The sequence below is a fragment of the Paenibacillus sp. 1-18 genome, from assembly GCF_000520755.1.
In the GTDB taxonomy this organism is placed as follows: Bacteria; Bacillota; Bacilli; order Paenibacillales; family Paenibacillaceae; genus Paenibacillus; species Paenibacillus brasilensis.
The window spans coordinates 1-51692 of sequence record NZ_ASSB01000226.1; the positions used below are offsets into that span (position 1 = coordinate 1).

The window sequence follows — 51692 nt, forward strand, 5'->3', positions numbered from 1 at the left end:
ATAAAAATCAGCTGCGCTTCGGCCTCTTCGACCGTGGAGACATGCTCATGAGAGCGGATATCACGGTATGCGACGCCAAGTACACGCAGCGCCTCTGAGGCCATACCTTCGTTGGCTGCCATTACCTTTTGACGCAGCGTGCCTGTCAAGGGAACGACATTTCCTTCCCATAAAATGTAAGAGCACTGGCCGAGCAGCACATCCGGCGCACCTTTGGTAAAGACAATATGCCCTCCCTGATGGCGCACGAGCACCGACATCCGCTTCCGTTCCGAGTCAAAAGGGAATTCGCGCTCCCGTGTGTACAGCTCATATAAGGCTTGTCGGGTGACTCCGCCCTTGGCAGCTAGCGTGACAAGGGCTCCCTCCGTCGGATCGCCCTTCAGCTCCCAAACGGCGGTCGGCACCGGTTCTTTAGTCTTTTTTCTCGCGCGCAGCTCATCAATGTCGACTTGGACAATCTCCGCATTGTTACAAAGTACACTGCCTTGCAGCAGCCTACGCAATGATTGTCCGTTTTTAAGGTCGGCAGGAAGATCTCTATCCATGATATGACCGTGTGGATCATAGCCCTCCCCCGTAACTCCCCAGAAACGACCATCCAGCCATAGTTTGGTAACCGTCATTTTATTTTGGGTCAGCGTACCGGTTTTATCGGAGCAAATGACAGACGCACAGCCTAGCGTCTCGACAGAAGGCAGCTTGCGCACAATTGCCTTGCGTTTGATCATACGCTGTACTCCCAAGGCGAGTGCAATGGTTACAATCGCGGGTAACCCTTCCGGTATAGCTGCCACAGCCAGGCTCACACCGGCCAGGAACATGCTCATGGCTGGCTGACCATGCAATATGCCTGCTACGACAACGAGCACCGTTAGCGCCAGCGCTACAATGATCAATATTTTCCCTAATTGCTCCAACCTGTGCTGCAACGGTGTCTCCTGCGACTCCGTATTTTCAATCAGGTCTGCGATTTTGCCCATTTCTGTACTCATGCCTGTACGAATAACGATGCCCTGTGCAGTGCCTCTGGTCATCATGGTGCCCATAAATCCGATGTTTTTTTGATCCCCGAGTGGTACCTCAGCGGCATGAATAGGACGGCAATGCTTACTCACCGGAACCGATTCACCTGTCAAGGCGGATTCCTCCACATCACAGCCGTTCGTACTCAGCCACCTTACATCGGCAGGAATACGATCACCACTCTCGAGCAGGACGATATCACCCGGCACCAGCTCTCTGGCTTGAATCTGCACCCGTTTGCCGCCCCGTAGTACTTTGGCAGTTGGAGCCGACAGCTGTCTCAAAGCCCGCAACGAACGCTCTGCTCTAAATTCCTGCACAAAGCCGAGAATCCCATTCAACACCACAATAGCAATAATGGTAACCGCATCTAAATATTCACCGAGCAGGCCGGAGATCAGGGTTGCCCCCATCAGTACGAGCATCATAAAATCCTTGAACTGATTGAGGAGCAGCAGGAAAGCCGAAACACGCTTCCCCTCGCTCAACTCATTCCACCCCGCCCTTTCTCTGCGCTGTGCAATCTGTTCCTCCGAAAGACCCTGCTTCGGGTCGACATCCAGACTTGTTGAAAGCTGTTCATTGCTTAGTTGATGCCAATGTGCTTGTTCCATTCTCCCCAATTCCCTCCCGGTCAGATAGTCCGTTACCGTCGGTTGTGCCTAGGATGGCTGCCCGTTATTACATTTTGTGCCGCGAATGCTGATAAGCAGGACAGACTTTCTAGATTCAATCTATTCGGACAGGACCTGAAATATCACAAAGCCGCTTAAGTTTTGTCCCAAATTTATGTATCATAGTAGGAAGGCGAAAATATATTGGCTTCAAAGGAGAACATACATTATGGCATTGGACGGTATCGTAACCCGCGCTATTGTACACGAGCTGCAAGGCATTCGGGGCGGACGAATTAACAAAATACATCAGCCAAACGATCACGATATGGTGCTGAATATGCGGGCGCAAGGCGGTAGCATAAAGCTGCTGCTGTCGGCTAATCCGACATTCCCGCGCGTACATTTTACAGAACAAAGCTTTCTCAATCCGACAGAAGCACCTATGTTTTGTATGCTTCTTCGCAAGCATTGTGAAGGCGGCATCATCGAGAATATTACTCAGGTGGGTATGGAGCGCATCATTCACATGGATGTGCGTCAGCGTGACGAACTTGGAGATATTTCATTCAAGCGGATTATCATTGAGCTGATGGGCAGGCACAGCAATATTATTTTACTCGACCCGGAAACAGGTGTTATATTGGACGGAATCCATCATGTCACACCATCAATTAGCAGCTATCGGGTCATTATGCCCGGCTTTCAATACACGGAGCCTCCTGAACAAAACAAGCTGAATCCGCTGGAAACGGAAGAAGCCTCCTTCGCCTCCTCGTATCAAACAGCTACCGAGGCTGGAGAAGCGCCAAAACGCTGGATCGTGAATACTTTTACCGGACTCAGTCCCCTCATTGCAGAGGAAATACTGAACCGAGTATCCAACAAAGCATCTGATGACGATCATCGTCAGCTATGGAGTACATTCAGTCACATGATGGATGACGTGCGAAATCATCGTTTTCAGCCAGTATCCGGTTTGAATGCACAGGAAAAAGCCATATTTTCAGTCGTTCCTCTTACATTGATTCAGGGAGAGCGCAAGGAATACGCTACGATCAGTAAATGTATGGAGGATTTTTTCGGTGAAAAAGCAGAAAGGGATACGGTTAAGCAAAAGGTCAGCGACCTGTTGCGTTTTCTGCAAAATGAGCGAAGCAAAAATGTCAAAAAACTCGACTATCTTCATCAGGATTTGGCTGAAGCGGAAGATGCCGATCAATTTCGCATCTACGGAGAACTGCTGTTCGCTTCACTGCATGAAGTAAAAAAGGGCGACAAAGAAGTAACGCTTACCAATTTTTATGATGAGGAGCAGAGTCAGGTAGCGATCCCGCTAGACCCGTTGCTGGGTCCATCGGATAATGCGCAACGGTATTTTAAAAAGTATAATAAGTATAAGAACAGTCTGGCTGTCATAGACGAGCAATTGGAAAAGACACATGAAGAAATCAAGTATATGGACAATCTGCTTCAGCAGCTAGCCTATGCCTCCATGAACGACATTGAAGAAATACGTGAAGAACTGGTACAGCAGGGATATCTCAGAGACCGGGTCAAAAAAGGGAAGAAAAAAAAGAAAAATGACCGTCCCACCTTGCACGTTTATACGTCATCCGAGGGTATTGAGCTACTGGTCGGCAAAAACAACCTGCAAAATGAATATGTCACAAACCGACTGGCCGGGCCAAATGACACCTGGCTGCATACCAAGGATATTCCAGGGTCACACGTTGTAATTCGTGCAGAGCAATTCGGGGATGCTACGTTGGAGGAGGCAGCTCAGCTCGCTGCCTACTTTAGCCAGGCAAAACAGTCCAGCAGCGTGCCTGTAGATGCCACCTTGATTCGGTATGTGCGTAAGCCGAGCGGAGCCAAGCCGGGCTTTGTCATCTATGATCATCAGCGCACGCTCTTTATCACCCCAGATGAAGAGCTGGTCAAATCACTGCCCAATCGTATCAAAAACAGCTAAAGGTCACTAGCATATTAAATCACAAAAAGCCCCTAGTCTTGAGTCGGGTACACTTCAAGTGTTCCATAGATAAGACAGGGGCTTTTCCTTTACTTTTGTTCAGCAGCAGCCTTTCTCAATTGCTCGACGGTCTGATCATTCACACTACGACTGCCCAGATCACCATGGAAAATAACACCTTGGCGTGCACCGTGAAAATCCGATCCGCCAGTGGCGATAAGCCCGTAGTGCGCCACCATTGCGGCATATCGACTCTCAGCCGCAGCATCATGGTCCGAATGCCGTACCTCCAAGCCCGCAGGCTTTGCTTCCTCTATGATGGAGCGAACGAGCCCATCATCTCCGTACAACCCGGGGTGGGCAACCACAGGCGCGCCTCCCGCCTCGCGAATCCAGCTGATGGCCTCCGCAGGCGCTACACGGGGTACAGACACGTAACCGGGCGCCCCCTCTGCCAAATATCGGTCAAACGCATCCCGCATATCCTTCGCATATCCTTTTTGAACCAGCGTATCCGCCATATGCGGACGTCCAATGCTTTCATCCGGTCCCAGCGGTCTGCCCATCGTGGCCACTACCTCTTCCAGCGTGATGTCCACCCCCAGACTGCGCAATCGACTCAAAATCAAATCATTGCGAGTATCCCGCGCCTGACGCAGCTTTTCCAACCGCTCCAAAAACACTTTATTGCGGTAATCCATATAATAGCCGAGTATATGAATATCCTTGCCGCCAGCCCGTGTACTGATTTCTATACCTGGTATTACGGTAATTCCTGTACGTCGCCCCTCTTCTAGAGCTTCCTCCAGCCCAGCCACCGTATCATGGTCTGTAATCGCCACACCCGCCAGCCCTTTTTCCTTAGCCCAGCGAACATTATCCGCAGGTGGCTGCATCCCGTCCGATGCTTGAGTATGGGTATGCAAATCATATCGTTTCAAGTGGGTATGCTCCTTCACTACAAGCTCTCCTCCTCTTTCTTTATTGTCGGATCGTCTGGCGACTCGCCGAACACCTCTGCTTCCTGATCGTGGCGGCGCAGGTAGGACAGGAAGGTCACCGCCGGAATCGGCAGCAGCGCCGATTTCAGATGAATGGCATAAAATTTTCGCTTGAAGGTAATATCTGCAATATTTACGATTTTCAGCAATCCGAGTTCAACCTCATGCTTCACCGAAGAAGGCGATAGCATGGTAATCCCGAGTCCAGCTTCTACCGCCGATTTGACCGCCCCAGTGCTGCCCATCTCCATAACGATAGCAAGCCGGGAGGCATCCGCACCACGACTTTTCAGTCCGTCCTCTATGACCTGACGTGTACCAGATCCTTTTTCTCGGGCTATAAAAGGATGCTTAAATACATCCTCCAGTACCACTTTTTTAGCCTTGGCCAGTACATGTCCCGAAGGAACAATTAGTTTCAGCTCGTCCTGCATCACAGGCTCCACCACAATATCCGGATGCTGGACCGGTGCCTCGATTAGCCCTAAATTCAACTGATGCTTTAGTATGTCATCCATAATTTGAGTCGTATTCATCACATTCATCGCCATACGTATATGAGGGTACTCTTGACCAAACGGCCCCAACATTCTTGGCACAATATACTCACCAATCGTAAGGCTTGCACCAATATGCAATCTTCCCTCCAGCATGTGAGTAAAAGCAGACATCGCCTCGTCTGCTTCCCGGATCAGTTGCATGCTTTTTTTGGCAAAAGGCAGTAATGTCGCTCCTGCCTCCGAAAGCTCGATTTTTTTAGTCGATCGGTGTAGCAGCTTTGTTCCAAAATAGTCCTCCAAAGACTGAATTTGCATAGTTACGGCGGGTTGCGTCATATGCAGCGCTTGCGCCGCCGCCGAGAAGCTTCCCCGCTCCGCTACCGTATAAAAGATGTGCAGCTGATGAAAATTCATACTGACCGCCCTCTCCCCTCTCTAGTCTCCCTATTCTAACATAAGAAAAACGTCTGTTCACGAATTCCCAAGAAAACTCACCGAATTGGGTGGTTTTATTCTTTTACAATCCATAAAAATAAAAAAGTATGCAGCTGATACCTGCATACTTCTATTACACCTGACAGTATTCCAGTGAATTTGAAGATTTTTCATCCGGAACCATCTGATCCATTACCGACTATGTTTACCAACTATTTTTGCTTGCGAGTGCTTTTCATCAATGTCATACGTCTCGAATGACGTAGCCATGAATAGTAGGACTTCAAGTCCCTTAACTCAATTGTCTCCGACATCCGGCCCAAAAAGGTAATGACAATCATCTTGTGGAGCGGATTCCCCGCAATATCCATCTCGCCTGGCAACTCACCAAATTCGGCCACGACGACCAGATCACCATCAATTAAATAAACATCCTCTTCGTTATGATAGTAGGACTCCATCCTGTTTTGCTTCAGACATTCCCAAAGCCAGGCGGCGATATGATTCGTCTCGGACTGTTTCTGCTCTACCCGATCTAAGTAACGTGTTTTTGCATGATTTGTAATCACGATATCAGCGACTTTTTTATCGCCCATCTCTACGTAGAACGGTTCGTATGTACTCCATCGCTGCATTGCCTTGTCACGCACGGGATCACTCTCCCCACCAGATAGGTCTTTATATCTACCAATATATTCATATGTTACCTCAACAGACCCGGGACTACAAGTTACAGAATTGAAGTTTATGGCTGGTTTTAAAGATTTTTAGGTCTAACAGTATTAAGACCATTATGCAAAAGTCCTGGATTTATAAAAAAAGCCAGCCCTTAGGCTGACTTTTTTTAAATTCATTTACAATTTATATACATTTGAAGCTTATACTTCATATTCTTTCATCTTTTCCTTATCGTCGTTATACTCTGTCCTAATTTCATTTCGGAAAGAGCGTTCGACCTTGCGCACATAGGAAAGTCTGCGAATATTTTTTACGGTATCCTCTGCCCGATCCGCATTCATATAAATGACTACATAATGCATACGCCTTGAAATATAGTGGACATTCCCGTATTTCTCCAAATTGCGGGCAGCCTTGATATCGCTTACCCAAATGATGTACCCTGTCCGCTCGGCAAACATTCGCTTCATCTCCCCTCCGTCGCTATCATCCTATGGCCTATCCGCAAGAGCACTTGCCTCCGCTACCGCATCCACCCTTTTTCACATTCGGATCATTGCTTGGCACCTTAATCGTGTCGGACACGGAATATGCAATCGTTTCGGACATAGCATGAAGCATATCATCCAGCGCCTTTTCTGCCCGCTTGAACTCCATTACTTCCTGGAATTGTTCCAGCTCCAGCTCAACGACCTTCACTGCGTCTTTAGCTTCATGATAATTCGGGTGAAAATGTCCAAAGCGCTCTGTTTCCGCGAATAACTCCTTTTTGGCGTCCAGCTTTCGTACACACGCCTGAATAGATGGATTCATATCCACACGCTGCTTCCAATATAAATAATCCGATACCTCAAAGGACCGGTTGACCATATCGCCCAATTCATAGGCGTTAATAAGCACTTCTGCCATATTGACCGTATTCAATTCGGCTACGCTCATGAATGTTCATCTCACTTTATCTAAAGTTCTACCTGGTAAAGTAGACTCATTAATCATACCACATCCTCCTTTTGAGAAGAAGGAGTTTCATGCACTTGCCGGCTCTATAGTGTAAAAGGAACCAGCAGTCGCATGCCTGACCACTCACCTGGCTGCAAAGTCTCGCGAATTGGTGCTTTAGCATCTTCTCCAGACGCATACCAGCCCATGACACTCCACGGTTCACCGGGAATCACCGATTCCGGTATCCATTTAACCTCTTCCCCACCGATTCGCAGTCCCACCGCTGTCTGCCAACGAATCGCTTGTTCAATTAACTGCCGGGCAGTGGACACATGATAGCTTCTCCATTCTTTTGTCCATGAGGAGGGCACTGCGGAGCTTTCTGGAAAATAGTCGAGTGGATCAGGTGGTGTATGCTCCCGCTCATAAAAGTGGAGTGTTCTTCCGGTATAAACCAGACCGGCCCTCCCCTCCTGGGAAAATATAGACCCGGCTGTGTCATTATTAACCGTTATCTCATTTGGGCGAATTTCACTGTCAGGACTGCCTGAGCTTGTGTGATCTGTTTCGTCTACCAGCGGATAACGGTGGATGGGCTCGTCAACACCTTCCGGCTCCCGGCGTGGACTCAATCCAATGGCAGCAAGCGTCTTGCGGATTTTGGCAGTCGAGTGTCCCGGAATAATAAAGTCCCGTTCGCCGATCCGTTCAAGCAATCCTTCCAACCCGGGATGGCGTGCAACAGTATCTGCATCCTCATGTGTACCACATCGTAGAAGTGTTACCGTCGCAAATGCCGTTCGTCCGACATCACCTGCCCACTGCTCCAGAGCCACACGCACATGATCAGGTACACCTGTCCGGCTGTACTTATCCAGAAGGGCAAAAATTGCTTGGGCCTCCATGCCCAGTTCAATTGCCTCTGTAACACTTTCTCTCGTGATACGGTATACTGCCATCCGATCCCCTGTCACACGTTCACAGCAGCATTCCAGCCGCCAGCGAACATCATAAGCTACCTCCGGTGGCACCAATATTTCAAAATCTGGCTGTATGTAAAAGGTTCCCCGCTCTTGATTGCCAGCCTCTTTCTCATCCTTATATTGCCGAAGCATATCCAGAGGCGATATATTCCAGCGAAAGCACAATTCGCCCAATGCGTTTAGTCCCCAATCACCCATTCCAAAAGCGGTCAGGGCCTTCAGCCAGCCTTTGATCTCATCCTCAAATGCTTCAGAACTTTTGGGTCCAGCAGAAAATTCCATAGGGGCACTGGTTTGGGAGCCCGCTCCATTCAACCTCTCCTGTGAGATCAGACCCACCTGAAGCATCCATTGCAGCAACGACTTGACAGGCATCCAGCCCTCAGCTCCTGCATACCGGGAAGCAGCGCACAGCATGTATCGAAAATGCTGCATAGACGCTTCCGCCTTGCCGTATCTTTCCATGAGGGTATTAAAAATATGCTTGCGCATTTGCCAAGCAGACAATTGAATCCAAGCCGCCAGTTCTGCTTCCTGAATGCGAAAAGACACCGCCTCCTTTACCAGCAGACCCAGGCTCAGCAGCAAATCCATCATTATCGCCGTTTGCACCGGATACAGATCGGAATGCGCGTACTGCAAGCCAAGCCCCACCAGATCCTCCGGATGAAAGGGAGTCAGTTCGTTCAATTTTTGCAATGATCGCTTATGTATGGTTCCCTTAGCCGTCAAAGGAACTCCCTGCACGGCAATACGTGACAGTGCGTGCAGCAACTCTGCCTCCAGCCCTGTTATCGCTTCATGTACAGCCACTGGATAATCCGTATGGACCACATTCATTGTACTTTGCCCTAACAGCATATCGTACAAATCAGGTAGCCGTTGAGTCGGGATATATAAAATGCGTTCCCCCCACGATTTAGTAACTGCCTCCATCCAGCCTCGGGCACGCAATCCGTGCAGTGCCAGCTTCGTTTCGGCACCGCTTAACACTCCCGTGGTAAGCTGCAAAGGCTCCTCTTCCTTCATGGGCTGTCCTGCGTGCCGGATCAAGCATCGTTTAAGCACTAACAACTCATCCGATGTAAGCTCCCTCCAGTCGCCCTTCGTGTTGATTACGTCCATCCCAGATTACGCCTCCCTTTTCTTTCCACCCTCGCGAGTCTCATCACCCAGGCTTCCCATAACTTCTACAGCATTAAATCTGTGGACTGCATATTCATAGCCCTGTTCAATCAGGAAAAGCTGACGGCGGGCTGCAAAATCGGTCTCCTTACTGTTCTCTGTCACAAGCGCATAAAAATAAGCTTTATTCTCACCGGGCTTTGGTCTTAAAATTCGACCAAGTCGTTGCGCCTCCTCCTGACGGGAGCCAAAACTACCTGATACCTCTATAGCTACGGCCGCATCCGGCAAATCCACCGCAAAGTTTGCCACCTTGGATACAAGTAAGGTCCGAATGGTCCCCTTGCGAAACGCATCAAACCAACGTATCCGTTCGGTCTGGCTCATAGACCCTGTAATTAACGGCACGCCCAGTTCCTGAGCCAACATACGCAATTGGTCCAAATATTGACCGATGATCAGCGTAGGCAAGCCGCTGTGCCGCTGCATCAGGCTACGCACTGCTTCCAGCTTGGCCGGATTTTCGGCCGCAATCCGGTACTGCTGTCTGCCTTCGGCACGCATACTGCGTTCCAACAGTTCACCTGTCATCGGAAGCCTCAGCTCCACACAATCGACCTGAGCGATCCAGCCCTGCCGCTCCAGCTCCTTCCAAGGCATATCGTACCGCTTCGGTCCAATTAAAGAGAACACATCCCGCTCACAGCCGTCCTCCCGAACCAGTGTGGCCGTCAAGCCCAAACGACGGGTGGCCTGAATATCTGCCGTCGCCCGAAAGACTGGCGCAGGCAGCAAATGCACCTCATCATATACAATAAGTCCCCACTTCCGTTCACTCAGCAACTTCATATGCTCAAACTCCCCGCCTTTGCTGCGACGATGCGTCAAAATCTGGTAGGTTGCCACCGTAATCGGGCGTACCTCTTTTTTCTGACCACTGTATTCCCCGATCAAATCAACCGGAATATCCGTCTTTTGCTTCAACTCCTCAATCCATTGGCGAACAGAGGTGGTATTCGAGGTTAAAATAAGCACTTCACACTGAAGCCGATCCATCACTGCCATGCCAATCACTGTTTTACCCGCTCCGCATGGGAGCACCAGCACACCGCTGCCACCCAAGCCGTCAGCTCCTTCAAACGCATCAGCAGCCTCAATTTGATAATCACGAAGCTGCAGCTTTGCTTGTCCCTGCCCCAAGGAAAAATGGAGCTGATTTCCCTCCAGATATCCGGCCGTATCGACAACTGGATACCCCAATCGAGTTAATTCCTGCTTGAGCAAGCCGCGATTTTCAGGCGGTACAGAAGCGCTCACCTCACCAGTGCGAAGCAACCCAAGCTGCTTTAGCTCCTGCTTGATCAGTAGCTCCTCCAGTAAAGCCGGGGTGTCTGCTGTCAGGAACAAGCGATCATCCATTGTGTAGCTGTCGACTGTACCCGTCTTCATCTCCCCACTTGTAGCTTGTACATCTTCCGTACTTGCCCGTGACAGCGTTAACGTTCCATATCGAGAAACGAGCTGTTCCATATCCTTTAACAAATCACGCGGAATTTCCCAACGAGACATAGACTGCAGACTATTTTGAATGTGCTCTGCACTCCACCCGAGGGCAGCCGCATTCCACAATGACAATGGAGTGATACGATATGTATGAAAAGCGGACGGGCTTTTAACCAGCTCTGCGTAAATTTGCAGTTGTGAACGAGCATACTCCGAACGCGGCAAGCCCATTTCCAGCAGAATGGTAAAATCGCGTTGTACAATACAAGGATATTCTGGATTCATAGTTTCCTCCCATCAATCTAACCAGACATTATTTCAAATTTATATCATAAACAGCTTGTCCGATTATCGGCAAACCAGCCGTAATAGCAAGAAGTCCAATCCATATTCGGATTGAACTCCTAAGCAATGCCTAAGCATATTTTTCTTTTAGTGAACCTGTTCGGAAATTTGGCTAAGCGCCTCACCCGCATTGTCTGCAAATATATTGCGTACAGCCAAGTCGCCAATCGAAACAATCCCGATCAAACGATCTCCTTCAGTCACAGGCAAACGGCGGATTTGCTGCTCTGCCATCAGCTCGGCTGCTTGATCCACCGACATGTCTGCTCTGGCTGTGCGAATACCTGTCGTCATAACCGCATCGACTGAGCTGGAACCCGAATGCTTATCCGCATAACCACGAACAACAAGGTCACGGTCCGTGATTACACCAATCAGCTTGTCACTACCTTCCTTCTCTACAACTGGTATAAAACCGGTATCATTGTCCTTCATTTTGACTGCAACCTCATAAATATTGTCCTGTGGGGTCACCGTTACGCATTTTTTAGTCATAACTTCCTGAACCTTTTTCATGGGTACTCCCTCCTTTTCAAGAGTAGGGTACCCCATTTTATTAAGCTCATACTCCGATTTAATCCGACCCCGGTCAACTTATCCAACATTTCGTTCCGCTGCATATCCGGTGGACATCGCAATAAACAAACGAACCGCATGGATCATAGCGTCTTCATCAAAATCAAATTTGGGGTGATGATGCGGATACACCGCATTTTTAGCTGGGTTCCCCGCCCCCACGAACATGAAGCAGCCCGGCACACGTTCCAAATAATAAGCAAAATCTTCGGCAGGCATGAGCTTCGACGCCTCTTTTACATTCCCCTCGCCAAAAACAGGTCGTGCTTCCTTAAAGAAACGAGAAGCCTCATACGCATCATTCACTACAGGTGGATATCCCATAATATAGCGGATTTTTGCTGTTGTACCATATGTTGCAGCTGTAAGCTCTGTCACCTCATGCAGCCGCTCTTTCATCACAGTGCGTGTTTCCTCATCAAACGTACGGACCGTTCCACTCAAGCGACAGGTTTCCGCGATCACATTTTGCGCAAAGCCTCCTTGAATGGTCCCCACTGTCAATACAGCCGGTCGCAATGGGTCGACTGAACGGCTTACAATACTTTGCAGCTGCATTACGAGCGCTGAACCCGCTACCACACTATCGTGGGTGGACTGAGGCATACCACCATGCCCACCCTTACCTGTAATCTCAATATAAAAATCATCTGCTGCCGCCATCAGCGGTCCTGCGCAGCTAGCAGCCGTCCCAACCGGAAATGGTGTCCATAAATGAATGCCGTAAATGACATCTACACCTTCCAGCTCGCCCTCTTTGATTACATTAACTGCACCGCCAGGCAGCAATTCCTCCGCAGGCTGGAATAACAACCGGATTTCTCCTGCCAGCTCATCACGGTTCAGACTAAAATAGTATGCCGTTCCCAGCAATACGGAGGTATGCCCGTCATGTCCGCAAGCATGCATCGCCCCATCCACGCTAGAGCGATATTCACACTCCTTCTCATCCTGAATCGGAAGAGCATCCATATCTGCACGCAACATCACGACAGGTCCAGGCTTGGCGCCACGAATAGTCCCGACAACACCGTGTCCTCCCACCTGACGACGAACCTCAATCCCCCAACTCTCCAGCTTATCCGCCACAAAAGCAGCAGTGTTGTTTTCCTGAAAAGAAATTTCAGGATTTTTATGTAAATATCTACGCCACTCCACCATATGTGCCTGCAATTGATCAAACCAGGACTTGTCTGTCAAATGTTGTGTCATTTTGCTCCACCTCTCTTTTTAAAGCATTGGGTAAAACTCCCAATTTGCGATAAATCTTGCAGCTTTTTGCCTATATGCCGCTTCCTCAGGCCTTCATTATTTATCTTATTGTAGCAGATATGGAATTGTTGCGATATCTGTTGCTCCATGAAGGTTGCAGAAGCCTATCAAACATAATATGATAAATGGACAAACGATAAAATGATAACGTCTGCAAGCAATATACCTTGCAGCGAATACCGGGGGAAGCTGATATGAGAAATACGAAGCCGGAGACTCGAAGAAGAGGCACACCGGATTTCCAATTGCTGATCCTCACTTTGTTGCTGGTTGGATTCGGTGTAATCATGGTATTTAGCGCCAGCTCCAGCGTAGCTCTGCTGAATAAAGAAACCAATTTTGACTCTTTATATTTTGTGAAGCGCCAAGCGGCATTTGCTATACTAGGACTTTTCATTATGTTGGTTACCATGAACATTAAGATGGAAAAATACAAAAAACTTTTCGTACCTTTGTTCTTCATAACCATCCTGCTGTTGGTTATCGTTCTTTTCACGGGCTCGCTTAATGGCGCAAAAAGCTGGCTCAGGTTTGGCAGTATTGGATTCCAGCCAACGGAGCTTGCGAAAATCTCCATTATTCTGTACTTATCCGCACTCATCGTAAAAAAAGGAGATCGCTTTAGAGATTTGCGGACTGGCTACATACCTGTAACCGTCATTGTAGGCTTTGTTGCAGGACTTATCATGCTTCAACCCGATTTTGGCTCCTGTTTCATTCTGGTAGCCACCAGCGGTCTGATTATTTACGCCGGAGGAGCCAGCATCAAACATATTACGGCATCAGTCGCCCTGCTCGTTTTAGGGGCTTCCATCGTTTTTGGTATCGGGTCGTTATTTGGAGGAGACTCTGGCGCAGATGGACAAGCGGTAGCGAAGCAGGATTACAAAATCGGACGTTTTCAGGCCTTTCTCAATCCTATGGAATATAAACTGGGTGTCGGCTATAATCTGGTGCAGTCCTTGCAAGCCATAGGGGACGGTGGACTAAGTGGGGCAGGCTTTGGCAAAGGCATTATCAAGCTTCACTATTTGCCCAATTCGTTTAATGATTTTATTTTCTCCGTCATTGGTGAAGAATTCGGATTCATCGGAACAGCCATCTTTCTGATGCTATATTTGTATTTCATTTGGCGAGGCATGCTCATCGCCCTTCGTTGCCATGATCCATTCGGGACGTTGGTAGGTACAGGCATTATGGGATTGATCGCCATTCAGGCGTTCATTAATATTGGTGGCGTGACCCAGACGATTCCCATTACCGGGGTAACGCTTCCTTTCATCAGCTTTGGTGGTTCTTCTCTGCTCGTCACGATGTTCTCTATGGGCATCATGCTCAGCATTTCTCGTGAAAACACCAAGCAGGCGGTACAGGAGCGCACAACAGGCGTAGCTATTCGAAACGAAGTACCCAACCGCTTTCAAGCCCGGAGAACCAATCGTTATCGTTAAAAAAGAACTTCCATTGACCACTTACAACAGTGGCTTTGGAAGTTCTTTTGCATATGACGAAAAACGCCAATCTATTCGTTTTGATTTCTTTTATACCGCATCGTCCTTGAAAGCAACACCTTCTACTTTTACGTTCACTTCCACGACCCGCAAACCCGTCATGCTTTCGACAGCTTCTCGCACATTTTGCTGAAGTATTCGGGACACTTCATGAATAGGTGTTTCGTAAAGCACAATAATACGTAGATCAATGGCAGCTTCGAGCTGTCCGACCTCGACTGATACGCCTTTTTGCACATTTTTACCACTCAGCCTTTTGGCCCAGCCTTCCGATAAGCCGCCTGACATTGCAGCAATGCCCGGTGTCTCTAGTGCGGCCATCCCCGCAATTTTACCTACGACATCGTTGGAAATCTTGATGTTTCCTGCTTCCAGTTGTTGAACTTGCTCTGCCATGACCTATGTCCCCCTTCATGCATCCTTTATTTGTATTGTAAAGCCTCTGCCACTGCAAATGCAAACCTTTACGTATGAAAAACGACTTTCGTTTACAACCTATATCATCTTGGGTATATTAATTTAGAAAATCCGTACAAATGACAGCATTCACCAAACTTGTACATATCCATTGATATCGAGGTGTATTTCATTGAAAAATTGGTTATCTCCCGCTTTGCTTATCGCGACATTTGCTCTTAGCGCAGTCGCTCATTACACGCATTGGAACGCAATCGCTCAATTCATCATTTGTGCAATCGCTGTCGTGTTCGTAGCCGGTTTTCTCGGCAAAGCGACCGAAAGCGTAGCACATTATGCCGGGCAACGTCTGGGTGGATTTTTAAATGCCACCTTTGGAAACGCAGCCGAGCTGATCATCGCCATCTTTCTTGTCAAAGAAGGTCTTTACGATATGGTAAAGGCCAGTCTTACCGGCTCCATTATTGGCAATCTGCTGCTGGTTCTCGGGGCAAGTCTGTTTGCAGGCGGTATGAAATACAAGATACAGAATTTCAATGTCTCGCTGGCCGGTCTAAGCGGCTCACTGATGATCGTGGCTGTGATCGCTTTATTTGTCCCGGCTGTCTTTCTGAACACACATGTCATTACGGACAACGAATCGGATACGCTCAGCCTTATTGTAGCAGGTACGCTCATTGTCGCTTATATTGCGTGGCTTATTTTTTCAATGATTACGCATAAAGACTATTTAGCCGACGTGACCGAACAAAAGGATGAAGAATTGCCGCATGAGCATGCCCCCGTTTGGTCCAGAAACAAGTCCATTGCCTATTTAGTGCTTGCTACTGTCATGGTCGCTTTTGTCAGCGAATGGCTGGTAGGAACACTGGAGGTATTTACGGTCCAGTTTGGACTCAGCGAATTGTTCGTAGGTGCGTTCCTCGTCGCGATTATTGGGAATGCGGCCGAACACAGCGCTGCCATTTTGCTGGCAATGAAAAACAAAATCGGCGCATCCGTCGAAATTGCAGTGGGCAGCAGTCTGCAAATTGCACTATTTGTTGCCCCTGTGCTGATTTTTGTCAGTTACTTCATGGGAAACACAATGAATATCGTGTTCACTACAATTGAGCTGGTCGCCATAGCAGTCTCTGTATTTATCGCCAAATCCATTACTCAGGACGGATCAACCAACTGGTATGAAGGCCTGATGCTGCTGGTCGTGTATATCTTGTTAGGTGTATCCTTCTTCCTCATTTAAAGAACTTAAAAGCTTCTTATCGTGCCACTGCGCAGTTGGATGGTGCTTCCCATCGCCATCGCCACCGCCTCCGGATTTCTTAAATAAAGCCTATGTTTAAGTTGGAAATCCTGGGGGGCAATAGTATCCTAAGATCAAATGAAATATGGAGTGTTCTAATGCAGCACTTATATAAAAAAGTATCAAAAAAAGCATGCTCTCAGATTCCGCATGCTCTCAATCATTCAAACCGTCTTTTTAATTGGCCTTATTATTCATGGCCTCATATAGAATAGCCAGATTGCGTTCCAGCTCACTGACCAGCTGTTTACCTACCATTTCCGGAAGAAGTCCAGCGCGAACCGCAAAATCCACTTCCTTGGAAAATCCGTACATCTGAGTATCCAGCACTTCCTCATAGAGAGGGCAATAACGGGTTGCCAGATTCTCCATCTGTACTTCAATAAGCTTCTTTATTTTATCTGCATCTTCCTGAAGCAGATTAATGGCCTTGATATTCAATTGTTCCTGCAAATCAGATGAAGTCATGGATTCTTCCCCCCTATGTCTCAATGTCGCACAAGACGTCCTAAACTTAATATTAGACCAAATTGCAGGCTAATACAAGAACCTGACAAAAAAAGCATCCCTACAGTTACAGGTAGGGATGCTTCTGCTTCATAAATAAATTTAGTTAGCTACTGAAATGTGCAGCCCGTGCTTCTTGAATACCTCAATCATGGCTTCTTTGGCTTCTTCAGCATCAGGCCCGTGAACGTGCAGTTCATAACTGTGGCTGCTGACCAAGGTCGTAAATAAGCCCAGTATACTTTTCACATCAATGTACTTATTTTCGGAATGAAGGACGATAGAGGAAGTGAATTTGCTCGCCGTCTGTGCAATTTCAACAACCGCCGCTTTATTGTTGGACATAGTAAGATCCCTCGCTTTACTGGATTATCATGTATCATTGCTCATTCATAATGATACATTGAAATCGCTTTCCCAGCAACAAGAGATATCATTATTTCAAGTTTTCTGGATTCAGCGGCTCCAGCTCAGGCCGTACAAAAATGCCATCTTTACGAATCAAAACATCATCAAAATAAATCTCTCCGCCACCATATTCCGGACGCTGAATCAACACCAAATCCCAATGAATCGAAGACCGGTTACCATTATCCGCTGTTTCATAAGCTTGACCTGGTGTAAAATGCAAGCTGCCAGCAATCTTCTCATCAAACAGAATATCCTTCATCGGATGTAAAATGTGTGGGTTAAACCCGATCGCAAATTCGCCAATATAGCGTGCACCCTCGTCAGAATCGAGAATATCATTCAGTCGTTTCGTATCGTTGCTCGTTGCTTCCACGATTTTACCATTTTCAAAACGGAATTTGACATTCTCGAAGGTGATACCATTATATAGTGTTTGCGCATTATAGCTAATGGTTCCGTTCACGGAGTCCCGTACAGGCGCGCTGTAGACTTCGCCATCTGGAATATTGCATTGGCCCGAGCATTTGACGGCCCCGATTTGCTTGATAGAGAAATTCAGGTCCGTCCCTGGTCCTTTAATCCGTACCTTGTCTGTCCGATTCATTAGGTCTGCCAATGCATCCTGTGCTCTGTCCATTTTAGCGTAGTCCAGATTACACACATCGAAATAAAAATCTTCGAACGCTTCTGTGCTAATATTTGCCAATTGAGCCATGCTGTCATTCGGATAACGCAGCACTACCCATTTTGTATGCTTTACCCGTTGCTCGCTATGTACAGCATGCTGATAAATGGAATTATACATTTTCATTTTCTCTTCCGGTACATCTGACAGATCATTTACATTTTCGCCTGCACGAATCCCAATGTAGCAATGCATTTGCTTCATCCGGTTGAGATCAATTTCAGCCCAGGTTTCCAGCATTTCCTTTGTCGCATGGCGAAGCATGGCGCTTTGTACCTTACGGTCCGTAAGCTGAACAAAGACATTCCCGCCTTTTTTGCCCACTTCATGGATGACGGCATTAAGCAAGTCGCGCTCCTCACCGATCATTTCAACCAGCACATTTTCTCCTGGCTGTACTTCAACCGAGTAGCCTACCAGGTTTTCCGCCAATTTAAGTATTCTAGGATCTTTCATGAATTGTCTCTCCTTCTCTATTTCATTCTTTTTTGAACAATGGTTAATTCAAAATCCATTGTATCATGACCATTGCATTACTTGTAGTCCTCAAAAGCAACTCTGGTAATTAGTGCTTCTTCATGCCTTGCTTCATTCGCTTCCTGTCGGGAAATTCGGCATTCTGAGGATAGCTTCAAGGGTAAGCCCGTTTGGCGATCTATAGTCAAATGATACACAGCCTGCACAACGGAATGCTCCAACTGGCGATTCAAATCCTCATAGCTTTGCGCCCATACTTGATCCAGCTTTCGTTGCACCTCTTGATTTGGACGTTTATGCTTCGTGCCTAATATCACAATTTGCTGGTTTATTGTTTTCATTTCTTCCATTAATCGTTCTTTCAACCAATACTTTGCCGAGGCTGGTTCTGGCTCAATCCGCACAACCCAGGTTCCCCGTGCAGCGCTGGCCTCCATACTAATCGTTTTATTTAGCGTGCTTAGCTCCTCAAGCTCCTGAATCGGATTAAAGCGATTTAACACGCCTTCACCAGCCACAGAGCTATAACCGGATGTCATCTCATTCCATTTTCCATGGTGACGAAGAAACCGTGCATGTGTTCCTTGCTCGAATTTACCTTTTTTCAGTGCTTCGTAGTCACCCTTCTTACGAAAAACCTCCGTAGATCCCCAATTCATGACCAATTCATCGTGATTTCTTACTCGCCCACGATATTCAAACTGTTTATTCATAGGCAGGCCGTTGTCGACTCTAACTCCAGTCCGTCCAGTAAACGTCAGCATCTCTTTGCCCGCTATTCCCGCAACGGCTCTTTTAAAAATCTGCTCAGGTGTATTTTGCCGCTCCATCAGTGCACAACCACTCAACAAACACATCACAAGAAATATACAAACCAGCATAACCCGTTGTTTTCGCCAATGCATCTCATCATCCGCCTGTTCTATTCATCACTGAATCCTTGAGCAAGCATTCTGCTCAGGACAGTTATGCTACTGGTTTACTTATTGGTGGCAAGGCCAAGCTTCATTTATAGGCACGTTATAGCTACGATTAGGATTTCCTGTCTGCCATGAGTTATGCAGGACAAAAAAAGAGAACATTCCAAAAGGAACACTCTCTTTGCACTGCCTTCATTATCAATCGCAAACTATTCGATTACGCCCTTCATTTTTCGCTTCATACAGCGCCATATCCGCCTTATAAAACAAAGATTCCATGTTGATCTGCTCGTCCATCCAATTCCATTCAGCAATTCCGCAGGAAACAGTTACCCGGGGCTTGGTTTCATGCTGTACGCGGTAACGTATCTTCTCCGCAAATTGAAGCGCCTGCTGTACACCCAGTTGTGGCAAATAGATTGCTAGCTCTTCGCCGCCCCATCTGGCACATACATCCTCATCACGGGTCGTGGAACGGATGATATCACTAACGTTTTTCAAAATTTCGTCACCCGTCTGATGCCCATATGTATCATTCACCTGTTTGAATTGATCAATATCCACCAAAATAAGCGATCCACAGAAATCCTTTTCCTGATGCTGCTGAATGCATTGATCTACATAATGACGTACATACAGACCCGTTAACATATCCATATTGGCTAGCCGTCGCACCTCAGCATGCAGCATGGCATTAGTTACTGCCAGCCCGATATGGGGAGCCAGCATTTGCAGCATCTTGTAATTATCATATGAGAAAAAGTTCGGAAGCTTGCTGGACAGTAGGATAACTCCCCTGGGAGTGCCACTGGTTTTCATAGGTACAGCCATCAAAGATAGGGAATTCGTCAAATCCATAAACTTCGAGGAAATTTTCCCTTCTTTTCTATAGTCTGACACAATAACAGGTTCACCTGTTTTACGCATTAATCCAGCAAACCCTTCATCACGAGGGTAACTGTGCAGCCTTATACTTTCCACATTGCTCGACGTGACCTTATAATAATTCTCCTCTTGATCAAGCTGCATAATACAGCAAAAATCAGCCATAAACATTTGTAATAGCTCCTGCATGGCAAACTCAAACACTTCATTTAACTTCAAACTTTGATTTAAGCGCTGAACCAGCTCATTAATGAGACGCAATTCATGGATAAGTACATTCGATTGCTCCAGTAGCTTGGCATTTTCAAATGCAGTACCAGCTGTATCCGCCATCATAGCAATCAGTTCTACATCCACTTTTTTCATACTATCCGAACCCGATGGAAGAATCATATGGAAAACACCGTATACGCCCTGCTTCCCACGTAATGGGATGCCGATCTCAGTCACTTCATTTTGTGTGCCAACAGTCTCATTCACTGTCATTTGCCCTTTCATAAATGCAAGCACACATATATCTTCGTCCCGTTCATGCAGCAGTAATGGTTTGACTTGTGGATTGCGACTGTGCCGATCCTGACTCATATACAACGTAATATCCACATGAGGAAAGAAATAGGCGATGCTATCAAATACTTCATCCAGCACGCCTTCCACATCAATTTTGTCATGCAGCCGTTTTACAATCTGAAATAAAATAGAGCGACGTCTGCCCTCACGACTACTTCGATTCTGCACTCCAAGAATATCTTCCATAAATATATACTCAAACTTCGAATAAAAGCAGGATCTAAAATGTAAAGCAGCCGCCAACAAAGCATCTTGCTCAGTAAAAACATACTGTGCGGACCGTGTAAAACGAAGAGCAGCGAATGGCTCCCTCTGATGATTTCGGCAAAGTATGGGAACCATGTATACAAATCCAAGACTTCCGTCGCGGAGTTTGCGCTGACTCACTTCTATCTCTCTGGACAAGCAGCAGCGTTCGACTAGCCCCAAATCCTCATCGTCATCCTCTTCCCTACCAGTAAGCCGAACACCTGTAAAATTAAAAACAGCTGTATCTTGTCCGTTAATCCAGGATATACCATCGCTCTGCTGCAGCCAGCTCCGATATCCCTGGACAAGAAGCTGGTTAATATAGGGAAAGTCATAAGGTGTCATATCCATGGTCTGGAGCCAGGCAAAAGACGTATATCCTTTATCATCAAACAGCGGAGCACCGCTAGCCTGGACTATACCGTCAAGCGTTTGCTGATCCGTTGTTGAAAATTCCGACATATTAAGGCGCTCCTTCACAGCAAAATTAGCTGTACCAAGACAGCGGCTATACACCACTATAGCTCGTAATATGCTCTATTTTACTCTCAACTCTAGAAATTTGCATCCATTTTTCAGAAGTTCGCCCCATTTTTTTAGTTCTTAAGCCCTATCGACAAATTTTGACGTTTTCATTCTTTTTCTCTTCTTGACATTGACCCACTCTTAGATATAGTATATATTATTGATAAAGACTGTGCGGCAGAATTATCTACTGTGCGGATCTTAAATTTTGGGCGTAACAGTTTGTGTCACCCTCATCTTTTTTGTTGCTGACAGGACAGCGGCTGAACTTTTCTGTCAGTAGTGCGTCTAACCTTGATTGGTAGCGCCGAACAAATTGGAGCGCAAAGAGAGCCCCAACTCAAATTTTAATTATGAAGGAGTTAACTCTATAATGGCACGTTACACTGGTCCTAAATTTAAATTAAGCCGTCGTCTCGGTATTTCCCTGAGCGGCACAGGCAAAGAATTGAAACGCCCTTTCCCTCCGGGACAACATGGTGCAAACCAACGGAGAAAAATCAGTAACTACGGTATGCAGCTTCAAGAAAAACAAAAGCTGCGCCACATGTACGGCTTGGGTGAAAAACAATTCCGTACCCTGTTCAACAAAGCTCAACACATGCATGGTATCGCTGGTGAGAACTTCATGTTCTTGCTGGAAAGCCGCCTGGACAACCTTGTGTTCCGTCTTGGCTTTGCTAACTCCCGTGCAGGCGCACGTCAATTGGTAGCTCACGGTCACGTTACTGTGAACGGTAAAAAAGTTGACATCGCTTCTTACCAAGTAAGCCCTGGCGACGTGATCGGTCTTCGTGAAAGAAGTCGTTCCCTGTCTTCCATTAAAGAAGCTTTGGAAAACCGCAATCACTTGGCTGCTTACCTGGAGTACAATGACGCTGCTCTGGAAGGTAAATACATTCGTTTGCCTGAGCGTGGCGAATTGTCCCAAGATATCGATGAAAAACAAATCGTCGAATTCTACAACCGCTAATCCTTGCATTAGCACCGAAAAGCACCCGAACTTTGTTCGGGTGCTTTTTATATTCCCCATGCATCGAGCCTGAGGGTTTATTCAATGGGGATGTATACCTTCATACTCAAATGATCAGGATAGGAGGAATTCATCACGTCCGTAATTTCAAAATCAGGACCCTCTCTTCGTTCAAAATTAGAATTAGGAAGCCATGTGCCGTAGATAAAGTTTCGTATATTCTGAACCCGTCCATTTAAACCTGAAGCGTCAAATTCAGCATACTTTCCTGCTGGAATCTCCATATATATGAAACCTTCTGCCAGTTCTTTCGATTCCTTTTCAACTGCCTCGCCCACCACAAATGAAAATGCACCGCTGTCTTCAAATCGACAGGCAATCCCATATGACATTCCCGGTGCGGCTTTGTTCGGAATGCACATAAAATATTCATTTGCTCCAAAGTGTTCATAAAACCCTGGGATTTCTTTATAATGCTGCTCATTGTTCAGATTGGTTTTATATTCATATCCTATAATTTTGATCGTTTCGAGTTGCAATATTACCGGCTTATTCACATCCAAATCCTCCTTCGTATTTTTTTGGTAATCCAGAAAATTGATTTTGCTTTGCCCGGGAAGCTCAATATCACCGTTACGATATTTCCCAGGGGTGATACCAAAACTCTTTTCAAAAGCACGGGTAAAAGCTTCTTGCGAGTTGTACTGATACTCAATAGCGATGTCCAATACCTTTTGATTGGATTGTTTTAGCCGCCCAGCCGCCTCGGACAATCTTCTCCTCCTTATATATTGTTGAACCGTAAAACCCGAAATGGCCTGAAAAACCCGCTGGAAATGAAAGGATGAAAAGCAAGCTTGTGAAGCAATCTCGGTAATTTTTAAATCTTCTCGAAGATTCAATTCAATAAACTCAATCGCACACTGAATTCGTTTAAAATAGTCCATATATCCCTTCCCCGTATTGTATTTGTTCTGGTCATCTTTCCCTACACCCAAATTGTGCAAGCCCACACAACCATTATGTATAATTTTGGACCTGCTTGTTTGATTATTTGTGCTAAGTTTACCACGGCATTTCTTGCTGAAGGAATAAAAAAAGCAACGCAGAGATGCTATACAGATCTCAGCGCTGCTTATAAATGTATTTTAATTAAGCGAGCTTGATTTTAGCAAATTTTCGTTTACCTACCTGAACAATGTCGCCTTCCTGCGGCGTGTATGCTTTGTTCACATCGGTCCACTTCTCTTCATTAATTTTGACCGAGCCCTGCTGAATACTACGTTTTGCTTCCCCATTGGATGCCGCAAAACCCAAAAGTGTCAGCAACTGGATCACACGAATTCCGCCTTCTTCCAAGTGGTCAGCCGTCAAGGTGAACTCTTCGATGTCATCAGGCAGCGCCCGTTGCTGGAACACAGTTACAAAATGTTGTTTGGCTGCTTCTGCTGCGTCCTCACCATGGTACATGCGCACCAGCGTTCCGGCCAGCCTCATTTTAGCATCACGTGGATGCACTGAACCATCCTGAATGCCTTTTGCCAGCTTGGCAAGCTCCTCATTATTGATATCCGTTGCAAGCTCAAAATACTTCAGCATCAGCTCATCAGGAACAGACATTGATTTCCCGTATATTTCGTTCGGCTCCTCGTCAACACCAATGTAGTTCCCCAAGCTTTTGCTCATCTTCTGCACGCCATCCAGTCCTTCAAGTAATGGCAATGTGATGGTCGCCTGCGGCTCTACACCGTATTCTTTTTGCAAAGTTCTGCCCATCAGCAGGTTGAACTTCTGATCCGTCCCTCCCAGCTCAATATCGCTTTTCAGAGCTACCGAATCCATCCCCTGCATCAGGGGGTAAAAGAACTCATGAATGCTGATTGGCAAGCCGTTTTGGTATCTTTTTGTAAAATCATCCCGTTCCAGCATGCGGGCAACAGTGACCTTGGCGGAAAGGGTTACCACATCAGCAAAGGACATCGGTCCCAACCATTCGGAATTGTAGTATACCTTTGTTTTATCAGGATCAAGAATTTTAAAGATTTGTTCCTTGTACGTTTGCGCATTACGCTGTACATCTTCCTCCGTCAGTTGCTTCCGGGTTTCCGATTTACCTGTTGGATCACCGATTCTGCCTGTAAAATCTCCAATAATCAGTTGCACCTGGTGCCCCAATTCCTGGAACTGCCGTAGCTTGTGCATAACAACCGTGTGACCGATGTGAATATCAGGTGCGGACGGATCAAGACCTAGTTTGATTTTGAGCGGTTCACCGCTTACAACCGACTTGATGACCTTGCGCTTCAGCTCATCCTCTGGCACAATTTCCGCCACACCCCGTTGAATCACATCAAGTTGCCGCTCTACCTCTGCACGTTGCTCAGGCTTCAATTCTTCCCATTTCATCCTGCATTCCTCCTGTTTTATCATCCAAATATTGCATATTAAACAAATCAAAAAGCCCCTTTCATCCCAAGGGACGAGAAGGAGCTGCTCGCGTTACCACCCTAATTAAAGAAACGTATGCTAAAACAAGCGTTGCGTTTCTTTCACTTCATTTCTATAACGGGTATACACCCGGTACTGGATTACTACCGTCGACTTCGCAAATCTGCAAAAGCCTTCCATTCATCCAGACAGCTCCAGACGGTAATTCGAAAATGGGACGCTACCGATTCACACCATCCACCGGCTCTCTGACAACGTGATTCCACCTTCTACTAAAGTCTTTCTCTGCTTTTCACGATATTTACTTTGACCTATTTATAACACACTGCTTTTGTGTAGTCAACGACACCAAAAGACAGGCTTTTTAGCATATGGGTTCATTTTGTAATTTTATGCTATAATAATGGCTGTTATAAAGGAGGAAGACTTAATGGTTGAAGAAAAAGACAGCGTATCAGAGCCAAAGCCTTCCCGCTTACGGACAACCATGCGAAGGCTCGGCCGTGTCATAAAGTGGGTCGTCATCATCGGTTGTATGGGAGCACTGTTCGCAGGAGGAGCCGCCGCCGGCTATATAGCCTCTATTGTCAAAAACGAGCCGGTACGTTCCAGATCCATGATTGAACAGGAAGTAAATAAGAATGCAATAACAGGCTTCGCTTATTTCAATGATGGCTCTCCCATCGGACAACTCCGGACAGAGGAAGATCGTCGGCCTGTGACGTTTAAGGAAATTCCTCAACTCGTCATTGACGCAGTCATTGCTATTGAGGATAACCATTTTTACGAGCATAATGGTGTCGATTTGTCAGGGACGCTACGTGCTGTCAAACAAAAAGTGCTGCATGAGTCCGTACAAACCGGGGGGAGCACCCTGACTCAGCAACTTGCACGGCGAGTTTTTCTGAATCTCGATCGCACGGATGACCGTAAGGTCAAGGAAATTTTGCTGTCTCTGCGCCTTGAGCGTTTCCTGAGCAAGCAGCAGATTATTACAGCCTACCTCAATAAAGTACCTTTTGGGAACGGCTCAAGCGGCTACAACGTCTTTGGCATCAAAGCAGCCGCCAAAGGTATTTTTAACGAAAATGATCTAAATAAGCTCAATGTGGCCCAGGCCGCCTATCTGGCAGGACTGCCGCAGCTTCCTTCTTCATATTCTGCTTTTAACGGCAAGGGCGAGTTTAATGAATCCGGCTTTAAAAGAGCACTAAACCGTCAGCACCTGGTGCTCAGTCGAATGCTGGAGGAAAACAAAATCAATAAAGCACAGTATGATGAAGCAATGGCTTTTGATATTAAAAAATCACTTGCACCTCGCACTGTTAAAGCTTATAACACCTATCCATACCTTATGATGGAAACAGAACGGCAAGCCGCGCAGGCACTTATGTCCGTCACAAATCCGGGGCAAGCGGCCAATGCTGGTGCAGACGCCAAGACCAGGGATGATAACGACTTACTCAAAGAAGCTGAACAGCAGCTTCGCACGGGCGGATATATGGTCTACACCACCATTGATAAGAGCGTATACAAATCCATGCGCCAAATTGCAGAAAATAAGGACAACTTCTCTGCCACCAGTAAAACCAAGGGTGATGAGCAAGCAGCAGCCATTTTGATTCAGCATAAAACAGGCGCGATTCTCGGGATGATGGAAGGTCGGGACTTCCAAAAGGAACAGATGAATTATGCTACTCAGATGGTGCGTCAGCCGGGATCGGCTATGAAGCCTATTGCCGCCTATCTTCCTGCATTGGACAGTGGTCTTGTACAGCCCGGCAGCATCGTGGACGACGCTCCTATTATTTTGAAAGATGGCAGCAACGGATATCATATTCCGAAAAATTCCAACAATCGCTATCAAGGATTGGTTACAGCACGTTATGCACTGAATCAATCGCTAAACACGATAGCGCTCAAGCTGTTTAACGAAAAAGTAGGGATTAGCAAGGCCTGGGCTTTCGCTAAAAAGTTGGGTATCACTACCTTGGAACCGAGTGATAACAACGCCCAAACGGGTGTGCTTGGCGGCTTGGCCCACGGGGTAACCGTTGAGGAACTAACGAATGCTTATGGAGCCATTCCTAATGGCGGTGTATTTAACGACGCTTATATGATTGAAAAAATTGTAGATTCGCAAGGCAATATTGTGTACAAGCATCAGTCTAATCCTGTGCAGGCCTTCACACCTCAAACGGCCTACCTGATGACGGATATGCTGCGCACAGCGGTGTCAGAAGGTACAGGCAAGCTAGTGAAGCGTAACTTTAATCAAGCAGGCAAGATTCCGATTGCCGGCAAGACAGGTACTACACAATCCTATACCGATGTTTGGTTCGAGGGATTTACGCCTGACGTTACGCTGGGTGTATGGGTCGGTTACAAGCAGCCTGTTAATAAGCTTGAAACAAAAGCACAAAAAGAGCGTGCACGTCGCTTATGGGCACTTATTATGAATGAAGTAACGGCTAAAGATTCCCAGCTGTTTCAAACGGACAGCTTCAAGAGACCTGACGGAATTGTAAGCCGTACAGCATCTGCGTATGGTTCGGATATTTACAACAGTAAGTATTTACCCAAAAACAGCGAAAATGGTGTTACCCGTGCCAAATATATTACCTATCAAGGTGTGAATTACATTCCACGCGATGGTACACCAGATGATATGGTGTATGAACGAACTGTTCGAAAAAGGGAAAAACCGATCTCAGAGTTGATTAAAGAGCTTGAGCGGGCCTTTTCCGTGATGAAACGACATAACTCGTTGTCCTACTATCTGCCTGAGGATGCAGATAAGGAAGCCCCTACTCAGGTGGACCCGCGCAGAGACGACGGCGCAGCCCCTAATGCTCCATCCAACGTCAGCATTAGCTACAGTGATGGGAAGGCTATGATCAGCTTTAGTCCAAGCGGAAACAGCGACGTTGTAGGATATCGTCTCTACCGTTCTACGGATGGAGGCAGTTTCCAACGGCTTGGCAAGGTCGTCATGGCTGATGGCTCCAAGGTATTCTCTGACAGTCCAGAGAGCAGCAGTTCCAGCTATTACGTGACCGCCGTGGATGTGGGCGGACATGAGTCCGGGCCAAGTGCCCAAGCAAGCGCAGCACCTGTAATGCCACCTGTGGATTCTGAGTCTCCAGCCGTTCCGGGTGAGGGAGATGGAACAACAGGTGAGCAGCCTCCAGAGGTCCCTACCGCTCCTGGACAGCCTCAGGCTAAAGCAGCAGGCTCGTCCGTAGCGCTCAAATGGAGTGCCGGAAAGCCTACGGACGCGGTTACAGGCTATAACGTGTATTATAGTGAAACCGGCGCGGAACCCTTTACAAACATAGGCTCTACCGCCTCTAACAGCTTTGAATATAAAGCAGGTAAAAAGCCCAAAGGCTGGTTCCGCGTCACTTCCATAAATGCAATGGGGGAATCAGCTCCTTCAGGAGCTGTCCGTCCATAAGATTCATGATTTTCTCCAACAAAGGGGAGTCACCTTAGCCAATATGGCTTTTGGAGACTCCCCTTTTTGCTCTATTATAAATAGCAATTTAATCCTCTATGGTAGATAAATCACCTGTAGGAAGGTTAAGCTCCCATGCCTTCAGCACACGTCTCATAATTTTGCCGGAACGAGTCTTGGGCAGCTTTTCCTTAAATTCAATTTCGCGTGGAGCAGCATGGGCAGACAGCCCCTCCTTGACAAAACGGTAGATATCCTGCTGTAAAGCCTCAGAAGGTGTATAGCCTTCGCGCAATGCGACAAAAGCTTTAATAATCTCTCCTCGCACGGTGTCTGGTTTTCCAATAACTCCAGCCTCCGCTACAGCAGGATGCTCCAGAAGCTTGCTCTCAACCTCAAAAGGACCGATTCGCTCCCCCGAGGAATTAATGACATCATCAATTCGTCCCTGAAACCAGAAATAACCGTCCTCATCCATATAGGCAGAGTCACCAGACACATACCAACCGGGGAAGCGAAAATACTCCTGATACTTGTTCGGGTTATTCCATATACGGTTCATCATGGATGGCCACGGTGTACGGATGGCCAAATGCCCCATTCGGTTAGGAGGCAACACCTGTCCTTTATCGTCCAGAATGGCAGCCTGAATACCTGGAAGTGGTTTCCCCATCGAACCGGGCTTAATCGGCAGCTCAGGGTAATTACAGATCAATTGCCCCCCCGTTTCTGTCATCCACCAAGTATCGTGAATGCGCTGCTTATACACCTGCCAGCCCCATCTTACCACTTCGGGATTGAGCGGTTCTCCCACGGATAACACATGCCGTAGACTTCCGAGATCATACTTGGCAACAACCTGCTCACCTGCGCTCATCAGCATCCGAAACGCTGTAGGAGCGCTATACCATATGGTCACTTCGTGACGTTCAATCGTCCGGTACCAGTCCTCCGGGCTGAAGCGCCCCCCACGAATGACATTCGTCGCTCCATTCAGCCATGGAGCAAAAATGCCATATGACGTTCCTGTGACCCAGCCTGGATCAGCAGTACACCAATACACATCATCTTCCCGCAGATCCAGCACCATCTTGCCAGTATAATAATGCTGAATCATCGCATTTTGTACATGATATACACCTTTCGGCTTGCCTGTGGAGCCTGACGTATAATGAATGATTAATCCATCCTCACGACTCAGCCATTCAGGTTCAAGCTCTTCTGAGGACGTAAGCATTTCCGTTTCAAAATCAATAATTCCTTGCTCTCGTTCGTCCATATCACCAACCACAAAAATATGTCTCAACTCTGGAAGCTCCTCCCGTTTTACCCGTGAAAGAAGTGCAGGTGTGGTCACTAACGCCACTGCTCCGCTATCCTCCAGCCGATCCTTGACCGCCGTTTCCATAAACGCCTCAAACAAAGGACCAGCTACAGCACCTACCTTTAAAATGCCAAGCAAACTAATCACCAGTTCAGGTGAGCGCGGCATGAAAATAAATACCCGCTCCCCTTTGCCAATACCGTATTTGCGCAGCACATTACCAAACCGGTTCGAGCTGGCACGAAGCTGAGTAAAGGTGTAAGATTCATCACGACTTGCATCACAATACAAAAGCGCCGTTTTCTCACCGTGGCCTTCCTCTACATGTCGATCAATGGCTTCATGTGCCATGTTCACCTTGCCTGTTTCATACCACGTAAAATGACGTTCTGCGTCTTCCCACTGAAATCGGTTGTAAGCTTGTTCGTACGGGCCCATGTTGGATGTGGGAACTACAGCCTGGAGTTCTTCAATCTTCATGCATACAGCCTCCTCATAATAGGATAATGAGAATTGCACAGGACAAGATAACGCTTACAAAATCAACGAAAGCAAAATTATCCCTTTGGTTTTATAACTCATTCGAAGCATCTATTTGTGAACATTTTATGTCTAAAACAGTATATCATAGATGAGGATGTGACGACCATCCTTTTCATTTATTTGTTTTTTTGTTATAAGTAGGGGATATGAAAAGCTAGCTGATGGTAAACAAGGAGGCTACACGCATGCAGCATTTAAAACTGTACCACTTGGACACGCTGGATTATAACGGACAAACAATTTATGTAGAAGGACCGGTATCGGCTGATCAACTACGTTCATTTCAAATGCATACGCAATTAGACGCCTTTCGTAAACCCAAGGAACAATTCGACGCGCTGGTGGAAATTTCGGAACTGCCGGAAGGCAGAATTATCATTGCACATGATGGAGAAACCCTTCTGGGATACGTCACCTTCCACTACCCGGATGAGCTGGAACGCTGGTCCGAAGCGGGCATGAAAGACTTGCTGGAGCTAGGAGCCATTGAGGTCGCCGACGACTATCGCGGACTGGGCCTGGGTAGTCGGATGATTCGGATTGCCTTTGAGGACGGACAGCTTGAATCCTATATTATTTTTACGACCGAGTACTATTGGCACTGGGATTTAAAGGGCAGCGGCCTCTCCGTATGGGAGTACCGCCGCATGATGGAACGTCTGATGAAAACCGTAGATATGGTCTGGTACGCCACGGATGATCCTGAAATATGCTCACATCCAGCGAACTGCCTGATGGTACGAATGGGAGAGGATGTCCCTCTCGCTTCACGAGAACAGTTTGACCGCATCCGGTTTGTACGAAGATTCATGTACTAAAATGGCACCTTAGCCTAAATGCTTGAGCATATACTCCACAATACGATGCGAGCGATGAGAAGCTTCCACCGTAAATTCGGCATAATTAACATGAGCCGAACCGTCGGCCTTATCTGACATAGAACGTATGACAATAAAAGGCACATTGTTCATATGAGCCGTCTGAGCCACAGCCGCACCCTCCATCTCGGTACAAGCACCATTCATTTCCTGACGCAGTAAAGCTACCAATTCACGACTTGCGACAAATTGATCGCCGGATAGGACCTTGCCGACAATGTAACGATCATCAAACGATTTGCAGGCTTGTTCAGCCAGGCGGACAAGCTCGGGATCAGCGGCGAATTCCGACGTATCCTGATAAGGAATGACCCCTTTGGCATAACCCAAAGCCGTCACATCCATATCATGCTGCATACATGTTGATGAAATGACAATATCCCCAATGTTTAAATCCGGGTGCACTGCTCCCGCGACTCCTGTAAAAATAATCTGTTCTACGCCAAAACGATCAATCAGGATTTGGGTAGTTACCGCAGCATTGACCTTGCCGACACCAGATTTGCATACAACAACCTGTTGTCCGTGGATCACTCCTGTAGTGTACGTGATTCCGGTCTTGATGGTCTCGCTCGCTTCCGTCATCGCTGACAGCAGCAATTCAATCTCTTCATCCATAGCACCCATTAATCCGTAAATCCGGCCCATTAAGCATCCCTCTATTTTTGGTTAAATGATGATTATACACACACGATAATTATGTACCCGCGAAAAAAGCTCCATCAAAGGAGCTTTCATCAAGTTATATCCTGTTGAGCACTTTGCTTAGTCTAGATAATTAACGGACAACCGCAAAATCGTTTCATGTGGCAAAATGACACGAGAATTATCCACATTTTCCTTTTTCATCAGTTTGGTCAGCAAGCGCATCGCTACCGCACCCAGATCGTACATCGGTTGCGCTACGGTTGTCAACTGAGGACGTACCATGGAAGCCATACGAATATTGTCGACACTGATCACTGAAAAATCATCAGGTACTTTCAAGCCTTCATCCTGAATGCTATGAATAGCACCAATCGCCATTTCATCTGTAGCAGCAAAAATCGCGCTTGGCTTCTTCTTTAAGCCCAGGAAGTATTTCATAGCTTCAACACCAGATTCATAGCGGTAGTTCCCGATTCGAACGAGATCCTCCTGATAATCAATTCCGGCAGTTTCCAATGCTCTCTTGTAACCTTGGAAACGTGCATAGCCGTTTGCAGGATCTTGAAGCGTACCACTGATCATTGCAATTTGACGGTGACCGTGGCGAATCAATGTGTTTACCGCATCAAAAGCAGCTGCTTCATGGTCAATATCGACTGAAGGGTAGCTACCTTTTTCATCACTCGTTGCACACAGAACGATAGGAACCGCGGCTGTATGAAAGGCCTGAATATGCTCGTCCGTGACCGTGCCGCCCATAAACAGAAGTCCATCCACTTGCTTTTCAAGCAACGTATTGATGACACGAATTTCTTTTTCCTTCCGCTTATCGGCATTACACAAAATAATATTATAGTGATACATATTCGCAATATCCTCTATACCGCGCGCAATCTCTGCAAAAATTGAGTTCGATATATCCGGGATAACCACCCCAACGGTCGTTGTCTTTTTGCTGGCCAGACCTCTAGCCACCGCATTTGGGCGATATCCCAATTGTTCAATCGCTTCGTACACTTTCTTACGTGTCTGAGGTTTTACGTTAGGATTATTGTTAACTACACGAGACACCGTAGCCATTGAGACACCGGCTTCGCGAGCTACATCATAGATCGTTACCGTCACATTCCTTCTCTCCATTGCCAATAAATTTTCAACCGAATCCTAGATCAACTAATTAGAACCATGATACGACAAAATACTACTTTATGCAACGACAGCACTTCATCACTTAGGTGAGATGATCGTGGAGCGTGCGGGCTGTAATATTCGAATGCGATGTATGCCAAACAGCCTCTCCGTCCTTGATTAAAATGGCCTGCGGCGATTCATGCTTTACCTGAAGCCGATCCGCAGCCTCATTGGATACCGGTCGGTCTTCTACTACATAAATGATACCGTATTCAATATTTTCGTTGGGAACGGCTTGCAAATAGGACTCCATCTCCTGATATGCACCTGAACTAATTGGACAACGCGTGCTATGTTTAAAGAGAAGCAACGGCTTGTCTGATGACGCTTCAAGAGCCGTATTTAATTGTTGGACAGTAGTCATTTTCGTCATTGTCGCCATTGGATATACATTCCTTTCTGTGTCTTGTCGTATGGCCTATTCACATCGTAACAAAAAGAACATGTAAAATCCAATGGTGACCATGAAAATTTTCATATTTTTTAGTTTTTTGTATTCGTAAACACCGATTTACTGGTAAAACCGGATACTTGTGTCAATTTTTTCTCTACATCATTCATCCAATCCTCATCTCCCAGACTTCTCGCATAACGATAAAGGTCCAGCAAAAGATTAATCCGAAGCTCCATTCGCTCTTCCAGAGAGGATTGCCAGTCCACATTGGGATTGTCCGCTTCCTCCAGCACCAGCTTGCGAATAATCTCAGCAAGTTCATTATTTCGAGCAAAGGAAATTCGCCGAGCCGAGGGTTTATCTCCTAGACTTTGTAGCAGTTCCTTGATGTCCTTCGTCACATGTTGCAAAACCTCACTGGAAAAGCATGACGGGCATGAAAATACAGGAACGTGCATAATTTCAACCTTATCGGCATAAATCACCTTTCTAAGTTCCAGTCCCATCGTTGTACCGCATTGGCATTGCTTATGCATTTAAACACCTCATTACGTAGGATCAAGCTATATGAGGATTTCAACAGAATCCAGATATATCTATCTACTAGTCTATAAAAGCTTTGTTAACTCTATAAAACCTTTCATGCCTTGTTTTATTTCGACTCCGAGGTCTTTAAATCCTTCCACTGATTGCAGCTATGAACAAATTACCAAAAGATTGGTGGAGTTCATGATGGTCAGCTGTCGAAAAGTGACTAAGCTTTTTAATATACTCCTGTATTCCATGTTATTCATTTAAATACGGTAGCTCTGATTATTGCCCCGAAAGAATGGACTTCGGGCATTCTTTTTCTTAAGATGTAAAGGTAGAGACTACAAAAAAACAGCAGTGTCACCATATGACGCGCGAAAGGATGGTTAGATGTCGAGACTTGCCGGAAAAAAGGTTATTGCCCTGGTGGATGAGGAATTCGAGGATCTGGAGCTATGGTATCCGATTTACCGCGTTCGTGAGGAAGGCGCAGAAGTGCATTTAGCCGGTGCTGAAAAGGGTAAAAAATATATTGGAAAATATGGCGTACCTGCTGAAGCAGAATATGCCTTTGAAGAACTGAACAGCAGTGATTACGATGGGATTCTTGTCCCTGGCGGTTGGGCACCTGATAAACTACGCCGCTATCCCAAGGTAATTCAACTCGTCCAGGAATTTGACGCCGCGCGTAAACCGATCGGACAAATCTGCCATGCAGGCTGGGTACTGATTTCTGCCAAAATTTTGAATGGAGTTACGGTAACCTCCACACCAGGTATCCGTGATGATATGGAGAATGCAGGGGCTATCTGGAAGGACGAGGCTGTTGTGACCGACGGACATATTGTATCTGCTCGTCGTCCACCCGACCTTCCACCTTACGGAAAAGCGTTCTGTGATCTGTTAGCAGACAACAGCTAGAAATAAAAGGAGCACCTTCAAAGCCAAAAATATATTGGTTTGAAGGTGCTTTTTCGTCCAGAGCGACGGCTCTGGCTTTCGATGCATTGCATAGTATTATTGCTGTCCAGGTCCAGCCGGGGTACAGTTGACATTAACTTCGGTCAGCTTGTCTTCGATCGCTGCACCAGTAGACATGCCGAAGCAAGCCTGAGCAACGCTCTTCGCCTCGGATGCAGTCGTATTCAGCACACGATGCTTGACCCGCAATAAAGATTGTGGGGACATGCTGAGCTGATGTATACCCAGCTCCAGCCAAAGAGGAATGGATCGTTCATCTCCAGCCATCTCACCACACACACTCACATCAATGCCCGCCTGGTGTGCCGCTTGTGCTGTCATACGGAGCATCCGAAGCACAGCCGGATGGTATGGATGATACATATGTGCAATCTGCTCGTTCATGCGGTCTACTGCCAACACATATTGAACCAGATCATTCGTTCCGATACTAAAAAAATCAGTTTCAGCCGCCAATAGATCAGCGATCATCGCTGCAGCTGGTACCTCAATCATAATTCCGCGCTGAATGTTCGGATTGTAGGCAAGCCCCCTCGCATCCAAATCCTCCATAGCTTCCTTCAAGAGAGCATCTGCCTGGCGGATTTCCTCGACGGATGAGATCATCGGGTACATCACCTTGATATTCCCTGCTGCACTGGCCCGCAAAATTGCTGTCAGCTGAGTTTTGAATAATTCCTTCGCATCAAGACTGATCCGTATAGCTCGGTAGCCTAGAAAAGGATTTTCCTCCTCAGGCAGTTGCAGATAGTCCAGCGGCTTATCTCCGCCGATATCCAATGTTCGGATAACTACAGCGTGGCTCCCTGCCTTTTCTGCGATCAGACGATACACTTCAAACTGCTCATCTTCATTTGGAGCAGATTTTCGATCCATATATAAGAATTCCGTTCGGAACAGTCCCACTCCTTGAGCGCCATGCTTCAGAGCTGCCTCCAGCTCTTTTAAGGAACTAATATTGGCCGCCAGCCTCAGCGAGGTTCCATCTTTCGTCACAGCTTCCACGGAAGCGAGTACCTGTAGCTGTTCTTTTCTGCGCCACTGCTCATCACGCAATATCTTATAGTGATTAATAACAGGCTTTTCCGGATTCACATACACCTTACCCAGATCTCCGTCGACTACCATCATATCTCCGGTCTGGACAGGCAAATTAAGATTGCTCTCCAAGCCCGAAACGAGTGGTATACCTAGCGCACGGGCCATGATCGCGGAGTGCGATGTTTTACCACCGTTCATGGTCACAATGCCTAACACATAGCTAGGATTCAAGTGAGCCGATTGAGAGGGGGAGAGCTCCTTGGCTACCAATATATAAGGCTGTGTATCCTTCGGCAGAGTGACTTCCGGTGCACCCAGTAGATGCTTAAGCAGCCGATTCCCCACATCCTTAATATCGATCGCCCGCTCCTTCATATATTCATCATCCAATAAATCAAACATCGTCACAAAATGATCAATAGCTTCCTTTACAGCCACCTCGGCTGCCTTGTATTGGCGCTCAATTATTCCGCGGATTTCGTTCATGAACTCTGGATCTTCCAATATCGCAAGATGAGCATCAAAAATGCTGGATTCCTCCGGCCCCACCATTTCTCGAAACTCATCCTTAATAAACTGGATTTCACTTTTGGATGTGCGTATTCCTTCATACAACCGTTCAAATTCCTTCGCAAGATCCACTGCATCCATTTTTTGCTCAGGTAAATCCCACTCCCAGCTCGGCAGGACAAATGCCTTCCCGATTGCCACACCTGCTGCGGCGCCGATGCCTTCTATCATGTTTCTACCCCTCCAACATTCCTGTCATGCAGCACAACGGACATTACCGAGGCCTGACCTTTTTTCACTGTTTTAAACGGAGCAAAGCTCCATGACTTGACGCGATCCGGATTCGTGATGACCATAGGAGTCACCAGTGATGGAGCTTGCTCCCGCAACGCCTGTAAATCAAATTTGATCAGCAATTGTCCCGGTTCCACCGTATCGCCTGCTTCTACCATAGCAGTAAAATTCCCTTTTAGCTGTGAAGTATCAATCCCGATATGAAGCAGAACCTCAAGTCCCTCTCGTGTAGAGATGCCTAAAGCGTGCATCGTCGGATATAGGTGCATCACAGTACCATACACCGGTGACACAAGTTCACCGCGTTCAGGAACAAAAGCAACACCGTCTCCGACCAGCTTAGTCGCAAAAATTTTGTCAGGCACTTCATGAATCGGCAGCATTTTTCCATGTACAGGAGCGTTGAACAAAATTTGAGGGAGATCACGCTCCATCAGCTTCGCAATTTCCTCACGAATCAGCTCTGAATACGTTCCAAAAACGACCTGCAAGTTTCCCCCGCCCAGATTGATAAGCCCGGCCGATCCCAAAGCCTTCATCGCACCGGTATCAATCAGCCTGTCATTGTGAACGGTCAGCCGCAAACGTGTGATGCAGGCCTCCACCTGCACAATATTTTCCTTCCCGCCGAGCGCTTCCAAAATAAGCGGAGCACTGTAAGGAATATTGCCGGCCCAATCCTCCAAAACCGAACCTTCCTCACGGCCAGGAGTTGGAATGCGGAACCGCCGGATGGCCCACCGAAACAGTACATAATAGACAAGGCCATACGCCACTCCCACCGGAATCAGCAACCAGGCGTTATGTGATAGATGAAAATTTAGCACATAATCTATAAAACCCGCCGAATAGGAAAAGCCGTGATGAATATCCAGTTCAAAGGTAAGCCACATAGCCAGCCCGGACATGACCGCATGAACGAGGAACAAATAAGGAGCTGCAAACAAAAAGGCAAACTCGATCTGTTCCGATACTCCGGTAAAAAAGCAGACAAGCGCAGCCGTCAAAAACGTTTTTTGCACCTTTGGCTTCAAATCTTCACGCGCTTCCTGAATGATCGCCAGCGCAATGGCAGGGATCGCAAACATCATAATTGGGAACAACCCGGACATAAAATAGCCCGCTGTCGGATCACCGGCAAAAAATCGGGGCAAATCTCCCTGCACGACGTTACCTGACGGCGTTTTGTATGTGCCCAGTTGAAACCAAAATATATTATTGAGCAGATGGTGAAGACCAAAGGCCACCAGCAGCCGGTACAGAATACCGTAAATAAACAGTCCAAAGCCACCCAAGCTCGATTCCAGACCTGCTATAAATTGTAGTCCCCTCTGAATAAACGGAGCTACAACCAGCATAAGTCCTGCAAAAACAGCGGAGAACAAGCCAATGAGCAGCAAAACAAAACGGGTACCCCCAAAAAACTGAAGCACCTCGGGCAACTTAATACTTTTAAAACGATTATAGGCGATCCCTGAAATGACCCCCAAAATAATACCAATAAGCGTCGCCGGTTGAATGAGTCCGTTTCCAAATCTCAATGTGACCTGATCATATATAGCCATACCAGCTAGCGCCGCCAGTCCCGCCTGACCTGCCTGATTCGACATGCCAAGTGCAACACCAACCGCAAACAGGTAAGGCAAAAAATAAAAAATCCCGTGTCCCGCCGCATTAGCCATATCAGACACCATCGGGAATCCCCACGCGGACCAAGGAAGACTGCCGAGACTTAGCAATATAGCAGCTGCCGGTAGTACCATCGTCGGGAGCATGACAGCACGACCAAGCTGTTGTAAGGATCCGAGCCAATTCATGGCATTCCTCTCCCTTCTATCCCTGATGGTAAGCTGAATAAATAATTTTGTCAAAGCGATGATTCCGTCTGACAAAAAAATATTTACTTACGCTTCTACAGGTGAAAATATCTTTACAACATGTTCGCTAATTTTGATTATCCGTTAGATCATTCATAATCAATGCATACATACATTATAGGGATTCCAGTAAATATAATATACTGTATTAGGTTCTCATTTCACACCAAAAACCTTCTTCCCCAGCTTCCTAGGGTCGAAGGTTTTTTGGTGCAGCTTCATGATTATCCTTTACGTACAGCCTGGGTTACCGAGTCCTCTACCTTAATGCAGCGATCCATAATAACCGTCATACCATGCTCCTGTGCAATGTCAGCAGCTTCCTGGCTGATAATTCCTTGTTGAAGCCACAAAACCTTGGCTCCAATCGCAACGGCTTCACGCGCAACCTCTGCACAGTATTCACTGCGACGGAATACATTGACCAATTCGACGGGCTCGGGTACCTCAGCAAGACTGGCATAGCAAGTCTCTCCAAGAATGGTTTGCCCTGCTGCGGCAGGATTAACCGGAATAATCCGGTATCCCCGCTTTTGCATCGCATAAGAAACCATATATGAGGTTCGGTCTGATTTATCAGACAAACCAACCACTGCGATATTGCCTACTTGTTCCAAAATGGTTTTAATTTCTTCCCTGGACGGGTTTTCAAAAGCCATTCTGTCCCCTCCTGTTCGCATTCTAGATTAGTTTTATTTTACCCATTCTACTGAAGCACCAAGCGTTGCCAGATGATCAAAATACTGTGGATATGATTTGGCAACATGATGCGCATCCTTGATCAATAATGGCTTCTGCGCACGTAAGCCTACAACCGTCAAAGCCATAATAACACGGTGATCAAAGTGCGCGTTAATTTCAACGCCTCCTTCGACGCCCTCCGGTCTGCCATGGACAATGATCTCCGCTTGACGTTCTTCTACATGAGCTCCAGCCTTACTCAGCTCATTCAAATAATCAGTGATACGGTCACATTCCTTGTACCGTAAATTTTCCACATTATAAAAACGTGACGTACCTTCAGCAAATACAGCTGCTGCTACCATGGCAAGTACAGCGTCTGTCGCAGCATCACCGTCAAACTCGATGGCCTTCAATCGGCCATTCCCATTCACGATAACGGTATCATTCTCGTGCGTTAACGGTACTTCCATCATACGCAGCACATCTACAATAGCACGTTCTCCCTGCTTGCTCTGCTCTTTTAGCCGATGAATGGTGACATCGGAATTCGTTACTGCAGCAGCCGCCAGCACTGCTGCGCTCCCTGGATAATCCCCCTGTACAGTATACGTACGTGGCTGATAGGATTGGCGTCCAGGAACACGGAAAGACATGTAATCCTCACTTGCATGAATGACAATGCCGGCCTCTTGCAATACCTCCAGCGTTTGCCCGACAACTACCTTAGATTTCAAATCATGCAGCACTTCAATTTCGCTGTCTTCCTCCAGTAGAGGTGTAAGGAATAGCAAGGCACTCAAATATTGTGAGCTAACCGAACCGGACACCTGAATTTTGCCGCCCTTAGCTTGACCGCCCTGGATACGAATCGGCAGCTTACCTTCACGATGTTCCACCCTCACTCCCAATTGGCCCAACGCGTCGATTAGATCGTCATGCGGTCGTTTGCCCAATGAGTCAGGATATGTATTAACGAAAGTAACATCCGGACATAAGGATGCAATTCCCATCATAAAACGGAGCACCGCTCCGGCATTCCCCACATTTAATTCCTTCACGGATCGAGGATGGCTGCCAAAGCCTGTAATAACTATTTTTTCGTCATCCTCTTCCAGCACTGCACCCAGATCAGCGATACAACGACGCATAGCATCACTGTCTTCGCTATGGGCTGGATAGTAAATGGTGCTTTTTCCATCCGCTAGTGCTGCTGTAAGCAGATAACGAGTCGTGTAGTTTTTGGAGGACAAGGCCCCAATCTCTCCCTGCAAGGAAGGGGTAGGTCTAACGATAACATCCATATTGTACATGCTCCTTTTCGATTCAAACCATCCTAGTTTACATTAATTATACAGGTTGTAGCGTTCATTTCTCCACCAAAAAAATATAGAATATTCATCTAGGCCTGCCATAGTTTAATCCAGCAGGTTGACTAGTCTTTATCTGTCTTTAGGTTCAGCCTAATTGACAGCTTAGAGATCGCTTCGCTATCATACATAGAGTGTGTGATGTTTCGCACACCTCAATAACACAAGCAATACCCATTTTACATCAGAAAAGAGGTCCAGCCATGACGCAAATCGCCCTGATTGAGCCTTCTGAGCTTCGCGCACGCTTGCAAGCAGGAGAACAACTGCAGTTGATCGACGTCCGCGAGGCGGAAGAAGTAGCGGAAGGCATGATTGAAGGTGCCAAGCACATTCCGCTCGGACAGCTTCCGGGCCGTCTTGAAGAAATTGAACGTACCGGTGAAATCATCTTTATTTGCCGGAGCGGTTATCGCAGTGAACGGGCCTGCGAATATTTGCAACAGCTCGGCTATGAAGGCTGTACCAACATGACCGGCGGCATGCTGCAATGGTCACAAGAGCAGTAAAAAGCTACTAGCTAAAAGAGACGGGTCCTTCCCGTCTTTTTTATTTTGACTAAAAAGCTTAAACGCGGTAATGCATTAAAATATCTTACCACAGCGTTAAAAGGTTATACAAATCAAAAGGGGATGTCCCATAAGTATAAAAATGACGGGACATCCCTTTTCTCAAAGATGTACAACAAAAAGAAACCGTTTCTTGGTAAAATGGAAGTGCGAACCACCTTTTACGAAAGGAACAGTTTCTTTGTACATTCAATATACCATGGGTCAACTCTTTTTGCCATTGGATTTGGAAACATGGATCCCCGAAAATCACCTCGTGCGAATCGTAAACGACGCCGTGAATCAGCTCAGCGATTCCATCTTCGACGCAGCTTACCCTGGCGGCGGCCGTCATAGCTATCATCCGAAAATGTTCACCAAAATCATCATTTACGCCTTTTTATGGCCTGTAAATTATTGCACCTAAATCCATAATAGTCGATCTCTGCTTTCGACATGTATACATAAGGGTTAAACAGCCCTTCTAAAGGACCAACCAAATTTACATGGTCATAGTGCGAATGCGTTAAGAGAATTCCCTGCAAAGCTGCATCCAACTGATTTAACTTGTCGACTATTATATTCAGCTTCCATGCCGGGTCAACAATCAATGCATTTCTAGTCGTCTTATCAATGATGATGTATATAAAGTTAGAAAAACGATAGGAACGTGTATTTAATTGGTAAATTTCATAGTTTATGTCCCACATGACTACCACCAACTCATATATTTTGATTCTTTCCTTCGAGATCTTCTATAATTTCCATTGCCACAAAATATCCAAAAAATAAAGTTAATATATCCTCGTACCGCTTTCCCCATCCTCTTGCTCTGCGTAATATTATGTTTTGACTTTCTTGTAATTTCTTTTTATGGAATAATAAAGGAACAACAGATGAATGGCAAGCGGTCAGATCCATCATTAGAGCCGACAACTTCTTCTGAAACTCTTCAATCGGAAAGTCATTATTCTCTTTCGAATACAGCCGCATTGTTTCAGGCGGATCTTTAAATGAAGGTTGATATTGCGTACTAAAAACACCTTCATTAGTTATTTTGTCGGCAATTAATTTACCAAAGACGATACCCGATGCGAAGGCTTGTCCAGGGATTCTTCCCATGCCAAGATCACCATTAAATTGAGCTTCTCCAGTAACAAAAACACGATTTAAGTTTATAACCTCAGCATTAGCATTGATTTCGATTCCTCCTGAAGAATAGTGCATCGTTGGCGTAATTTTGATTCTTTTATTTTTAACAATATTAGGACTTGATCCATATTTTTTGAATTTTTCATTCAATAAGTTTTCATCAGCATGGCTCAGATCCAAGTACATATCCTTTTTTTGTTTGATGCAATCGAGTTGAAATTTTAAAATCTCATCAATCATTTCGTGATAATCATCACATGCAATTGCATCACTGATATGGTCATCTTTTAATAATTGAACTCCTTCCTTATCTACTATTTTCCCTTGACTCATAGATACAACTCCGCCCAATAAAATTTGCCTTCCGTTGTAAATTGACCAAGGATGACACATTACTGTTGACATTCCCTTTAATCTTGCACCTATTTTTTTAGCTAAAATATGCGCTTCACCAGTTGAACCTGGCGAATTATCATTGTAACTAAATTGTCCCGCATATCCTCCCGTAGCCAATACCAAATAATTAGTATAGATTCTAATAAATTGATCTGATTGTGTGTCATAAAATAATGCGATAACTCCATGATCGGACTTTTCCAAATGAATCAAAATTTTATTACAAATCGGTTGCTCAATATGCTGCAACAAGCTATTGATTAATTTCTTTCCCCCATGTGATTTAATCAAGCATTCAGGCATGATACCAAAAGAGGTTTTCTCATAAGGAATTCCTAGTTCCTCAAAAAAATCTATAATTATGCCGGAATTCCTGTATAGCGTTTCAATAACTGGCCGATCTGCCCCACATTTATCAATAGTAAGATTAATAATATCATTAATTTCATTCTCTGATGGAACACGCGTATTAGCGGCTGAAAGGAAGGAGTTGCTTTGTTTGGGCGCATTCTTTTTTGTTATTATCATGTACTTCATATGGTTTTTTGACAAATAATAAGCAACAGCAAGCCCCGAGATACCCGTACCGACAATCAAAATTGGAGTGTAGTGTTCAACGGATATTATATTTTGTTTCATCATTTCATCTCCTCTTTTAGGAAATGTGTAGAAAAGTTACGAGGATTGCCGACGAACAGCGCCCCGGTGGAAATTTGAAAGAGGGTAAGATTGCCAATCACTCGCATGTTTGTGTCAATGCGATCTTGAACACTCGCAAAATCCATGTGAAGCAGGGGCTGCAAGCGGTTATTCATCCGAAAAAAAGAGCTTCCGGCAGGAATAAGCCGTGAACAGAACTGTGCGCCTGCAAGCCCCGCTCTCGCCTTGTTTTAAGCCTCAGTAGTTGTTGGTTTATTTTTCAGTTTTATAAACTCGCGTTTTGCCCACAAATACAGAAGCAAAAATGCTATCAGATTTCCGCTTCCAAAGAATATGAAAATAAGATTCATATTCTTGATGGGAAAATGAAGCAATGGCAGCAGCACCGGAAATGAAGTGATTAACATACGCAAAGCGTCACTGACTAAATTGGGCATCGGTTTGCCAATTGCCTGAAAAGCGAAAGAAGTGACAATAATTCCGGCAAGCCCAATGCTGGTCAATGTTAACAGCCTGACCTGTCTTACACTGTTATCTATAACATCCTGTACAGAAGAAAATTGCTGAAAGATCTGAGGCGCAAATAACATGTACAGTGCTGCAAGAACTAAGCCGGATATCATGCATATTTTGATATTTGTGGAGAATATTTTGTCACATCTTTTAAAGTTTTCCCCTCCAAAATTTTGTCCGATCATGGGTATTGTAGACAACCCAATAGCGAATGCCGGGATTAAAAACATTTGATCCGTTCTGCTGACCAAAACCCAGGCATTCATTGATGCTTCACTTATAGATCCTACTACGTTATTCAATATCATGGTTGCTGTATTGATTAGCAAGAAGCCTATGGAAGCAGGGATACCAATATACAGAATTTCTTTAATAATTTTACTGTCTGGCGCAAATATTTTCCCTTGAATTTGTATTGTTGTCTTTCCTCGTACAAAGAAAGATAAATAGTATACAACAGTTAACCCGACAGAGATTGAAGTCGCCAACGCCGAACCCTTAACTCCCATATTGAAACCAAAAATCAAAATCGGATTTAAAATAATATTAATAATTGTCGAAGCAGTTACAGCTATACCAATTTCTTTTGCTTTACCTTCCCCTTGCAGTATTCCCCCAATAGTTGTCATTAACAGTTGGAATAGCATACCCGGAATCATGTAATACAAATAATCAACGCCATATTGAATAGCTTCAGTTGACATCTTGCTGCCCGCTAAATGCTCAATGATGTTCCGCCCAAATATAGAACAAACAACCAATGTAATAACCGAAATGACCGATGCCAATAATAGTCCGGTGTCCCCTGTTCTTTTAATCAGCACTTCATTTTTTTGGCCGAGGCCTCTGGCCGTAACGGAGCTTGTCGCCATAAATAAGGAACAGGATATATAATAAATAATCAAGTATATGCTATAAACTAAACCTGTACCACTCAGCAAAGCCGTTGAATTCCGGTCAATCAAGGATATAAAAAAAGTATCCACCATCATATGGGCAAATAGCACGGACTGGCTAATCAATATTGGAATGCCTAGTTTCAGCGTAGTAAGAGCAATGGGCCCATTAAAAAGATCTAGTGACTGTGGGTCTGATTTCCTTGCTTTACTGCTTTTGTCTGACGTAGTCAGAGCTTCCCCTTGGCTAGGGTCGTTTAGATTTGAGTTAAAATCTCCCATTTACTTATTCTCTCCTTGTATAATATTCCATGCATTTCTTGCATTTGCTCGCGCTTTCTTGGATTTTCAAGAGATGTGGATAGCATTGATCGCGGCCCTTATGGAAATAAATCTGTGGATGCTCCGTGCTTTTGTTGTCGTTTGCTAAAATCTGAGCGTTGGTTAACAAATGAATATTTGAAGTTTAAATCATGCGGTCATCTGGGGTGGGACTGGCGTATTTTGCAAAAATTCCGATGGGGTAAACCAGTAGTGTCCGGTCGGTCGATGCCGAAGATGACGTCGGTCTTGGCATTCTCCCGTCGAAGCTCCTTTATTCACAATACCATATTTTTCATTGTTTGTAAATAAAAATATAAACTTTAACCTGTCGATCTCGCAAACGGTTGTGCCGGGATTAACCCGGAGCCTCTGGCAGACCTGGCGTTCCCGAATGGGCGAAGCAGGCTCCAGGCCCGCTCCGCTCCGGTGTAAAGCCTATCTGGCCCTCGTTCTGCCGCTAGGGAACCTTAAATCCATTCATTAAATACTGATTATACTGGAGCTTTACTTCCAGTACCGCTTAACTGTAAATTTTCAATCAAATTCTTGAGGTACCTATCGGAAACTACCTTTTTAAAATATAATTTTTCACACAATTTAAGAATCTTTTCATAGACATTCGGCTCATCAAAAATGGTCATATGGCAGCTAGGATCCACATCAATCATATAAAGTTTTGGAATTTCCCGTTCCCAGTCTCCCCAGTATTTTGAACCATCTACAGCCTGTGAAAAATTAGGCACTGTAGAAGCATAGGGCTCCAGGTCACCATAAATCTTCCCGCCCTTGTTACGGAAATAGTAGCATGTCACTTCTTCCGGATATAATAATGGCAAAACGGAAAATTTATCCAATTTATAGGATTTTTGAATATCTAAATGTTTTTGTATCATTTTGTGTAATTGTGCAGTAGTTTTATTCAATCCGCGGCTCTTTGCAAGTTCAATAAGCTCATTTAAATAGACTTCATCACTTAATTCTAAATTGGTTTCATCGCGATGTATTAACATAGGCGGCTCATCTGATTTTTGCTTCATTGCAGAAATGAGGGCGACGTTTATTGTTTGCAGAATTAAATCTTTATCACTGTTTTTTAACGCATTTAATGCATTGCTATCCAGTGTGTCCAGCATAACAATAGTATTTACTTTTTGCCCCATTTCTTGCAATTGCCGGGTAGCTTCATACGCAATATCTCCCCCCAGCGAATACCCGCCCAGATCATAGGGTCCTTCCGGTTGCACGGCCTGAATGATTTGAATGTAGTATTCAGCCATAGAGGGTATCCCTTGCAGCGGCTCCCTTTCGGACATCCACCCACGTGCCTGAATTCCATAGAATGGCCTTTGTGAATTCCGGGCAATGCCCTGATAGGATTCTACTCCGCCCAATCCCGGGTGAAACCAGAACACAGGCTGCCCATGCACGCTCTCGTTGAGGTGAATTATTTCCGGATATTCGGATAAATCTTTTGGAACGATAATTGTTACCTTAGGAATCGAAGTCTGCTCATGTACTCCTGCACTTTTTTCCTTCAAAATGTTCACAATATCCTGAGCCGTTCTACTTTCACGTAAATTGTCCAAAGTAACTGAGAATTCCATCCTGGATTGCAGTTGTTGAAATAATGACATCAGCAATATCGAATCAAATCCGTATTGCTCCAAAGGCTTATTGATATCCAGTTCTGATGGACTCATTCCCAGGACAATGGACAGTATATCCATTACTTGGTCTGAAAGAGATTCAAATTCTGTTGCGGTATCCTCATTTGCGACTTCTTCAGGCACTTCAAGCTTAACGCTCAGCCCTGTAGCCTTTTGATGCTCTACCCAGCAGCGCCGTTTCTCAAAGGGATAGGTCGGCAATGCTACTATTCGCGCACCTTTACCGCTGTGCAACAGCTCCCAAGGAATTTTACTTCCTTGTACCCAGCATAGTGCCAGCTTCTCAAGGTTATTCTCGGCTATAAGTTCTTGCAGCAAGACCTCCTCCAGTTTTCCTGAGAGCAGGCTTCTGATTCCTGCTGAAATATTCTCTTCATAATTCCCCGTATACATAGGAACAGAGGCATCAATTCTTAAATTTTCAGTTTTGGATTTCAAGTACGCCTCCATACCCTCGATCAACTCTTCCCGGCTGCTTACTACCATTGCCAATCGGCACTCCATTGCTTCCCGGCCTACTTGAAGTGTGTGGGCAATATCGGATAGGCGATGTCCGTCTTGAAGCTGTAGGAACTCCAGCATTTGCCGGACAACAAGCTGAAGCCGTATCACATTCTTGGCTGAGAAGACAATGAAATGCTGCTCAGGGGATGATGAATCCCGGCCTGGAACTGTATCCTCCTGTACGGGCAGATACTCTTCTATAATTAAATGTGCATTCGATCCGCCTGCTCCAAAGGAACTTACAGTTGCACGCCTTGGATACTCCTGTTCTACTCCGTCCATCGTTATTACTGGTCTTTTCCAATCTATTAACTCTTTTTGCAGATAAAATGGAGTATGATCAAGGTTGATATTAGGGTTTAACGGATCTACCTTAATGGACGGAACCAATTTCTTATGCTGCAATTGCAAAATAACCTTCGTCAGTTGTGCCATTCCCGATACAGCCTCCGGATGCCCAATATTGGATTTTACAGACCCGATTACACAAAACTGTTGATCGGTTGTAAACTTACGAAAAGCGTTATTTAAGGCAGTAATTTCGATAGGATCCCCTAATGCCGACCCATTGGCCGCAGCTTCAACATAGCTGACTGTACGGGGATCAATCCCTGATTTTGTAAAGTTATTTTCAATCAACTGAGCCTGTGCGTTCGGATTAGGAACTGAGAATCCGTTAGTATGTCCTCCATGATTGGTTGATGTTGATTTAATCACAGCCAGAATGGAGTCTCCGTCCATTCTTGCCTTTGACAGCGGCTTTAACAGCACTACCCCAACACCTTCCGAAGGTAGATAACCATCACCCTTACCAAAAGATCTGCTGTCTGTGTGACTGCCAAGCATTTGCACCTGGCTCAATCCCAAATATTTCCTAGGGTGAATGGAAAGATTAGCACCTCCGGCTATTGCCAATTGGCATTCACCTTTTATAAGACTTTCACAAGCCATATGAATGGCGATCGTGGCAGAAGAACACATCGTATCAATCGCTACACTCGGTCCCTGAAAGTTGAAAAAGTGAGAAACCCTATTTGCAATGGAGCTGTAGGATGATATTGCCATTGCTGATTCTTTGGAAATGTCCAAATCAAAAGAATGGTATTGATGATACATCGCACCGGCAAAAACTCCGACGTTAGCCTGATACAGGCGTTGTAAATTCTCACGGGTATATCCGCAGGTTTCCAGTGCATTCCAGACTGTCTCCAGAAACAGGCGGTCCAAAGGATCTATAATTTCCGCTTCTCTTGGCGAAATATTGAAGAATAAAGGATCAAATTTATCTATGTCTTCAATAAATCCTCCCCATTTACAGTATGTTTTTCCAATGGTGTTCCTAGCCTCATCAAAGTAAAGACTGTGGTCCCAACGATCACCAGGAATTTCTGTAATGCAATCCTTCCCGTCCCTCAGGTTATTCCAGAATTCTTGAATATTTTTTGCTCCGGGATAACGCCCTGAAAGTCCTATGATAGCAATATCATTATCCTCAGGTAATTTTTCCGGCTTCGATTTCATACGTGAGGAAGTAAACCTCAGCCTTCTGTGACTATTGAACAATTGCTTTACAGGCTCTGGCTCAGCAACATTTTTCTTTGAATTTTTGCCGTCCTCAATGGCATTCTCTTTAATTCCTAAAAGTTCTATTAATTTATCCAGATGGGATTCAAGGAAATGCCCGGTTAATTCTTGAATGCTTTGATATTCAAAAAACAATGTTCTGGATAATGAACCAAAAGGCTTTTCCAATTTATTAGTCAATTCCATTGCCATGATTGAGTCTATGCCGTATTTTTCCATAGGGGCATCTGCCTCAATACGGTGAGGAGGCAGTTTAATCACTGATGAAAGCAGGGTTTTAAAGTAATTTACAGCTTTCTCATGAAGCAAATGTTGTTCTATTACAGGTTCTCCTTTTGTCGCTTCTACAGCAGGCTTCGTTGTTACAACCTCCGCTAGAGGCAACTGTCTTTCGAGTGTTTCCTGAAAACGTCTAATATCACCTTCAATAACCATCACCTGCGGTTCGCCCGAAGCTAAGCCTTTATATAAAGCTTGAATTCCGGTTTTGGTTTGCATGGCAACTATACCTTTGTTTTGTTCCGATGTTTTTTCAATTTCTGCGTTGACACTCATGCCGCCATCTTTCCACAGTGGCCAGTTGATAGATAAGGTTTGACCTTGCCGTTGCTTCGATAATATTAAAGTATTGCGATATCTGGCATAGGCATCCATAAAAGCATTAGCTACAGCATAGTCAGCCTGGCCTACATTGCCAAAGCACCCTGCTGTCGATGAGAATAGAATGAAGAAATCAAGCGGCAGTTCCATGCTCGCGTGATCCAGATTCAACAGCCCGCTAACTTTAGGCTTCAGAACCTCTAGCAGATCTGCTTTATTTTTTCTTAGTATGAAATTGTCTTTGATTACACCAGCACTGTGTATGATTCCGTTGATGCCTCCGAATTCCGCCTGGACGCTTCGTATGAAATCAATAACATCCTCTCTTTGAGTCACATCCAGTTGCCTGTATTCAACTCTGGCATCCAGAGCCTTTAATTCGTCAAGCTTAGCCTGTTTGATCGCGCCAAGCAGGGATCGTCCGGTGAGAATCAGTGTAGGATTCTTTACTTTGTTTGCAATTTCTTTGGCAAAGATAAGTCCCAAGCCGCCGGCACCACCTGTAACTAGGTATATGCCCCTATCCTTCCATGGAAGTTCCGCTGTTTCGCGGATAGCTTCGATTTCGCTCCAGGCCGTAACGAACCGTTTACCTTCCTGATATCGTATGCGAGTATCAACCGGGCTGCGGCTGTTCTCTTTCAGTTTCTCAAGTATTCCTTCTGAACCTTCCCATGATTCTACTTCAATTAACTGCCCTATAAGCTTCGGATTCTCCAACTGCGCCGTTTTTAGAAGACCGGTTAAACCGGATAAAAATTGCAGCTCCTCCCTGGCAGGAACAACAACCTGGATCAGCACCATATCCTTAGGTCTTTCTTTCAGAATGCTTTGAATTTTTTCAAAGATCTCTACAGTATATATCTGGAGCAGTTCATCTATGTTGCTCTGTTGAGACTGCAAAATCATACACTGAACTCCGTTTATATGAGTTTCAATTTTTTCCCTGGCTGCTTCATCCTGCCCGCAAAGTATAACTACATGTTGGCCATAAACAGGTGCCAAGCCCCCTTGCAGAACCTGTTGTTCATTCCAGCCGGGCTTTAGCATTAAAGTACCGGTATTTACTGAAGCTCCTTCAGAATCCGCATCACCTTCAAACACTCTGGAGGTAAATCCTCTCAATTTCATATAAATATTCCCGTTATCATCACACAAGTCAACATCAAGCTTCCTGATCTTGTCTCCTTCTTCGCTGCCCCTGCTGTACCTGACAAAAGCCCACATAGAAGCAGTATTGCTTCCAAATATTTCGATTTCGTCTAAAGAAAAGGGTACCGCTGTCTTAAGCTCATGTGAACCCATCATTAAGCACATTGATGTCTGTAAAGCAGCATCTGCCAAACTTGGATGAATGACAAACTGACCTCGCGTAGCAGAAACAGATGGAGGCAAAGATAGTTTTGCCAGCAATTGACCAGATCCCATATATACATTCTCTATTGCTTGATGCCCCGGACCATAATCAAACCCTATAGCGCGGAAAGCTTCATAGCATTGGGCAGATGTAAAAGTTCCTTGATTGCACTGTTGCTGCAAGGCAGTTAAATTCAGGGTTGTGATTTCTTTAACCACATTCAGCACCACATTGCCCTGACTATAAATGATCGGTTCCTTGTCTTTGAGTTCACTATAGATTTCATAGGAAATCTCTCCATCTTTCTCTGGGAAGAGGCCGATGTGGATTTGAACCGATTGGGTTCCCGCAATAATAGGCCGTACCCAAACGATGTTCTCTAGTCTTATCCCTGACTGCTCTTCCATCAATGCCCCTGCCCCATGCTCCACCGCAGCCCGGGCCATCTCAAGGTACGCTACTCCGGGTAAAACCCGCTGACCCTTAACAATGTGGCTTTCCAGGAAAAACTCCTTGCCCGTGAAGGTTGAAGTAAATCTCTGCTCCAGCAGGTCGGAAGTATTCCGGTGCAGCAGAGGATGAATCACGGAGGTCTCCGCAGGGGCCGCCCGGTTATTGCCATTATTTTCACCAATTTCATCTATCCAATAGCGTTCTTTTGCAAAAGGATAGGTGGGAAGGCTGACTTTTCTCCGTTTAGCCGAACCATAGAGTTTGTTCCAATCAAAAGCAAAACTTTTCGCCCATAGATCTGCAATTTTCCCATATTTTCCACGTTGAATCCATTTCTCAATCGTTTCCTGCATCTCTTCATCCACAGCTAAAGTAGCCAATGTATCTTTATTACGTTTTATCTGCCCTCTGTACAGATTCTCTACTCCATCCTGTCCTGCCGCAAAGCCCCGCAGTTTTTCC

At 45.7% G+C, this 51692-nt stretch carries 39 protein-coding genes, 1 pseudogene and 1 other annotated feature; of the genes and pseudogenes, 9 read left to right on the plus strand and 31 right to left on the minus strand.

The annotated features are described in order from the left end of the window. Positions 1 to 1640, minus strand: a 1640-nt coding sequence (locus L693_RS0113950) for a cation-translocating P-type ATPase (RefSeq protein ID WP_025717783.1), incomplete at its 3' end; no start/stop codon positions are given. Positions 1641 to 1869: 229 nt separating this feature from the next. Here L693_RS0113950 and L693_RS0113955 point away from each other — a divergent pair. Then, the gene (locus tag L693_RS0113955) at positions 1870 to 3615 is read left to right on the plus strand and encodes an Rqc2 family fibronectin-binding protein (RefSeq protein ID WP_025717784.1); all 1746 of its coding nucleotides are present in this window, start codon (positions 1870 to 1872) and stop codon (positions 3613 to 3615) included. Positions 3616 to 3704: 89 nt separating this feature from the next. On the opposite strand, the gene L693_RS0113960 is transcribed toward L693_RS0113955, so the two are convergent. The 9 genes from L693_RS0113960 to L693_RS0114000 all read right to left on the minus strand — a co-directional run bounded on the left by L693_RS0113960 (position 3705) and on the right by L693_RS0114000 (position 12915). Further along, positions 3705 to 4574: a PHP domain-containing protein gene (locus L693_RS0113960; protein ID WP_025717785.1), complete on the minus strand. Its 870-nt coding sequence runs from the start codon at positions 4572 to 4574 to the stop codon at positions 3705 to 3707. Beyond that, positions 4574 to 5530 (minus strand): selenium metabolism-associated LysR family transcriptional regulator, encoded by a 957-nt coding sequence (locus L693_RS0113965; RefSeq protein ID WP_025717786.1) that lies wholly within the window; start codon positions 5528 to 5530, stop codon positions 4574 to 4576. Before L693_RS0113965 ends, L693_RS0113960 begins: the two co-directional genes overlap by 1 nt. 233 nt (positions 5531 to 5763) lie before the next feature. After that, complete coding sequence (locus tag L693_RS0113970) at positions 5764 to 6201, minus strand: hypothetical protein (RefSeq protein ID WP_025717787.1); 438 nt, start codon at positions 6199 to 6201, stop codon at positions 5764 to 5766. Between the two features lie 228 nt (positions 6202 to 6429). Next, positions 6430 to 6690 (minus strand): YlbG family protein, encoded by a 261-nt coding sequence (locus L693_RS0113975; RefSeq protein ID WP_025717788.1) that lies wholly within the window; start codon positions 6688 to 6690, stop codon positions 6430 to 6432. Positions 6691 to 6727: 37 nt separating this feature from the next. Further along, the gene (locus tag L693_RS0113980) at positions 6728 to 7168 is read right to left on the minus strand and encodes a YlbF family regulator (protein ID WP_025717789.1); all 441 of its coding nucleotides are present in this window, start codon (positions 7166 to 7168) and stop codon (positions 6728 to 6730) included. Between the two features lie 104 nt (positions 7169 to 7272). Then, on the minus strand, positions 7273 to 9279 hold the full coding sequence (locus L693_RS0113985) for a helicase-associated domain-containing protein (RefSeq protein ID WP_025717790.1): 2007 nt from the start codon (positions 9277 to 9279) through the stop codon (positions 7273 to 7275). A gap of 6 nt (positions 9280 to 9285) precedes the next feature. Then, positions 9286 to 11067: a DNA repair helicase XPB gene (locus L693_RS0113990; protein WP_025717791.1), complete on the minus strand. Its 1782-nt coding sequence runs from the start codon at positions 11065 to 11067 to the stop codon at positions 9286 to 9288. A gap of 147 nt (positions 11068 to 11214) precedes the next feature. Then, positions 11215 to 11643: a CBS domain-containing protein gene (locus L693_RS0113995; RefSeq protein ID WP_025717792.1), complete on the minus strand. Its 429-nt coding sequence runs from the start codon at positions 11641 to 11643 to the stop codon at positions 11215 to 11217. 78 nt (positions 11644 to 11721) lie between these two features. After that, positions 11722 to 12915, minus strand: a complete 1194-nt coding sequence (locus tag L693_RS0114000) for a M20 metallopeptidase family protein (RefSeq protein ID WP_025717793.1) — start codon at positions 12913 to 12915, stop codon at positions 11722 to 11724. A 254-nt stretch (positions 12916 to 13169) separates the two neighbouring features. Between L693_RS0114000 and ftsW the strand changes: the two genes are divergently transcribed. Next, positions 13170 to 14426 (plus strand): putative lipid II flippase FtsW, encoded by a 1257-nt coding sequence (gene ftsW, locus L693_RS0114005; protein ID WP_025717794.1) that lies wholly within the window; start codon positions 13170 to 13172, stop codon positions 14424 to 14426. A 90-nt stretch (positions 14427 to 14516) separates the two neighbouring features. Here the strand turns inward: ftsW and L693_RS0114010 are convergent, their stop codons facing one another. Then, positions 14517 to 14882 (minus strand): Asp23/Gls24 family envelope stress response protein, encoded by a 366-nt coding sequence (locus L693_RS0114010; RefSeq protein WP_025717795.1) that lies wholly within the window; start codon positions 14880 to 14882, stop codon positions 14517 to 14519. Positions 14883 to 15075: 193 nt separating this feature from the next. Between L693_RS0114010 and cax the strand changes: the two genes are divergently transcribed. After that, on the plus strand, positions 15076 to 16146 hold the full coding sequence (cax, locus tag L693_RS0114015; RefSeq protein WP_025717796.1) for a calcium/proton exchanger: 1071 nt from the start codon (positions 15076 to 15078) through the stop codon (positions 16144 to 16146). Between the two features lie 237 nt (positions 16147 to 16383). Here cax and L693_RS0114020 read toward each other — a convergent pair whose 3' ends face one another. The 5 genes from L693_RS0114020 to L693_RS0114040 form a co-directional block, all read right to left on the minus strand. After that, positions 16384 to 16674 (minus strand): YlaN family protein, encoded by a 291-nt coding sequence (locus L693_RS0114020; RefSeq protein ID WP_007431028.1) that lies wholly within the window; start codon positions 16672 to 16674, stop codon positions 16384 to 16386. A 141-nt stretch (positions 16675 to 16815) separates the two neighbouring features. After that, on the minus strand, positions 16816 to 17058 hold the full coding sequence (locus tag L693_RS0114025; protein WP_025717797.1) for an HPr family phosphocarrier protein: 243 nt from the start codon (positions 17056 to 17058) through the stop codon (positions 16816 to 16818). Between the two features lie 91 nt (positions 17059 to 17149). Next, a complete protein-coding gene (locus tag L693_RS0114030) occupies positions 17150 to 18265 on the minus strand; it encodes an aminopeptidase (RefSeq protein ID WP_025717798.1) in 1116 nt (371 codons plus the stop codon). Between the two features lie 77 nt (positions 18266 to 18342). Next, complete coding sequence (locus L693_RS0114035; protein ID WP_025717799.1) at positions 18343 to 19191, minus strand: hypothetical protein; 849 nt, start codon at positions 19189 to 19191, stop codon at positions 18343 to 18345. 213 nt (positions 19192 to 19404) lie between these two features. Beyond that, positions 19405 to 21372, minus strand: coding sequence for a sensor domain-containing diguanylate cyclase (locus tag L693_RS0114040; protein ID WP_025717800.1), 1968 nt, complete (start codon positions 21370 to 21372; stop codon positions 19405 to 19407). A 436-nt stretch (positions 21373 to 21808) separates the two neighbouring features. Here L693_RS0114040 and rpsD point away from each other — a divergent pair, with 436 nt between their 5' ends. Next, on the plus strand, positions 21809 to 22408 hold the full coding sequence (gene rpsD / locus L693_RS0114045; RefSeq protein ID WP_007431033.1) for a 30S ribosomal protein S4: 600 nt from the start codon (positions 21809 to 21811) through the stop codon (positions 22406 to 22408). A 77-nt stretch (positions 22409 to 22485) separates the two neighbouring features. On the opposite strand, the gene L693_RS0114050 is transcribed toward rpsD, so the two are convergent. Then, on the minus strand, positions 22486 to 23355 hold the full coding sequence (locus L693_RS0114050) for an AraC family transcriptional regulator (RefSeq protein ID WP_025717801.1): 870 nt from the start codon (positions 23353 to 23355) through the stop codon (positions 22486 to 22488). A gap of 205 nt (positions 23356 to 23560) precedes the next feature. Beyond that, positions 23561 to 24814, minus strand: a complete 1254-nt coding sequence (gene tyrS, locus L693_RS0114055; protein WP_025717802.1) for a tyrosine--tRNA ligase — start codon at positions 24812 to 24814, stop codon at positions 23561 to 23563. Between the two features lie 66 nt (positions 24815 to 24880). After that, positions 24881 to 25151, minus strand: a binding site (T-box leader). Positions 25152 to 25286: 135 nt separating this feature from the next. On the opposite strand from tyrS, the gene L693_RS0114060 reads away from it, so the two are divergent. Beyond that, the gene (locus L693_RS0114060) at positions 25287 to 28313 is read left to right on the plus strand and encodes a transglycosylase domain-containing protein (RefSeq protein ID WP_025717803.1); all 3027 of its coding nucleotides are present in this window, start codon (positions 25287 to 25289) and stop codon (positions 28311 to 28313) included. A gap of 88 nt (positions 28314 to 28401) precedes the next feature. On the opposite strand, the gene acsA is transcribed toward L693_RS0114060, so the two are convergent. Beyond that, positions 28402 to 30117, minus strand: a complete 1716-nt coding sequence (gene acsA / locus L693_RS0114065; protein ID WP_025717804.1) for an acetate--CoA ligase — start codon at positions 30115 to 30117, stop codon at positions 28402 to 28404. A gap of 248 nt (positions 30118 to 30365) precedes the next feature. On the opposite strand from acsA, the gene L693_RS0114070 reads away from it, so the two are divergent. Continuing rightward, a complete protein-coding gene (locus L693_RS0114070; RefSeq protein ID WP_025717805.1) occupies positions 30366 to 30998 on the plus strand; it encodes a GNAT family N-acetyltransferase in 633 nt (210 codons plus the stop codon). 9 nt (positions 30999 to 31007) lie between these two features. Here L693_RS0114070 and L693_RS0114075 read toward each other — a convergent pair whose 3' ends face one another. The 4 genes from L693_RS0114075 to L693_RS0114090 all read right to left on the minus strand — a co-directional run bounded on the left by L693_RS0114075 (position 31008) and on the right by L693_RS0114090 (position 33827). Then, positions 31008 to 31706 (minus strand): 5'-methylthioadenosine/adenosylhomocysteine nucleosidase, encoded by a 699-nt coding sequence (locus tag L693_RS0114075; RefSeq protein ID WP_025717806.1) that lies wholly within the window; start codon positions 31704 to 31706, stop codon positions 31008 to 31010. Between the two features lie 117 nt (positions 31707 to 31823). Then, positions 31824 to 32831, minus strand: a complete 1008-nt coding sequence (gene ccpA / locus L693_RS0114080) for a catabolite control protein A (protein ID WP_025717807.1) — start codon at positions 32829 to 32831, stop codon at positions 31824 to 31826. 106 nt (positions 32832 to 32937) lie between these two features. Beyond that, the gene (gene ytxJ, locus L693_RS0114085) at positions 32938 to 33279 is read right to left on the minus strand and encodes a bacillithiol system redox-active protein YtxJ (RefSeq protein WP_025717808.1); all 342 of its coding nucleotides are present in this window, start codon (positions 33277 to 33279) and stop codon (positions 32938 to 32940) included. Positions 33280 to 33380: 101 nt separating this feature from the next. Next, positions 33381 to 33827 (minus strand): hypothetical protein, encoded by a 447-nt coding sequence (locus tag L693_RS0114090; RefSeq protein ID WP_025717809.1) that lies wholly within the window; start codon positions 33825 to 33827, stop codon positions 33381 to 33383. A gap of 385 nt (positions 33828 to 34212) precedes the next feature. Here L693_RS0114090 and L693_RS0114095 point away from each other — a divergent pair, with 385 nt between their 5' ends. Next, the gene (locus L693_RS0114095; protein WP_049825159.1) at positions 34213 to 34743 is read left to right on the plus strand and encodes a type 1 glutamine amidotransferase domain-containing protein; all 531 of its coding nucleotides are present in this window, start codon (positions 34213 to 34215) and stop codon (positions 34741 to 34743) included. 96 nt (positions 34744 to 34839) lie between these two features. Here L693_RS0114095 and ptsP read toward each other — a convergent pair whose 3' ends face one another. The 4 genes from ptsP to aroA all read right to left on the minus strand — a co-directional run bounded on the left by ptsP (position 34840) and on the right by aroA (position 40510). Further along, entirely contained in the window at positions 34840 to 36585 is a 1746-nt protein-coding gene (gene ptsP / locus L693_RS0114100; RefSeq protein ID WP_025717810.1) for a phosphoenolpyruvate--protein phosphotransferase, read from the minus strand. Beyond that, positions 36582 to 38465 carry a glucose PTS transporter subunit IIA gene (locus tag L693_RS0114105; protein ID WP_025717811.1) on the minus strand — a complete coding sequence of 628 codons (1884 nt, stop codon included), beginning with the start codon at positions 38463 to 38465 and terminating at the stop codon, positions 36582 to 36584. Before L693_RS0114105 ends, ptsP begins: the two co-directional genes overlap by 4 nt. A 284-nt stretch (positions 38466 to 38749) precedes the next feature. Next, the gene (locus L693_RS0114110) at positions 38750 to 39184 is read right to left on the minus strand and encodes a CoA-binding protein (protein ID WP_025717812.1); all 435 of its coding nucleotides are present in this window, start codon (positions 39182 to 39184) and stop codon (positions 38750 to 38752) included. A gap of 33 nt (positions 39185 to 39217) precedes the next feature. Beyond that, a complete protein-coding gene (gene aroA, locus L693_RS0114115) occupies positions 39218 to 40510 on the minus strand; it encodes a 3-phosphoshikimate 1-carboxyvinyltransferase (RefSeq protein ID WP_025717813.1) in 1293 nt (430 codons plus the stop codon). A 269-nt stretch (positions 40511 to 40779) separates the two neighbouring features. On the opposite strand from aroA, the gene L693_RS0114120 reads away from it, so the two are divergent. After that, on the plus strand, positions 40780 to 41085 hold the full coding sequence (locus L693_RS0114120; protein WP_010345522.1) for a rhodanese-like domain-containing protein: 306 nt from the start codon (positions 40780 to 40782) through the stop codon (positions 41083 to 41085). Positions 41086 to 41326: 241 nt separating this feature from the next. After that, positions 41327 to 41524: pseudogene (locus L693_RS32440) on the plus strand (transposase); the annotation flags it as partial. On the opposite strand, the gene L693_RS30010 reads toward L693_RS32440, so the two are convergent. From L693_RS30010 to L693_RS0114145, 4 genes are all read right to left on the minus strand, one after another. Further along, the gene (locus L693_RS30010) at positions 41511 to 41834 is read right to left on the minus strand and encodes an MBL fold metallo-hydrolase (RefSeq protein ID WP_049825160.1); all 324 of its coding nucleotides are present in this window, start codon (positions 41832 to 41834) and stop codon (positions 41511 to 41513) included. The pseudogene L693_RS32440 and the gene L693_RS30010 sit on opposite strands and share 14 nt — an antisense overlap. A 13-nt stretch (positions 41835 to 41847) precedes the next feature. Then, entirely contained in the window at positions 41848 to 43314 is a 1467-nt protein-coding gene (locus L693_RS0114130; protein ID WP_231503650.1) for an FAD-dependent oxidoreductase, read from the minus strand. A 248-nt stretch (positions 43315 to 43562) separates the two neighbouring features. Next, a complete protein-coding gene (locus L693_RS0114140; protein WP_025717816.1) occupies positions 43563 to 45023 on the minus strand; it encodes an MATE family efflux transporter in 1461 nt (486 codons plus the stop codon). 533 nt (positions 45024 to 45556) lie between these two features. Then, positions 45557 to 51583, minus strand: a complete 6027-nt coding sequence (locus L693_RS0114145; RefSeq protein ID WP_231503651.1) for an SDR family NAD(P)-dependent oxidoreductase — start codon at positions 51581 to 51583, stop codon at positions 45557 to 45559. Positions 51584 to 51692 lie beyond the last annotated feature (109 nt).

What these genes read in the sequence shown, in the direction of transcription:
- L693_RS0114020 (WP_007431028.1), bottom strand. Translation starts at nt 16,674, where the DNA reads ATGACTTCATCTGATTTGCAGGAACAATTGAATATCAAGGCCATTAAT.
- L693_RS0113980 (WP_025717789.1), bottom strand. Translation starts at nt 7,168, where the DNA reads ATGAGCGTAGCCGAATTGAATACGGTCAATATGGCAGAAGTGCTTATT.
- rpsD (WP_007431033.1), top strand. Translation starts at nt 21,809, where the DNA reads ATGGCACGTTACACTGGTCCTAAATTTAAATTAAGCCGTCGTCTCGGT.
- L693_RS0114075 (WP_025717806.1), bottom strand. Translation starts at nt 31,706, where the DNA reads ATGGGCCGGATTTACGGATTAATGGGTGCTATGGATGAAGAGATTGAA.
- L693_RS0114010 (WP_025717795.1), bottom strand. Translation starts at nt 14,882, where the DNA reads ATGGCAGAGCAAGTTCAACAACTGGAAGCAGGAAACATCAAGATTTCC.
- L693_RS0113965 (WP_025717786.1), bottom strand. Translation starts at nt 5,530, where the DNA reads ATGAATTTTCATCAGCTGCACATCTTTTATACGGTAGCGGAGCGGGGA.
- tyrS (WP_025717802.1), bottom strand. Translation starts at nt 24,814, where the DNA reads ATGAAATGGGAAGAATTGAAGCCTGAGCAACGTGCAGAGGTAGAGCGG.
- ftsW (WP_025717794.1), top strand. Translation starts at nt 13,170, where the DNA reads ATGAGAAATACGAAGCCGGAGACTCGAAGAAGAGGCACACCGGATTTC.
- L693_RS0114120 (WP_010345522.1), top strand. Translation starts at nt 40,780, where the DNA reads ATGACGCAAATCGCCCTGATTGAGCCTTCTGAGCTTCGCGCACGCTTG.
- L693_RS0114040 (WP_025717800.1), bottom strand. Translation starts at nt 21,372, where the DNA reads ATGTCGGAATTTTCAACAACGGATCAGCAAACGCTTGACGGTATAGTC.
- L693_RS0114035 (WP_025717799.1), bottom strand. Translation starts at nt 19,191, where the DNA reads ATGCATTGGCGAAAACAACGGGTTATGCTGGTTTGTATATTTCTTGTG.
- L693_RS0114050 (WP_025717801.1), bottom strand. Translation starts at nt 23,355, where the DNA reads ATGGACTATTTTAAACGAATTCAGTGTGCGATTGAGTTTATTGAATTG.
- aroA (WP_025717813.1), bottom strand. Translation starts at nt 40,510, where the DNA reads ATGGATGTTATCGTTAGACCTACCCCTTCCTTGCAGGGAGAGATTGGG.
- L693_RS0113975 (WP_025717788.1), bottom strand. Translation starts at nt 6,690, where the DNA reads ATGTTTGCCGAGCGGACAGGGTACATCATTTGGGTAAGCGATATCAAG.
- L693_RS0114000 (WP_025717793.1), bottom strand. Translation starts at nt 12,915, where the DNA reads ATGACACAACATTTGACAGACAAGTCCTGGTTTGATCAATTGCAGGCA.
- acsA (WP_025717804.1), bottom strand. Translation starts at nt 30,117, where the DNA reads ATGAAGATTGAAGAACTCCAGGCTGTAGTTCCCACATCCAACATGGGC.
- L693_RS0114145 (WP_231503651.1), bottom strand. Translation starts at nt 51,583, where the DNA reads ATGCAGGAAACGATTGAGAAATGGATTCAACGTGGAAAATATGGGAAA.
- L693_RS0113985 (WP_025717790.1), bottom strand. Translation starts at nt 9,279, where the DNA reads ATGGACGTAATCAACACGAAGGGCGACTGGAGGGAGCTTACATCGGAT.
- ptsP (WP_025717810.1), bottom strand. Translation starts at nt 36,585, where the DNA reads ATGATAGAAGGCATCGGCGCCGCAGCAGGTGTGGCAATCGGGAAGGCA.
- L693_RS0113995 (WP_025717792.1), bottom strand. Translation starts at nt 11,643, where the DNA reads ATGAAAAAGGTTCAGGAAGTTATGACTAAAAAATGCGTAACGGTGACC.
- L693_RS0114110 (WP_025717812.1), bottom strand. Translation starts at nt 39,184, where the DNA reads ATGGCTTTTGAAAACCCGTCCAGGGAAGAAATTAAAACCATTTTGGAA.
- L693_RS0114070 (WP_025717805.1), top strand. Translation starts at nt 30,366, where the DNA reads ATGCAGCATTTAAAACTGTACCACTTGGACACGCTGGATTATAACGGA.
- L693_RS0114095 (WP_049825159.1), top strand. Translation starts at nt 34,213, where the DNA reads ATGTCGAGACTTGCCGGAAAAAAGGTTATTGCCCTGGTGGATGAGGAA.
- L693_RS0114090 (WP_025717809.1), bottom strand. Translation starts at nt 33,827, where the DNA reads ATGCATAAGCAATGCCAATGCGGTACAACGATGGGACTGGAACTTAGA.
- L693_RS0114130 (WP_231503650.1), bottom strand. Translation starts at nt 43,314, where the DNA reads ATGATGAAACAAAATATAATATCCGTTGAACACTACACTCCAATTTTG.
- ytxJ (WP_025717808.1), bottom strand. Translation starts at nt 33,279, where the DNA reads ATGGCGACAATGACGAAAATGACTACTGTCCAACAATTAAATACGGCT.
- L693_RS0114030 (WP_025717798.1), bottom strand. Translation starts at nt 18,265, where the DNA reads ATGAAAGATCCTAGAATACTTAAATTGGCGGAAAACCTGGTAGGCTAC.
- L693_RS0114060 (WP_025717803.1), top strand. Translation starts at nt 25,287, where the DNA reads ATGGTTGAAGAAAAAGACAGCGTATCAGAGCCAAAGCCTTCCCGCTTA.
- L693_RS0113955 (WP_025717784.1), top strand. Translation starts at nt 1,870, where the DNA reads ATGGCATTGGACGGTATCGTAACCCGCGCTATTGTACACGAGCTGCAA.
- L693_RS30010 (WP_049825160.1), bottom strand. Translation starts at nt 41,834, where the DNA reads ATGTGGGACATAAACTATGAAATTTACCAATTAAATACACGTTCCTAT.
- L693_RS0114025 (WP_025717797.1), bottom strand. Translation starts at nt 17,058, where the DNA reads ATGTCCAACAATAAAGCGGCGGTTGTTGAAATTGCACAGACGGCGAGC.
- L693_RS0114140 (WP_025717816.1), bottom strand. Translation starts at nt 45,023, where the DNA reads ATGGGAGATTTTAACTCAAATCTAAACGACCCTAGCCAAGGGGAAGCT.
- L693_RS0113990 (WP_025717791.1), bottom strand. Translation starts at nt 11,067, where the DNA reads ATGAATCCAGAATATCCTTGTATTGTACAACGCGATTTTACCATTCTG.
- L693_RS0114105 (WP_025717811.1), bottom strand. Translation starts at nt 38,465, where the DNA reads ATGAATTGGCTCGGATCCTTACAACAGCTTGGTCGTGCTGTCATGCTC.